The following is a 43,844-nucleotide window of genomic DNA, read 5'->3' as shown; positions in this document are numbered from 1 at the left end:
CGTATCGCTTGCTTTAAAACAATTAATAGTTGCTTGATCAAACGTCTGCAAGATGGACAATCATCCTTCCTGCAGGCGCCTTCACAAGATACCTGCGCATACTTTCAAAGATCAGGGGAAGTGGCCTCAGCGCCGTTCCCGTGTGCTGCGAAGTTTCCTTCGTAGCGAGCCGCCCATTATGCCAGACTTTTTCAGTCCGTCAACACCTTCGTTCGATCATCTCGTTCGGCGGTGGTGGGCGCCCTGTTGTCGCTGAAGCCCCTTGGTGGCGACCCCTGCGACGGGGGAGGAGAAGTATGTCCCCATTCGCATCATTTGTGAAGGGGGTGTGGCGATTTTTTTCACCGGATGTTGCATCCGTTCATGCGGCGCGCTGCGGTAGGTTCCCGCGAAGAGCAGCCAAGCGTGGGCTTGGCTCTACAAGAGCACAAGGAAGGGCCGGCTGGCGCCGGCCCTTCCTTTGTCTCAGGCAGCAACCAGGCGCACGCGGGCAAACGTACGCTTGCCGACCTGCAACAGGCCTTCGAAGCCCGGCTGCAGCACCTGCTGGCCATCTTCCACTACTTCGCCGTCCACCTTCACCGCGCGCTCCTTGAGCTTGCGGTTGGCTTCGGAGTTGCTCGGGGTCAGGCCGGCAGCGGTCAGCAGTGCAGCGATACGCAGGCCTTCGGCCGGGATCGCCACGTCCTGCAGCGGCAGCTGGGTGATGTCGCCCTGCCCGGTCACCGCCGCCTCCCAACCTGCAATGGCCTGCTCGGCCGCTGCTGCATCGTGGAAACGGGTCGCCAGTTCACGCGCCAGGCGCAGCTTGACCACGCGCGGGTTCAGGCCGCCATTGGCCACCTGCTCGCGCAGCTGCAGGGCTTCGGCCTGGCTGATGTCGAAGGACAGCAGTTCGATCCAGCGCCACATCAGGGTGTCGTCCACCTTCATGGTCTTGGTGACGATGTCGATGGCCGGCTCGCTGATACCAATGTAGTTGCCCAGCGACTTGGACATCTTGTTGACGCCGTCCAGGCCCTCCAGCAGCGGCATGGTCAGCACCACCTGCGGCTTCTGGCCGTGGTGTTCCTGCAGGCCGCGGCCCATCAGCAGGTTGAACTTCTGGTCGGTGCCACCCAGCTCGACGTCGGCCTCCAGGGCCACCGAGTCGTAGCCCTGCACCAGCGGGTACAGGAACTCATGGATGGCGATGGACTGCTGGGCGGCGTAGCGCTTGGCGAAGTCGTCGCGCTCCAGCATGCGTGCCACGGTGTGCTGGCCGGCCAGGCGGATCATGTCCGCCGCGCCCATCTTGCCGAACCATTCCGAGTTGAAGCGGACTTCGGTACGGCTGCGGTCCAGCACCTTGAACACCTGCTCCTCATAGGTGCGCGCGTTGGCCAGCACGTCCTCGCGGCTGAGCGGCTTGCGGGTAAGGCTCTTGCCGGACGGGTCGCCGATCATGCCGGTGAAGTCGCCGATCAGGAAAATGACCTGGTGGCCGAGGTCCTGGAACTGGCGCATCTTGTTCAGCAGCACCGTATGGCCCAGGTGCAGGTCGGGCGCGGTGGGGTCGAAGCCGGCCTTGATCCGCAGCGGGCGGCCTTCCTGCAGGCGCGCACGCAGATCCTCGAGCTTGAGGATCTCGTCGGCACCGCGGCCGATCAGGGCAAGGGCTTCTTCAATCGAGGACACGTGACTACTCCCGGCAACGCCGATTCTTGTGTGGGGTGTTAAAGCAAAGTTAACCCGATTGGCTTCACAAAAGCCAATGGGCACAAGGGTTTGACGCGGTTTTCTCAGGTGTCTATGGTAACCGGCGATCAGGCCCGCGCTCCCGGGCCGCCAGGAAAAAACCGCCGATGCACAATTCCGAACAAGGGCGCGCACGCAAGCAGCGCTTCCAGGAACGCCTCCACGTCCTGCACGACAACGCCCTGCATCGGAAGCTCAGGCAACATCTTCCCGCCGCCTTCAACGAGCGCTGGACCCGGCGCCATTGGATGCATGCCAGCCTGTTCGCGACCATCGGCGCCCTGGTGGCAACGATCGTCCCGGGCTTCTCGCACACCATCGACGCCCCCTTTGCCGACAGCCATACCAGTCTGGCGCTGCCGTTGCCGCCGCTGACCATGGCCCGCCAGCAGCAGGTACCCGGTGACAGCTGGCAGGTACTGCGCGTGGAACGCGGCCAGACCCTGAGCGATCTGTTCGACAAGGCCGGCATCCCGGCCACCACCCTGCACCGGGTGCTGGACCACCCGGGTGCGCGCGAGGCGCTGACCAAGCTGCGCCCGGGTGCCGAGATCGCCTTCGACATGCCGCTGTCCGGTGACCTGCGCAGCATCCGCTTCGACCGCGATGCCGACAACCGGGTGGAGCTGAGCCTGGCCGGTGATGACATCAAGGAGAAGGTGACCAAGCGCGAGACCTCCACGCGCACGGTGGTCACCAGTGGCGAGATCACCAGTTCGCTGTACGCCGCCGCGCGCCGCGCCGGGCTGTCGCCGTCGGCGATCGCGACGATGACCGACGACATCTTCAAGTACGACATCGACTTCTCCAAGGACCTGCAGCCGGGCGACCGCTTCAGCGTGGTAATGGACGAAACCTGGCGCGAAGGCGAGAAGGTGGACACCAGCAAGATCCTGGCGGCGACCTTCACCACCGGAGGCAAGACCTATTCCGGCTTCCGCTTCGACCGCAACGGCAAGTCCGAGTACTACGACATCAACGGCCGTTCGCTGAAGAAGAGCTTCATCCGCATGCCGATCCCGTTCGCGCGGCTGAGCTCGACCTTTGGTGCGCGCAAGCACCCGGTGCTGGGCAAGATGCGCATGCACAAGGGCGTGGACTACGCCGCGCGCACCGGCACCCCGATCATGGCCGCCGGCGACGCCCGCGTGCAGTTCGCCGGCGTGCAGCGTGGTTACGGCAACGTGGTGATCCTGGATCACGGCCGCGGCCACACCACCCTGTACGGGCACATGTCGCGCTTTGCGAACATCAAGACCGGCCAGCGTGTGGCCCAGGGCACGGTGATCGGCTATGTGGGCTCGACCGGCCTGGCCACCGGCCCGCACCTGCACTACGAATTCCGCGTCAACGGCGAGCACCGCAACCCGCTGACCGTGACCATGCCGCCGCCGGAGCCGTTGAAGGGCGCCGAGCTGGTCGCCTTCCGCGCGCAGACCGCGCCGGCGATGGCCCGCATCCAGGGCATGGAAAAGCTGATCTACGCCGATGCCAGCCCCGCGCCGACCAGCCGCGACGAGGCCGCCCCCGAGGTGGCCAGCGCCAAGGACAAGAGCAGCACCGGCCGCAAGCGCGGCTGAGCCCCTGCGTTGACGAAGAAGGACGCGGCAGCACAAGCTTGCCGCGTCCTTTTTTTATGCCTGCCATGAACACGACTGCCGACGCTGACGCCCCCCTGTACCTTGGCCTGATGTCGGGCACCAGCGCCGACGGCATCGATGCCGCGCTGGTGCAGTTCCCCGCCGGCGGAGGCTGCCGCTTCGTGCACGGCCTGACCGCCCGCTGGGAGCCGGTGCTGCGTGCGCGGCTGGTGGCGCTGGGCGAAGGTGGCCCGCTGGACTCGCTGGAGGAGCTGGGCGAGCTGGACGCCCGGATCGCGATCAACTTCGCCGGGGCCGCCAATCAGCTGCTGGCCGAGGCTGGCGTCGACCGCAGCCAGGTGCGCGCGATCGGCTCGCACGGGCAGACCGTGCGTCACCGCCCACTGGCCGAACCCGCCTTCACCGTGCAGCTGGGCGACGGCAACCGCATCGCCGAGTTGACCGGGATCACCACGGTGTCCGACTTCCGCCGCCGCGACGTGGCGGCCGGGGGCCATGGTGCGCCGCTGATGCCGGCCTTCCACCTGGCCATGCTGGGCACGGCCGACGAAGACCGTGCGGTGCTCAACCTGGGCGGCATCGCCAACCTGACCCTGATTCCGCGCGAAGGTGCAGTGCGTGGCTTCGATACCGGCCCGGCCAATGCGCTGATGGATGCCTGGTGCCAGCGCCACACCGGCCGAACCTTCGATGCCGACGGCGCATATGCCGCCAGTGGTGCGATGGACGAGAGCCTGCTGGCCGGCTGGCGCTCGGAGCCGTGGTTCGACCTGCCGCCGCCGAAGAGCACCGGCCGTGAGCAGTTCCACCTGGCCTGGGCCGAGGCGCACATGGCCGAAGGCCAGTACGCTGCGGCCGACGTGCAGGCGACCCTGCTGGAGCTGACCGTAGCAACGGTGGCCGATGCGCTGCTGGCACAGCAGCCGCAGACCCGCCGCCTGCTGGTCTGTGGCGGCGGCGTGCGCAACCGGCAGCTGATGAAGCGGCTGGCGGCGTGGCTGCCGGACGTGCAGGTGGAATCCAGCGCGGTGCACGGGCTGGACCCGGAGTACGTGGAAGCAATGGGCTTTGCATGGCTGGCGCAGCGGACGATGGACGGGCTGGCCGGCAACCTGCCGAGCGTGACCGGGGCCCAGGGGCCGCGGATCCTGGGTGCGATCCATCTGGCGTGAGGCAGTGCCATCCACGCATGGCGTGGATCTACCGAAGCGACGTTGTTGCGGTAGCGCCGGGCCATGCCCGGCGGAAGACGCGTCGATTGTTCCGGTAGCGCCGGGCCATGCCCGGCGAGTGGCGATCAGCTCAATCGAAGCCCTGCCCCGCGGGCAAGGCCTGCAGGGCAGCGATGGCATCGGAAAGGGCATCCACTTCCGGATCGCCGAAGCCGGAGCGGACTTCCAGCTCACTGCTGAACAGACCCTGCTCCAGCAAGGCGGCACAGGTCTGCTCATGGGTCCAGCCGCGGGCGACCGCGACGCGTTTGATACGTTCCAGCAGCAGCGGGTCCAGGTCCCGCAGCACAACGTCGGCCATGCTCACTTCCCCGTTCGCAAGGCACCGCCCCCTCGGCGCGTCCGGGCGATGATCCCGCAGACCGGGCGGGCAGGCAATCAGGCGACCGGCGGTGGCCCGCGATCGGCGATGCGCGGCCACAGCCACGCCAGCAGCAGCAGGGTCGGCACCACGGTGATCGAGCTGAGGATGAAGAACGTGCTGTAGGACGTGGCTTCCACGATGTAGCCCGACACGCCACCAACGAACTTGCCCGGCAGGTTGGCCAGCGACACCAGCAGCGCGTACTGGGTAGCGGTGAAGTTGCGGTCGGTCAGCGAGGACATGAAGGCCACCAGCACGGTGCCGGCAAAGCCCTGGAACAGGTTGTCGGCACTGAGCGCGGCATAGAAGGCCCACAGCTTGCCCGGGTTGTGCGCCATCAGCAGGAAGGCCAGGTTGGACAACGCCACGCCCAATGCGGCCACCAGCAGCATGCGGCGGAAGCCGAACGCGGCCACCGCGATGCCGCCCAGGAACGCGCCGCCGATGCCCATCCACACGCCGAACAGCTTGGAGACGGTGGCGATGTCGGCCTTGTCGAACCCCGAATCGAGGTAGAACGGACCGGCCATCACACCGATCACCTGATCGGGGAACTTGAACAGGCCGACAAAGGCCAGCAGTACCAGGGCCAGCGCCACGCCGTTACGGCTGAAGAAGCTGGAGATGGGCTGGATGAAGGCTTCGGCGATATCGATACGGCGCTGCACGGCCGTGGCCGGGCGCTCCGGTTCGGCGCACACCAGGGTGGTGACGATCGGCAGCAGCATCAGCGCGGCCATCGCCAGGTAGGCAACGATCCAGCCTTCGAACTGGGCCAGGTACAGCGCGCCGGCGCCGGCCAGGATCAGGCCGATCCGATAGCCCAGCGTATAGGTCGCCGCCAGCGCCGCCTGGGCCGCCTGTGGTGCGATCTCGATGCGGTAGGCATCGACTGCCGAATCCTGCGTGGCACCGGCGAACGAGGCCACCAGCACCCATGCCACCAGCGGCCAGACGCCCTGTTCGGGCCGCACGAAGGCCAGCGCGACCAGCCCGACCAGCACCAGCGCCTGCGATACCAGCAGCCACGAACGACGGCGGCCGAGCCCACCCAGCAGCGGGAACGCATAGCGGTCCAGCAGCGGCGCCCACAGGAACTTCAGCAGGTAGAAGAAGCTGGCTAGGCTGATCAGGCCGATGCTGCCCAGGTCCAGGCCGACATCACGCAGGCGCGTGGACAGGGTCTGCGAGGCGATCAGCAGGAACGGTAGGCCGCTGCCGAAGCCGAGCATGGCCATGGTCAGCGCCGACGGGGTACCGAAGGCGCGCTTGATGCCTGCCCAGCCCTTGTAGCTGGCCGGCGTGGCCGCCTCGGTCACAGGTCGTAGTCCACGGTGAACGGAGCGTGGTCGGAGAAGCGCTCGTCGCGGTAGATCGAGCAGCTGCGCAGGCGGTCACGCAGGCCCGGGGTGATGAACTGGTAGTCGATGCGCCAACCGACGTTGTTGGCACGGGCGGCACCGCGGTTGCTCCACCAGGTGTAGTCCTCGCCGGTGGGGTTGAGCAGGCGGTAGGCATCGGCCCAGCCGCGGCCGGCGGCGACATCGGTGGCCTGGCCGTGGTCGGCGCAGAGGGCGTTGAGCCAGTCGCGCTCTTCCGGCAGGCAGCCGGAATTCTTCTGGTTGGACTTCCAGTTCTTGATGTCCAGCGCCGAACGCACGATGTTCCAGTCGCCGCACAGCACGTAGTCGCGGCCGCTGCGCGCCCACTCTTCAAGGATCGGCCGCAGCCACTCCATCACTTCGAACTTGAAGCCCTGGCGCAGGTCGCCGGAGCTGCCGGACGGGATGTAGAAGGAGACCACGCTGAGGTTGCCGTAGCGTGCCTCGATGTAGCGGCCTTCGTCGTCGAACGGGGCCCAGCCCAGCGAGGTGATGACCTGGTCCGGCTCGCGCTTGCTGTAGATCGCCACGCCGCTGTAGCCCTTCTTGGTGATGGCGTCGCGGTAGAAGCAGTGGTGGCCGTCCGGGCGGAACATCGGGTCGGTCAGCTGGTCTTCCTGGGCCTTGGTTTCCTGGATGCACAGGACGTCGGCATCCTGGGCACGGAACCAGTCGAGGAAGCCCTTGGTCGCGGCGGAACGGATGCCATTGGCGTTGAAACTGATGATGCGCATGCGGAAGACCTACGGCGGGAAACCGGGCAAGCATACCGGTTGACCGCGGGGCTGCGCAGTCCGCCGGGTGGGCCCGCTAACGCCTTCACACGGGGCCGGACGAGCGCGAAAAGCCCAGCTGGATTAGGATTTGTGCTCCAAATGAATATGAATCGAGTTTTGATGAGCGACCACCGCCACCGTTTCCTGCAGCTGGCCCTGACCGCCGATGCCCTGCGCTTCGGCCAGTTCACCCTCAAGTCCGGCCGGCTGAGCCCCTATTTCTTCAACGCCGGGCGCTTCGACTCCGGCTCGCTGCTGTCCCAGCTTGGCGCCTGCTACGCCGATGCCATCGATGCCAGCGGAATCAAGTACGACGTGGTGTTCGGCCCGGCCTACAAGGGCATCCCGCTGGCCACCGCGATGGCCTGTGAGCTGGCCCAGCGTGGCCGCGACCTGCCGCTGTCGTTCAACCGCAAGGAGGCCAAGGACCACGGCGAAGGCGGCCAGCTGATCGGCGCCGACATGCAGGGCAAGCGCGTGCTGATCGTCGACGACGTGATCACCGCCGGTACCGCGATCCGCGAAGCGCTGGGCATCATCCGCGCCGCCGGTGGCACCCCGGCCGGCATCGTGGTGGCGCTGGACCGCCAGGAGATCGCGTCGGAGACCGACCGCCGCTCGGCGGCGCAATCGGTGGCCGAAGAGGCCGGTATCCCGGTGATCGCCGTGGCGTCGCTGGCCGACCTGCTTGATTTCGCCTCCGGCAACCCGGAACTTGTGGGTTACCGGCAGCCGCTGGAAGCCTACCGGGCCCAGTACGGCGTTCGTTCGATCCGCTGACCGACCAGGGGAAAGGTCATGTCCCGAGTTCCTGCTGTCCTCTTCGCCGGCCTGCTGCTGGCCGTGCCGTTCACCGTACCTGCGCAGTCGCGCGACAGCGGCAAGGCGGAAAAGAAGCTGTACTGCTGGAACGAGGGCAAGGAGCGGATCTGCAGTGATTCGCTGCCGGCCGACGCGGTCAACCATGCCCGCGAGGAATTCAATGCGAGCACGGGCCTGCGCAATGCGCAGGTCCAGCGCGCGTTGACCGACGAGGAGCGTGCCGCTGCCAGCACCGCTGCGCAGCAGCAACAGCTGGACCAGATGGCCGAGCAGACCCGCCAGCGCACCGAGCAGGCCATGCTGTCCACCTACGGCAGCGAGGCCGACCTGCGCCGGGTGTTTGCCGAGCGCCAGGAAGTGCTGGACAACAACCTGAAGACAGCCGAGTACAACGTCACCAGCCTGCGTGAGTCGCTGGTGGCGCTGCTGTCGGCGGCGGGAGACCGCGAGCTGGCCGGCGGCAAGGTGGTCGACAAGCAGGCCGAGGCGATCCGCAAGCGGCATGCGCAGCTGCAGGCGCAGCAGCGCCTGCAGGCCGGGCTCGTGCAGCAGCAGCAGGCGTTGAAGGCCGAGATCGACAGCACCCTGCAGCGCTATCGCGAGCTGAAGGGGCTGGTGCCTGCGAGCCAGGCGCCTTGATTCGCCTGTAGAGCCGAGCCCATGCTCGGCTTTACAGAAGCGGGTTGTCGCGCGGCCTCGGCCGATCGGTGCGCCATCCACGCATGGCGTGGATCTACCGGGGTAGCCTAGGCCCCGGGCCCGGTTACGGGTTGGCCCACGGAATTTATGCACTTTTTACGCGTCGGCCCGGTCCGGCGCGTAGTGCGTTTATGGGGGGCAGGACGACGATGGCGGCCTGAGGTGGAGGGGTTCCACCAGGACGCTATTGCAATGTCCCCCTGGCTGTCGTTGTTGTGTGGCGTGCTGGTGCTGGTCGCCGCCGCCTATCTCCTTTATGTCGTGCTGCGGCCCGAGTCGTTCTGAGCGGAGCCTGCCATGACTGAGATGCTTGTGATTATTGCCGCCAGCCTGCTGCTGGCGTGGCCACTGGGCCTGTACCTGGCGCGGGTGATGCGCGGCACGCCGATGAAGGTCGACGTGCTGTTCAACTGGATCGAAAAGCCGTTGTACAAGGTGTTCGGCGTCGATCCGTCACGCGCGATGTCCTGGCGCGGCTATGTGCTGGCCTTCGTGCTGAGCAACGTGGTGATCGCGGTGCTGACCCAGGCGGTGTTCATGACCCAGGCCTGGTTGCCGTTGAACCCGGACCAGATCCCGAACATGCGTTGGGACACCGCGCTGCACACGATGATCTCGTTCCTGACCAACACCAACCAGCAGCACTATTCGGGCCAGGCGCAGCTGTCCTACCTCTCGCAGATGACCGGCATCACCGGCCTGCAGGTGGTGACGCCGATGATGGGCCTGGCGCTGGCGGTGGCCACGCTGCGCGCGTTGTTCTCGCGTGCGCCGCAGGCTGCAGCGGCCAACGGGACCGGCGATGACCGCCAGGTCGCGGTCGGCAACTACTACGTGGACGTGGTGCGCCTGTGCGTGCGCTTCCTGCTGCCGCTGTGCCTGGTGTGGACGCTGGTGCTGACCAGCCAGGGCGTGCCCTCGACGATGGCCGGCGGGCCGCAGGCTGCGCCGATCGATGCCAGCGCCGGCATGGCCCAGCAGAAACTGCCGCTGGGCCCAGTCGCGGCGATGGTCGCGGCCAAGCAGCTGGGCGCCAACGGCGGCGGCTGGTATGGCCCGAACAGCAGCTTCCCGCTGGAAAACCCGACGCCGCTGTCGAACGCGCTGGAAATCGTCGGCATCCTGCTGGTGCCGATGGCGGTGATCTTCATGATTGGTGCGTTCACCGGCCGGCGCCGGTTTGGCGCGCTGGTGTTCAGCTGCATGCTGGGCATGTCGCTGCTGTCCACCGGCGCGATGGTGTGGAGCGAGGCCCATAGCGCCAGCGCCGCCACGCCGCTGCTGATGGAAGGCAAGGAGGTGCGCTTCGGCGCCGATGGCACCGCGCTGTGGGCGGCGGTGACCACCCAGGTCTCCAACGGCTCGGTCAACGGCATGCACGATTCGCTGGCGCCGCTCAGTGGCGGCATCGCGATGGTCAACATGCTGGTCAGCGCGATCTGGGGCGGCATCGGCTGCGGCCTGCAGCAGTTCATCGTCTACCTGCTGCTGGGCGTGTTCCTGGCCGGCCTGATGACCGGGCGTACGCCGGAGCTGTTCGGCCGCAAGCTGGAGACGCCGCAGGTACGCCTGTTGGCCCTGCTGGTGCTGCTGCAGCCGATCACCCTGCTGGTGTTCACCGCCATCACCCTGGCCGTGCCCGGTCTGGCCGGCACGTCCAATCCTGGCTTCCATGGCATCAGCCAGGTGTTCTACGAGTACGTGTCGGCCTATGCCAACAACGGTTCGGGCTTCGAAGGGCTGGGTGACGCCACGCTGTGGTGGAACCTGAGCTGCTCGCTGGTGCTGCTGCTGGGCCGCTTCCCGCTGCTGATCATCCCGCTGGTGGTGGCTGCACAGCTGGCTGCCAAGCGCCAGGCGCCGGAGTCTGCCGGCAGCCTGCAGATCGAAACGCCGACCTTCGCCCTGACCCTGGTCTCGGTGATCGTCATCCTGACCGTGCTGCAGTTCATGCCGGCGCTGGTACTCGGCCCGATCGCCGACCACCTGAGCCTGGGACTGCACTGAGGACACCGCAATGAGTACCCACGCAAGTTCAACCCGTAGTTCCCTCGCACCGCGCCCTGCCCTGCTGGATGCAGCAGGCCTGCGCCGTGCACTGGTCGAGGCGGTGCTGAAGCTGTCGCCGAAGCATCTGGTGCGCAGCCCGGTGATGGCGGTGGTGATGGCCGGCACGATCGTTGCCGCGATCGTCACCCTGACCGGCAATGCACCGCTGGGCTTCGGCCTGGCGGTGACCGCGATCCTGCTGGTGACCGTGCTGTTCGGCAATTTCGCCGAAGCCGTGGCCGAAGCACGTGGCCGTGGCCAGGCCGCATCGCTGCGCCGCGCCCGCCAGGATCTGGTGGCGCGCCGCCTAGCCGCGCCACAGCCAGGTGCCGCGGAAACCCAGCTGCCGGCCGCCGAGCTGCGCCCGGGCGACCATGTGATCGTCAGTGCCGGTGAACTGGTGCCGGCCGATGGCGAGATCGTGCAGGGCCTGGCGACCATCAACGAAGCGGCCGTGACCGGCGAATCGGCACCGGTCCTGCGCGAGGCTGGCACCGACCGTTCCGGCGTGATCGGTGGCACCAAGGTGCTGTCCGACCAGATCATCGTGCGGGTGACCGCCGAGCCGGGCCACAGCTTCCTGGACCGGATGATCGCGCTGGTGGAAGGTGCCAACCGGCAGAAGACCCCGAACGAGATCGCGCTGACCCTGCTGCTGGCGGCGATGACGCTGACCTTCCTGGTGGTGGTGGCAACGCTGCCGGCCATTGGCGCGGCGGTAGGCGTGCAGGTCGATCCGCTGCTGCTGATCGCGCTGCTGGTGTGCCTGATCCCGACCACCATCGGCGGCCTGCTGCCGGCCATCGGCATCGCCGGCATGAACCGTGCGCTGGCCGCCAACGTGCTGGCCAAGTCGGGCAAGGCGGTGGAAGTGGCGGGCGACGTGGACGTGCTGCTGCTCGACAAGACCGGCACCATCACCTACGGCGATCGCCAGGCCAGCCACTTCCACCCGTTGGCCGGTATCGACGCCAGCCAGCTGCGTGAAGCGGCGCTGTTGTCCTCGCTGGCCGACCCGACTCCGGAAGGCAAGTCGATCGTGCGCCTGGCGCGCGAACAGGGGTGCGCCACCGCCGAACCGGACCATGCCGACTACCTGGCCTTCACTGCCCAGACCCGCATGTCCGGCGTCGACCTGGAACATGGGCGGCAGATCCGCAAGGGCGCCGCCGATGCGATCCGTGCCCACGTGGAGGCGCTGGGCGGCAACGTGCCTGCGGAACTTGCAGGTCGCGTCGAGCAGGTGGCACGCAACGGCGCCACCCCGCTGGTGGTGGCCGAGGGGCGACACGTGCTGGGCGTGATCGAGCTGTCGGACGTGGTCAAGCACGGCATGCGCGAGAAGTTCGCGCAGCTGCGGGCGATGGGCATCCGCACGGTGATGATCACCGGTGACAACCCGCTGACCGCCGCCGCCATCGCTGCCGAGGCCGGCGTCGACGACTACATCGCCGAGGCGCGACCGGAAGACAAGTTGGCGCGCATCCGCCAGGAGCAGGCCGGTGGCCGCCTGGTGGCGATGGTGGGCGACGGCACCAACGACGCGCCGGCGCTGGCCCAGGCCGACATCGGCCTGGCAATGAACTCCGGCACGCAGGCGGCGAAGGAGGCCGGCAACATGGTCGACCTCGATTCGGACCCGGCCAAGCTGCTGGCGGTGGTGGAAGTGGGCAAGCAGCAGCTGATCACCCGCGGCGCACTGACCACCTTCTCGCTGGCCAACGACGTCTCCAAGTACTTCGCGATCCTGCCGGCGCTGTTTGCCGCTGCGGTTCCGACCATGGCCGCACTGAACGTGATGCAGCTGTCGAGCCCGCGCAACGCGGTGCTGGCGGCGCTGATCTTCAACGCCCTGGTGATTCCCGCACTGATCCCGCTCGCCCTGCGTGGCGTGCGCTTCCGCCCGGCCACCGCGACGGCGCTGCTGCGCCGGAACATGCTGGTCTACGGCCTCGGCGGCGTGTTGCTGCCGTTCGCGGCGATCAAGCTGATCGACCTTCTTCTTGTCCTGGTATTCGGCGCATGAACCGTTCTGCTTCCACTTCGTCTTCCCTGTCCCGTGAACCAAAGGCCGAGGCCCGCGTGGCCAGCCTGCAGGATGACGCCCGCTGGCGTCCGGCGATCGGCCTGGGCCTGGCCACCCTGCTGCTGGCCGGTGCGGTCTACGCCGGCATTGCAACCGGCTTTGCCGGCCTGGCATTCCCGGGACAGGCCGAAGGCAGCCTGCTGCGCGATGACAGTGGCCAGGTGCGCGGCTCGGTATGGCTGGCGCAGCCGTTCACCGGTGATGGCTACTTCCAGGCACGGCCGTCGGCCGCCAACTACGATCCGATGGCGGCCGCCGGTTCCAACATGGCGCGCAGCAACCCCGCGCTGGCCGAGCGCGTCGCCGCCAGCACCGCTGCGGTGGCTGCACGGGAAGGTGTCGCGCCAGCGCAGGTTCCGGCTGACCTGGTCACCCAGTCCGGCGGCGGTCTCGATCCGCAGTTGTCGCCGGCCGCCGCACAGCTGCAGGTGGCGCGCGTGGCGCGTGCGCGAGGCCTGCCAGTGGAACGCGTGCAGGCGCTGGTGCAGGCGCATACCGAAGGCCGCCAGTGGGGCCTGTTCGGGCAGCCGCGGGTAAACGTGGTGACCTTGAACTTCGCGCTGGACCATGCAGCCAAGGCACCGTGATGCCGGCCTGCACCGGCTGCGCGCACAATGGCAGCCATGACAGCGGCTCCCATGACTGATGCGCGTACCCGCCAGGCCGATGCCCTGGTCGAAGGCCTGCAACGCGAAGCTGGCGGCAAGCTGACCGTGTTCCTCGGCGCGGCGCCGGGCGTGGGCAAGACCTACGCCATGCTGACCCGCGCGCAGGAACAGCTGCGCCGCGGCGTCGACCTGGTGGTCGGGCTGGTGGAAACCCATGGCCGCGCCGATACCCAGGCGCTGCTGGAGGGGCTGCCGCAGCTACCGCTGAAGGACGTGGCCTACCACGGCCATGCCCTGCAGGAGATGGACCTGGATGCCGTGCTCGCACGGCATCCAGCGCTGGTGCTGGTGGACGAACTGGCCCATCGCAATGCACCGGGCAGCCGCCACGAGCGGCGCTGGCAGGATGTGATGGAGCTGCTGGACGCCGGCATCGACGTCTGGACCACGGTCAACATCCAGCATCTGGAAAGCCTCAATGATGTGGTGATGCGCATCACCGGCGTGCGGGTCAGCGAGACCGTGCCCGATGTCGTGCTCGACCGCCTGCACGACATCGTGCTGGTTGACCTGCCGCCGCGCGAGCTGATCGCGCGCCTGCAGCAGGGCAAGGTCTATGTGCCGGAGCAGGCCGCGCAGGCGCTGCAGGCGTTCTTCTCGCCGGCGAACCTGACCGCGCTGCGTGAACTGGCCATGCAGGAGGCCGCCGACCGCGTCGACAGCAGCCTGCGCGAAGCACGCGCTGCCCGTGGCGAGAGCAACCTGCCACTGCGCCGCGGCGTGCTGGTGGCGATCGACGGCGGCGGCCAGAGTGAATACCTGGTGCGCGTGGCGCGACGCATCGCCGAACGCCGGGACGCACCGTGGACCGTGGTGACCGTACAGGGCCGCCGCCAGGACGAGGCGACCCGGCGCGAGATCGATGCTGCGTTCGCCCTGGCACGGCGGCTGGGCGGCGACGCTGAGCTGTTGCACGGCTCGAGCATCGCCGACGCCCTGCTCGACCACGCCGCGCACAACGGCGTGTCGACCCTGGTGTTGGGGCGGACCCGCGAACGTCCGCTGGCGCGGATGTTCAACCGAACGTTGACCCAGCAGCTGATCCAGCGCGGCGCGCATTACGAGATCACCATCATCAGCACCCCGCAGGCCCGTGCGCGCTCGCGCCGCGAGGGCCTGCTGCCGCCGGTACGCGGCATCAGCTACGAACCGGCGCAGGCGCTGATCGCCACCGCGCTGGCTTGTGCGGTGGCATGGCTGGCCGAACGCTGGGTGGGCATGGCCGACCTGTCAATGGTGTTCATCGTGGCGGTGGTGCTGGTGGCCGCGCGCACGCGCGCCAGCGTGGCGGTGATGGCAGCGATCCTGTGCTTCCTCGCCTACAACTTCCTGTTCATCGCTCCGCGCTTCACCTTCGCCATCGGTGCACGCCAGGGCGTGATCACCGTGTTCCTGTTCCTGGCCGCCGCACTGGTCGCCGGGCGCCTGGCCTCGCGCCTGCGCATGCAGGTGATCGCGCTGCGTGCGGCCAACCGCCATGCGCGTGCGCGCCAGCAGTTGGGACGGCAGCTGGCCAGCGCGGCCGGCAATGGTGAAGTGGCGCAGGCCGGGCGCCTGGCGCTGGAACAGGCGATGGACGTTCCTTCGTGGCTGCGGATCGGCGCCGACACTGCATCCGGTGGCCGTTCGCAGCCGGGCGATACCGATCTGGCCGCGGCCGACTGGGCCCTGCGCCACGGCCAGCCCAGCGGCCGCTTCACCGATACCCTGGCCGGTGCGCAGTGGTGGTTCCTGCCGCTGCTGGATGGCGAAGACCGCGCCATCGGCGTGGCCGGCCTGTACCTGCCCGGCGCGCAGGCGCGCCTGCTGCCCGAGCAGCGGCAGCTGGCCGAGGCGATGGTCGACGACATCGCGCAGGCCGCGCTGCGCACCCGGCTGGTGGCCGAACTGGAGCAGGCGCACGTCAGCAACGAGACCGAGCGGCTGCGCTCGGCCCTGCTCTCTTCGGTGTCGCACGACCTGCGCTCGCCGCTGGCGGCGATGATCGGCTCCGCCGACAGCCTCGCCAGCTATGGCGCGGCGATGGACACGACGGATCGACGCGCCCTGCTGGACACCATCCTGGTCGAAGGCGAACGCCTGGACCGTTACATCCAGAACCTGCTGGACATGACCCGGCTTGGCCACGAAGGGCTGAAGATCAATCGCGACTGGATCGGCGTGGACGAACTGATCGGCTCGGCGGCGCGGCGCCTGCAGCGCTACCAGCCGAAGGTGCGGCTGGAGCTGGACATCCCAGCCACGCTGGCACCGATCTGGGTGCACCCGGCGCTGGTCGAACAGGCGGTGTTCAACGTGATGGAGAACGCGGCCAAGTTCTCGCCGCCCGACGCCGCCGTGCAGGTGCTGGCGCGCGAGCTGGACGGCCAGCTGCGCATCGACGTGATCGATGCCGGGCCCGGCATTCCCGACGACGAGCGCGCACGCATCTTCGACATGTTCTACAGCGTCGAGCGCGGCGACCGTGGCCGCCACGGTACCGGCCTGGGCCTGACCATCTGCCAGGGCATGATCGGTGCGCATGGCGGCAGCGTGCAGGCGCTGCCCGGACGCGACGGTCGCGGTACCCTGATCCGCATCACCCTGCCCCTGCTCAAGCCAGCCTCCCACGATGAGCCCGACTCCGATTGATGCCAGCGTGCCGGCCGCGCGCGTGCTGGTGATCGATGATGAAACCCAGATCCGCCGTTTCCTGGACATCAGCCTGCGCGCGCAGGGCTACCAGGTGCGGCAGGCGGCGACCGGCCAGGAAGGCCTGCAGCTGGCCGCCAGCGAGGACATGGACCTGGTGATCCTGGACATCGGCCTGCCGGACATGGAAGGCCACGAGGTGCTGGAGCAGCTGCGGCAATGGAGCCAGGTGCCGGTGATCATGCTGACCGTGCGGGCGGGCGAAGCCGAGAAGGTGCGGGCGCTGGACACCGGCGCCAATGACTACGTGACCAAGCCGTTCGGCACACAGGAACTGATGGCACGGGTGCGCGCGCTGCTGCGTACGCGCAGCGTGCCCAGCGATGGCACACCGCCGGTGTTCGACGACGGCCATCTGCACGTGGACCTGGTGCGCCGCGAAGTCGCCCTCGATGGCGAGCCGGTGGCGCTGACCCGCAAGGAATACGCGCTGCTGTCACTGCTGCTGCGCAACGCGGGGCGCGTGGTGACCCAGCCGCAGATCCTGCAGGAAATCTGGGGCCCGACCCACCAGCACGATACCCATTACCTGCGCATCCTGGTCGGCAAGCTGCGGCACAAGCTGGGCGATTCGGCGCTGGATTCGCGCTACCTGTTCACCGAACCGGGCGTGGGGTTGCGGTTCAAGGGGTAGATCCACGCCATGCGTGGATGCCGTCGATCCAGAGCGTCGGGTCAGAGCCCGTTGCGCGGCAACGGGATCCGACCCCGTGTCGACCAAGGTCGACACCCACCAGGAGCCGGGCGCAGCCCGGCCCCAGCTCAGAACCCCAGCGGGGTGTCGCCCAGCACCGGCTGCAGCTGGCTGCGGAACAGCGCCTGGATGCGCTCCAGTGCCGCCTCGTCGTTGCCCTCGAAACGCAGCACCAGCACCGGCGTGGTGTTGGACGCGCGCACCAGGCCCCAGCCATCGGGGAAGTCCACGCGCAGGCCGTCGATGGTCGACAGGCGGCCACCCACGTACGGGTTGTCCGGCGACTGTGCCGCCGCCACCAGCATCGCCACCAGCGCGTGCGGCGTACCTTCGGCCACCGGCACCTTCAGTTCCGGCGTCGCCACCATCTCCGGCAGCTCGGCCAGTACCTCGTCCGGGGTTTCCTCGCGCTGGGCCAGGATCTCCAGCAGTCGCGCGGCAGCATACAGGCCGTCGTCGAAACCGAACCAGCGTTCCTTGAAGAAGAAGTGGCCGCTCATCTCGCCGGCCAGCTCGGCATCGGTCTCGCGCATCTTCGCCTTCATCAGCGAGTGCCCGGTCTTCCACATCAGCGGACTGCCACCATTGCGCAGCACGTGGTCGGACAGCTTGCCGGTGCACTTCACGTCGTAGATCACCATTGCGCCGGGATTGCGCATCAGCACATCGGCGGCAAACAGCATCAGCAGGCGGTCGGCATAGATGATCCTGCCTTCTCCGGTGACCACGCCCAGGCGGTCGCCGTCGCCATCGAAGGCCACGCCGAGGTCGGCGCCGAAGCGCTTGACCGTCTGCACCAGGTCTTCCAGGTTGGCCGGTTCGCTGGGGTCGGGGTGATGGTTGGGGAAGGTACCGTCGACATCGCAGTACAGCGGAATGACTTCGGCGCCGATGGCTTCCAGCAGCTGAGGTGCGAGCGCACCGGCGACGCCGTTGCCGGCATCGGCCACGACCTTCAACGGGCGGTCCAGCTGCACGTCATCAGCGATGCGCTGGATGTAGTCGGCACCCACATCGCGCTGCTGGTAATCGCCCGGCTCGGCCGCCTGCACCAGGCGACCCTCGACGATGCGCTGGTAGAGATCGGTGATGGCATCGCCGGACAGCGTCTCGCCGCCGATGACCACCTTGAACCCGTTGTACTCGGGCGGGTTGTGGCTGCCGGTGACCGCCACGCAGGTGCCGGTACGCAGGTGGAAGGCGGCGTAATAGACGACCGGGGTCGGTGCCAGGCCGATGTCGATCACCGCGCAACCGGTGCGACGCAGGCCCTCGGCCAATCCCGCAGCCAGTTCCGGGCCGGACAGGCGGCCATCACGGCCGATCACCACCTCGCGCAGGCCCTGTTCCAGCGCCGCGGTACCGATGGCCTGGCCGATCAGCGCGGCGGTCTTCGGCGTCAGTTCGCTGCCGACCACGCCACGGATGTCATAGGCGCGGAAGATGCCGGCGGCCAGTTCCCCGGCCGGGACCGGCGGTGGCGGCGGCGGTGCACTTTCCTCGGCGCTGGTGGCGGCCACCGGCGGCGGCGCCATCTGCAGGCTCTCGCTCAGGGTAGGACCGTGATCGGCTTCGGCCGCAGCGGCGCGACGCGGCAGCGGCAGGGTCTTCGGCAAGCGGCCGCGACCGACCACCAGCAACACGGCGACAAAAGCCAGCAGCAGCGCGACGATGGCACTGGCCAGCGAGCCCAGGCCCAGAGGACCGGCTTCGACATTGGGTACGGCAGCCACCAGCCGCAACGGCGTGCCCGGAACCGGGCGCGCCAGCGCTTCGGCGCTCTCGGCCAGGCCGGCGTCGCCCTGGGCAACGAGGTCATGCGCGCCTTGGCGCAGGCCGAGGAACCCGGTGGACGGTGCGCTCACCTGGTCCAGCGGCGAGGTCAGCCGCAGCAATGGCTGGCGCACGTAGAGCACTGCCGGGCCCAGGCTGCCCAGCTGCACCGGTGCCGCCAGACCAAGACGATTGCCACCCGCATCGCGCACCACGCGCAGGCCCGGCTTGCCCTCGGCCAGCGCTTCTTCCAGCAGGGCCAGGCGTGCATAGCCGAAGGTGGCCGGGTCGGCATAGGCCGTGGCCAGATCGGCGCCCAGCACTTCAACCTGCTCCACCCCGGTCCAGCTCTCACGTACGGCCAGCGCTGCCGCGGCGGCGTCGCCGGCCTGCAGTGCCTGCTGCACGCGTTCGTTCTTCAACTGCTGCTGCAGCTGCTTCAGCTGGCCGGCAGCCGCCTCCTGCAGCCCCTGCACGGCCTGGTCACGCGCTTCTTCCAGCGCCTGGCCATTGGCTTCCTGCCGCCATTGCTGCACCGCGCTCCATCCGAACCAGCCGGCAAGCAGGACCAGCAGCACCCCCAGTAGTGGCGCACTGCGTCCCAACGACCGTTCCCGCTGCCCTTCCCCGATGCCGCTCATCAATGCCCCCCGTCAACGCACCCCGGTATGGCCGAATCCACCCGTTCCCCGCACGCTGTCGGTGAAAGTATCCACCACCTGCAGGCTGACGCGGGCAATCGGCACGACCACCAACTGCGCGATGCGATCGCCCGGCTCGATGGTGAAGGCCTCGCGGCCACGGTTCCAGACGCTGATCAGCAACGGGCCCTGGTAATCGGCGTCGATCAGGCCGGTGCCGTTGCCGAGCACGATGCCGTGGCGGTGACCCAGACCGGAACGCGGCAGGATCACCGCGCACAGGTGCGGATCAGCGATATGGATGGCCAGGCCGCTGGGCACCAGCGCGGTGTCGCCCGGCTGCAGGGTCAGCGCGGTATCCAGCGCGGCGCGCAGGTCCATGCCGGCGCTGGCTTCGGTGGCGTAGGCGGGCAGCGGCCAGCTGTCGCCGAAGCGCGGATCGAGCAGCTTGACCTGCAGCGGTTGGGAAGTGAAAGCCTGGGTCATGCCTGGAGTCTCCGCGCGATCAGCGCCAGCAGTTGTTCGGCCAGCTCGCGCTTGGAGGTGGCCGGGAATACCTGTTCACCGTCCTGCCAGTAGGCAGTGGCGGCATTGTTGTCGCTCTCGAAGCCGGCGCCGCTGATGCCGACCTGGTTGGCGATCACCAGGTCCAGGCGCTTGTCGACCAGCTTGCCACGCGCATATTTCTCCACGTCGTGTGTTTCGGCGGCGAAGCCGACCACCAGCTTCAACGACTGCGTCTGTGCAGCGACCTCGGCGAGGATGTCCGGCGTGCGCACCAGCTCGATCACCAGCGACTGGCTGTCGGCGGTCTTCTTCAGCTTCTGCGCGGCCACCTGGCGCGGGGTGTAGTCGGACACCGCGGCGGCACCGATATAGATGTCGGCCGGCAGCGACTTCAGCACGGCATCGCGCATCTGCGCGGCCGAGCGCACGTCCACGCGCTGCACACCGGGCGGCGTCGGCAGCTGCACCGGGCCGCTGACCAGCACGACCTGCGCACCCATCGACGCGGCCGCAGCGGCCAGCGCGAAGCCCATCTTGCCGCTGCTGCGATTGCCGACGTAACGCACCGGATCGATGTCTTCATAGGTCGGGCCGGCACTGATCAGCAGGCGCAGGCCCTGCAGCGCGCGGGTTTCCGCTGCGGCAACCACCGCTGCGGCACTGCCATTGGCGGCCAGCGCGGCGACGATGTCGCCCGGTTCGGCCAGACGGCCGGGACCGGATTCGCCCTCGGCCAGCGGACCATCGACCGGGCCGATCACCTGCGCACCGCGCTGGCGCAGCAGGGCGATGTTGGCCTGGGTGGCCGGATGCAGCCACATGCGGTGGTTCATCGCCGGGCAGATCGTCAGCGGCGCGGTACTGGCCAGGCACAGGGTGCTGACCAGGTCATCGGCGTGGCCCTGGGCCAGCCGGGCAAGCAGATCGGCGGTACCCGGGGCGACCACGATGCGGTCGGCCCAGCGGGCCAGCTCGATGTGGCCCATGGCCTGTTCGGCGGCACTGTCCCATAGCGTGGTGCGGGTGGGCTGCCCGGACAGGGCCTGGAAACTGAGCGGAGTGACGAACTGCTGTGCTCCGGCGGTCATCGCCACCTGCACCTGGGCACCGGCGTCGCGCAGGCGCCGCACCAGCTCCAGGGCCTTGTAGGCCGCGATCCCGCCTCCGACGCACAACAGCAGTTTCTGACCTTCCAGCGCGCGGGCCGGCGCGGGGGAAGCGTTGGGGGAGTCAGCCACCTGGAATTCCTGTGCAAACGAGGGCGCTAGCTTACCCGATGGTCGGTAATGTCCCGGTGCACGGTGCACATAGCGGGCGGCTATCAGCAGATGGATTCCGCCCAGGTTGCCAGGGAATCCAGCCGGCATCGATTTCGGACCTTTCTTATACCTCTGCGGGCCGGTGCTTTTGCAGAATCAGGCCTTGGCTGCCGCACAGGGTGGCCTGTTCGATCTCCGAGGAGCTACGTGCACCCACGCATCATCATCGCCGACGACCACCCCGTGGTCCTGCACGGCATCCGCATCGTGCTGCAGACCCACCTGATGGACATTGTCGGCAGCGCCCGTGACGGCGCCGAGCTGCTGCAGCTGGTCGACCATCACCCATGCGATGCCGTGCTGACCGACCTGTCGATGCCGGGCACCGGCCCGGATGGCCCGGAACTGATCGATGCGCTGCACACCCGCTACCCCGGGCTTCCGGTGGTCGTGCTGACCGGCGCGCGCCATCCCGGGCTGCTCGATGGCCTGCTGCGCGAGGGCGTCAGCGGCCTGGTCGACAAATGCGCCGATTTCTCCGAACTGCCGCAGGCACTGAACGCAGCGCTTGTCGGCCAGGTGTTCGTCTCCCAGCAGCTGCGCCACCATCTGCAGGCCCGCGATCTGCTGTTCCCGCGCGAACCGACGCCGCTGTCGGCGCGCGAGCAGGAAGTGCTGGACCTGCTGGCGGCCGGCCTCAGCGTGAACGCCGTGGCCGCACGGTGTGGGCGCAGCCCGAAGACGATCAGCCGGCAGAAAGCCGAAGCCAAGCGCAAGCTGGGCCTGCAGACCAACCAGGAGCTGTTCGACTACCTGCAGACCCGGCGCGGCTGAGGCAACCTCCGACCCCAGTCCGCGGCGTGCCCTGATGGGAGCCACCGCAAAGTCTGGCGATGATGGGGCCATGCCCATCCATGACTGGCCCGAACAGGAACGCCCCCGCGAGAAGTTGATTGCGCGCGGGCCCACGGCACTTTCCGACGCCGAACTGCTGGCGCTGTTTCTCGGCTCCGGGTTCGGTGGCCGCGATGCCGTGCAGACCGCGCGCGACCTGCTGCAGGCGCACGGCCCGCTGCGGGTGCTGCTCGACCGCCCCGCCTCCGAACTGGCCCGCCTGCCCGGGCTCGGCCCGGCGCGCAGTTGCACGCTGGCGGCCGGGCTGGAGCTGGCCCATCGCTATCTGGCGGCCGAGCTGGAACACGGCGAGGCGGTAGGCAACAACCCGGCGGCGGTCGGCCGCTACCTGCAGCACCGGCTGCGTGGCCAGGCCCGCGAGGTCTTCATGGCCCTGTTCCTGGACAACCGCCACCGCCTGATAGCCTGTGAAGAGCTGTTCCACGGCACCATCAACGCTGCCCCGGTCTACCCCCGCGAAGTGGTGCGGCGCGCCCTGCTGCACAACGCGGCGGCGGTGATCCTCAGCCACAACCACCCGTCCGGCGACCCGGAACCCTCCAGCGCCGATACCCGCATCACCGACGAACTGCAGCAGGCGCTGGCAATGGTGGACGTGCGCCTGCTGGACCACTTCGTGGTCGGCGAGGGCCGTCCCGTTTCGTTTGCTGAACGAGGCCTGCTGGCCCAACTCCAGCCCCGCCTGTTCGGTTGAGCGCGGCCCCGCAAGGGCCATCGGCCGCCCCCACTGGCATGTTCTGGTCAGCGTGGGCGCGGGTATCTGCGCTAAAATGGGCGATTCCGCCGCTCATTCTCACAGCAGGCCTCGTGAAAAATCTCCTCCGCGCCCTGATCAGCCAAGGCATCGAAGCCTTGCGCGCCAATGGCACCCTGCCCGCCGACTCCCTGCCGCCGGACTTCGTGGTCGAGCGCCCGAAGACCCGCGACCACGGCGACTTCGCCACCAACGCCGCGATGCTGCTGGCCAAGGCCGCGCGCAGCAATCCGCGCGCACTGGCACAGGCGCTGGTCGAGGCGCTGCCGCGCAGCGAGGACGTCAGCAAGGTCGAGATCGCCGGCCCCGGCTTCATCAACTTCCACCTGGCCCCGGCCGCGTACCAGCGCGAAGCCGCTTCGGTCATCAAGGAAGCCCACGACTACGGCCGCAACCTGTCCGGCAATGGCCGCACGGTGGGCGTGGAGTACGTGTCGGCCAACCCGACCGGCCCGCTGCATGTCGGCCATGGCCGCGCGGCGGCAATCGGCGACTGCGTGGCGCGCGTGCTCGATGCCAACGGCTGGAACGCCAAGCGCGAGTTCTACTACAACGACGCCGGCGTTCAGATCGAGAACCTGGCACTGTCCACCCAGGCGCGGATCAAGGGCATCGCGCCGGACCAGGACGGCTGGCCGGAAGGCGGCTACCGCGGTGAATACATCGCCGACGTCGCCCGTGCCTACATGGCCGGCGCCAGCGTCGACCTGGAAGGCAGCACCGTGGTTGGCGCCAAGGACCCGGACGACATGCAGGCGATCCGCCGCTTCGCCGTGGCCTACCTGCGCAACGAGCAGAACCTGGACCTGGCCGCGTTCGGCGTCGACTTCGACATCTACTTCCTGGAAAGCTCGCTGTACGCCGACGGCAAGGTTGCTGAAGCGGTCGCCAAGCTGCAGGCCTCGGGCCACACCTACGAGGAAGGTGGCGCGCTGTGGCTGCGCAGCACCGACTTCGGTGACGACAAGGACCGCGTGATGCGCAAGTCCGACGGCACCTTCACCTACTTCGTGCCGGACGTGGCCTACCACCTGTCCAAGTGGCAGCGTGGCTACGAGCGCGCGATCACCGAGCTGGGCGCGGACCACCACGGCTCGCTGGCCCGCGTGCGCGCCGGCCTGCAGGCGATGGAAGTGGGCATCCCCCAGGGCTGGCCGGAATACGTGCTGCACCAGATGGTCACCGTCATGCGCGGCGGCGAGGAAGTGAAGCTGTCCAAGCGTGCCGGCAGCTACTTCACCCTGCGCGACCTGATCGAGGAAGCCGGCCGTGATGCGACCCGCTGGTTCCTGATCGCGCGCAAGCCCGATTCGCAGCTGACCTTCGACATCGACCTGGCCCGCCAGCAGAGCAACGACAACCCGGTGTTCTACGTGCAGTACGCGCATGCCCGCGTCTGCAGCCTGCTGCGCCAGGCACAGGAGAAGGGCCTGGTGTACGAACAGGGCAACGGCCTGGCCAACCTCGGCCGCCTGGCCGACGACGCCTCGCTGCTGCTGATGAACGAGATCTCACGGTATCCGGAAGTGGTGGAAGCGGCCGGCGTGGCGCTGGAACCGCATCTGGTGGCGCAGTACCTGCGTGAATTGGCGCACGCGTTCCACACGTGGTATCACGGGACGCCGGTGCTGGTGGATGACGCCGCCGACCGCAACGCCAAGCTGACCCTGGCTTGCGCGGCGCGCCAGGTACTGGCCAATGGCCTCGAACTCCTGGGCGTCAGCGCCCCGGAAAAAATGTAAGCATCAGGAGACGCAGTACACATGGCAGCACGACGCGGCAAAAGCCAGGCACGACGCAACAGCGGCAGCCAGGGCACACCCGGATGGGTGTGGCTGGTGGCCGGTGTAGCGATCGCGGCCGTGGTGTTCCTGGCGGCGCCGAACCTGTTCAAGGGCGAGGGTGATGGCTTCCTGCGCGCCGGTCCGCAGCCGAACCCGAACGCGCAGCCGGCCCCGGTCGCTGATGCCGACAGCGATGTCGGCACCCAGCCGGCCGCGCAGCCGGCTACGCCGAAGCCGGCCGAACCGGAAAAGCCGGCCGCCACCCAGTACGACTTCTACACCCTGCTGCCGGGCAAGGAAGTCGAGATGTCCGACGCCGAACTGGCCGCCAGCGCACGTGCCGAAGAGCAGCGCCGGGCCAAGGCCGAAGCATCGCGCGCGCAGGCTGCGCTGGAAGGCAAGCCGGTTCCGCCGGCGACCACCACCGCACCGGCACCGGCGGCCACCGCCAGCGTGTCCAGCACCGCGCAGGTGACCGCCACCAGCCGTCCGCTGCCGGCACCGCTGAGTGAACGTCCGGCCGCGGCAACCCCGCCGGCCAGCACCGCCCCGGCCTCGACCAGCACCGCCGCCGCCACGCCGGCAGCACGCACGGAAACTGCACCGGCAACGGCGGCTACCGCTGCCGCACCGGCGGCCGCCGACAACGCACGCTACATCCTGCAGGCAGGCGCGTTCGGTGCCTCCGGCGATGCCGAAGCGACCAAGGCCAAGCTGGCGATGATGGGACTTGCCGCACGTGTGGAATCAGCACAGATCAACGGCAAGACCGTGTACCGCGTGCGCATGGGGCCGTATGGCAGCGCTGGCGAATTGTCCGAAGCCAAGCAGAAGCTGGATGGCACCGGCCTGCAGGCGATGGCGATCAAGGCACAGTGACCTGTCGGATCCAGATGGAAAAAGCCGGGCATTGCCCGGCTTTTTTGTTTCTGTAGAGCCGAGCCATGCTCGGCTGAATCCAGACGAAGCCGAGCATGGGCTCGGCTCTACAGGACGCACGGCGCAGGTCAGCCTTCGCGGGCGACCTGGAAGCCGGCAAACGACTGGCTGACCGGCATCAGTTCCAGGCGATTGATGTTCAGGTGCGGCGGCAGCGTGGCCACCCAGAAGATCTGCTCGGCGATGTCCTCGGCGGTCATCGGGTTGGCGCCGGTATAGAGCTTGTCCGACGCCGCCTGGTCGCCGTGGGTGCGGACCACGGTGAACTCGGTTTCGGCCATGCCCGGCTCGATCGTGGTCACGCGCACGCCGGTACCGTGCAGGTCCGAACGCAGGCCCAGCGAGAACTGGCTGACGAAGGCCTTGGTGCCACCGTAGGCGTTGCCGCCCGGGTACGGGTAGACGCCCGCCACCGACGAAATGTTGATGATCGCGCCCTTGCGCTCCACCAGCTGCGGCAGCAGGCGGTGGGTCAGGGTCACCAGCGCGGTGATGTTGGTGTCGATCATCGTGGTCCAGTCCGACAGCTTCGCGCTCTGCGCCGGCGCCGTACCCTGTGCGAGGCCCGCATTGTTGACCAGCAGGTCGATCTCACCAAACGCCGGCGGCAGTGCCAGCAACGCGGCTTCCATCGCGATCGGATCGCGGATGTCGAAGGCGGCGGCGTGCACCACGTCCTTGCCGTAGCGGTCGACCAGCGGCTGCAGGCGCTCGCCGCGGCGGCCGGTGGCGATCACCTTCCAGCCCGCCTGGGCGAAGCGGTGGACGGCGGCGGCGCCGAAGCCGGACGTGGCGCCGGTAATCAGGACAGTGCGGGTCATCAGGCAACTCCAGGGGAAACCAGACCCCCATTCTGGCATCGTCGGTTGGCCGCTGTGTTGCCGGATCGGCCAGATCCGGGGTCAGATCCCTCTGCTCCGCACAGGGATGTGACTCCAGCTGCAGGGCCACCGGTACAATGGGCCATGATCAACAACGATGTCCTGCGCAGCGTGCGCTACTCCCTGGACCTGGGCGACCACCACGTGGTGACCCTGTGCCAGATGGCCGACCCGGCCTTCGCCGTGGATGCCGAACAGGTGAAGGCCTGGCTGCGCCGCGAAGATGAAGCCGGTTTCGAGGCGATGAGCGACAGTGCGCTGGCGCACTTCCTGGACGGACTGATCGTGCACCTGCGCGGCCGTGACGAGAGCCAGCCGCAGCGCGCGGTGGAAACCCGCATCGACAACAACCTGGTGCTGAAGAAGCTGCGCGTGGCCTTCCAGCTGCGCGACGTGGACCTGATGGAGATCTTCGCCAGCGCTGGCTTCAATGTCTCCAAGTCGGAGGTCGGCGCCCTGTTCCGCCAGCCCGGCCATGCCAACTACCGGCGCTGCCTGGACCAGATGCTGCGCAACTTCCTCAAGGGCCTGAGCCTGCGCCTGCGCGGCTGAGCACAGCCTCCACGAACGCCCGTGCCGCGGGCGTCGGCAGCCGTTGCCAGGCCAGATGCACGCGGCGGGTCGGGGTCGGCTGCAGCGGGATCCGCACCACACCTTCAAAGCCTTCGGCGATCAACGCCGGCACGATGCCGACCGCCAGCCCATGGCGGACGAAGCGCTCGACCAGTTCCATCAGATTGACCTCGAAGCGAACCGTGTGCGGCAGGCCGGCGGCAGCGAACGCATCGTCGGTCTGCCGGCGTGCACCGGTACCGCGCGGGAAGTCGACCAGCGCTTCATCCTGCAGCGCGGTCAAAGGCAGCCGTTTGCGCCGGGCCAGCCGATGCGAGGGGGCCAGCACCGCCACCAGGTCTTCTTCCTGCAGCATCCTGTGGCAGACACCGTCCAGCGCCGCAGAGGGCGCCAACCCCACCAGCGCCACGTCCAGTGCGCGCGACTGCACCTGTGCGATCAGGTCCTCGCTCTTGTCCACCCGCAGCTGGAACTCCACCTGCGGGTGCACCTGCTGGAAGGCGGCCAGCATTGCCACCACGTCAATGCCGGTCAGCGAGGAAATCTGCCCGATCGCCAGCAGCCCGCGCACCTCGCCGCTCACCGCCGCCACGTCGGCACGGAGGTGGCGCAGGCTGGCCAGGACCTGCCGCGCATGCACCAGCATGGCCTCACCGGCGGCGGTCGCCCGCACCTGGCGCGGCAGGCGTTCAAACAGCGGAGTGCCCAGTTCCTGCTCCAGTCCGGCGATCTGATGGCTGAGTGCGGACTGCACCACGTGGCAACGTTCTGCGGCACGGGTGAAATTGCCCTCTTCGGCAAGGGCAACGGCAAACTCGAGCTGCTTGAGATTCACCCGACTATCTCGTTTCCAGATGACAGGGATGATGATGATTCATTTCCATCATCACTGCAGCAGGCGGACACTGTGCAACCCGCATCCTGGACTGCCACGTGAGCCCCACCCTTCCCCCTCTGCACCGCTGGCAGGTGCTGTTGATGTCGATCGCTACCGGCGTGGCGGTGGCCAGCAACTACTATGCGCAGCCACTGCTGCACACCATCGCCGATGCCTTCGGGGTGCCGTTCGGCCAGGTCGGCATGGTCGTCACCGCCGCGCAGCTGAGCTACGCCGCCGGGCTGATCCTGCTGGTGCCACTGGGTGACCTGTTCGAGCGCCGCCGCCTGATCGTGGTGATGAGCCTGCTGTCGGCCGGCGGGTTGGTGATCAGTGCCTGCGCACCGTCGCTCACCTGGCTGCTGGTGGGCACCGCGATCACCGGCCTGTTCTCGGTGGTGGCGCAGGTGCTGGTGCCCTTCGCGGCCACATTGGCTGCGCCCGAGCATCGTGGCCGCGTGGTCGGCACGCTGATGAGTGGCCTGCTGCTGGGCATCCTGCTGGCGCGCACCGTCGCTGGCCTGCTTTCAAGCCTGGGCGACTGGCGCCTGGTGTACGCGATCGCGGCCGGCACCCTGGTGCTGACCGCGCTGGCACTGCAGCGCGGCCTGCCGCGTTTCCACCACAGCGCCGGCCTCGGCTACTTCGCACTGCTGCGCTCGATCGGCGTGCTGTTCGTGCAGGAACCGGTGCTGCGCCAGCGCACCCTGCTGGGCGCCTGCAGCTTCGCCATGTTCGCGATCTTCTGGACACCGCTCGCCTTCCTGCTGGCACAGCCGCCCTACGCCTACAGCGACGCCACCATCGGCCTGTTCGGCCTGGTGGGTGCGGCCGGCACGCTGGCCGCCGGCCTGGCCGGGCGCATGTCCGACCGTGGCCAGACCGGTCGCGCCACCGCCATCGCACTGCTGCTGTTGCTGCTGTCGTGGCTGCCGCTGGGGCTGTCCGCACACTCCCTGCTGGCACTGCTGGTGGGCGTGGTGGTGCTCGACCTGGCCGCGCAGCTGCTGCACGTCAGCAACCAGAACCTGATCTATGCGCTGCAACCGGCGGCACGCAATCGCCTCAATGCCGGCTACATGACCGGCTACTTCATCGGCGGTTCGTTGGGTTCGCTGCTGTCGGCGCAGGTCTACCAGCGCTTCGGCTGGACCGGCGTCTGCGTGGCCGGTGCTGCCGTGGCCGTGCTGGCGCTGCTGCTGTGGCTGCCCGGCGCGCTGCGTGCACGCCAGGCTTCGATGGCCGACTAGAAGCTGCCCTGCAGCGCCAGCTCCCATCGGCCACCGGCGTTGCCGGGGAACAGGCGCTTGGCTGCGTTGTCCGTGTCATGCACGGTGGCACGCAGCTCCCACGCCGGCGTCAGCGTGGCAATGGCACTGAGCTGGCCATGCAGGTAGTCCGGTCCCTGTTCGGTGGCCAACCAGTACTGGCCCACCGCCGCATCCAGACGGAAGCGCTCGTGCAGCGGCACACGCACACCGAGCTGGGCATAGGTACCACGATGGCCACCGGCCAGTGCATCGTTGGAGTGCGCGACCTGCAGCCAGGCGCGCTGCTTCCAGGTCAACGTGGTGTTGAGTTCGGTCCAGTCCAGCGCGCGGCCGGTGCCCGGATACAGGTAGCGCGTCAGGTTGGCGTCCAGCGTCCAGTCCGTGGCCAGCGCGCCCGACCAGCCTGCGACCAGATCGAATTCGCTGCGCGCGCCGTTGTCCGGCTTGAACGAGACATTGGAACCCCACACGCTGGCGTACCACCCCGATGCCACCGCGACCTTCGCGCCCGCCTGTACGGCCGGGTCACCATCGCTCTGCGAGCTGCCACGCCACACGTAATCGCTGGTCAGCGCCATGCTGCCGCTCACCTGCACCTGTGCCTGCGCACTGCCGATGCCGAGCAGCCCTGCCAGCGCGGCCACTACCGCCACCATTGTCCCCTTGCTGTTCACTGCACTGTTTTCCTCGTCGAAGGCGGTCTGGCCGCCGGGACGGCAGTGTCGGGGGGCTGGCCGTAACGGATCGAGGGTGCTGCCGGGCCCGCAGCGCAAATTCGGCGTAAATCCCGCAGACCGGGGCCGGTTACCACCGGCGCGGTATCATGGCGCCCTGTTCAAAGGGACCAACTGCGTGGACGCCATCCTGACTCCGGTATCGATCGGCGAGCTGATCGACAAGATCACCATTCTCGAGATCAAGGCCGAGCGCATCGACGATGCCGCCAAGCTGGCCAATGTGCGCACCGAGCTGGAGGGCCTGCTGCCATTGCTGCAGCAGCAGCTGCAGGCACAGCCGGCACTGGCCGCGCTGAAGCAGCAGCTGAAGGCGATCAACGAGCGCATGTGGGACATCCAGGACCAGCTGCGCGACAAGGAAGCGGCCCAGGTGTTCGACGATGCGTTCATCCAGCTGGCGCGCGGCGTGTACGGCACCAATGGCGAGCGCGTGCAGGTGAAGAACGAGATCAACCGCGTGGCCGGTTCGGCCTTGGTGGAAGAGAAGCAGTACCAGGGCGAGTAAGCCCGCTCATCCGCATTCGAGCAGGTGCCGGATGCGGTGCGGCAGGATGATCCGGCTCGCTAGAACGCAACAGGCCCGGCATGGGCCGGGCCTGTCGAGGCAACTTCAGCGCGCAGGCGCGCCGAGGAAGCAATTACCAGCTGAAGCGCGGGCCGACGGTGTATTCCTTGTCGCCGTGGCGGTTCATCTTCAGCTCGCCGTTCAGGCCCCAGTTCTGGTTCAGCTTGACCTGACCACCCAGGCGACCGTACCACTGGCCGTCGATGTCGACGCCGTGCTTCTTGGCGTAGTCTTCGTAGCCGACCATGCCGTAGACCTCGGCGTGGGCACCGAAGGCGGTGCGGATACCGGCTTCAGCGCTGTAGCCGTTGAAGTCCAGGCCGTGCTTGCGATCGAACTTCTGGTAGGCAACGCGGGCAACGAAGTCGGTCGACGGAGCGATTTCGACGTTGTAGCCGGCACCGACCTTCCACTGGTCAACCTTGATGTTGGTGTGGTCGACTTCCTGACGGCTGTATTCACCGAACGCGTGGAAGTTCGGCAGGAAGCCGTAGGAACCCTTCACGCCCCAGCCATCAGCCTTGATGCCATCGACGTCGGTCTTGGCGTAATCGGCTTCAGCGTAGTTGTACGACAGGTTCTCGGCAGCCGAAGCGGTGAACGGCAGGGCAGCGGCCAGAGCCAGAGCAATCAGCGAATTCTTCATGGGGGTACACCTTTACTTTCTTATGGTCTGCAGCAGCGCCAGGGCGCCATCGCATCGGAAATGTAAATTCTCCGTTATCCGCCACAACGCTCCCTGAAAACAGCCGTCTTCGCATTGCTGAATTTTTGGGCTTGATTCAGGCTTCGTCTGGCATACGCGCGCGGCGCGCGTGCATCTGTAATCCTTCGACGATTGCAACAGGAGGTTGCCTTGCTCGTTCCCGATCCGCTGCGGACGTGTGTCCGCGCCGCTGTCTTTGCCTGCGTTGCCCTCTTGTCGCCACACACTGCACATGCGCTGCAGGCGACCGACTACCAGCGCGCCGAACGCGTGCATGACAGTCATCTGCGCGGTGCGCTGCGCAACGCTTCGGTCCTGCCCCACTGGTTGGCCGATGGACGATTCTGGTATGAGCGCGAAGACACTCAGGGCCGGCGCCAGGCGGTGCTGGTCGATCCCGTCCAGGCGACACGCCGGACCCTGTTCGAACCCACTGCGCTGGACGCCGCGGTTGCGCCGCTCGGTGCCAGCGGGCCACGCCTGCGCCTGGCCGGTGTGCAGCAGGCGGACGATGGCCTGCGCCTGCGGTTCAGCGGCGAAGTGCCCGTCGATTGCCAATGGCCGCGCTGGCAATGCGCACGTTCGCCGGATGCGCAGCCGCCGGCCGATGCACTGCCTTCGCCCATAGGCGATGCGTGGCTGCAGGTGCGCGACAACAACCTGTGGCTGCAGTCGCCTGGCACGGCGCCACGGGGACTGACCCACGGCGGTGAAGCCGGCAATGGCTATGGCGCACTGCCGGACTTCGCCCTGCGCGGTATTCCACGACGTCAGGGCCGAATGCCGGTGCGGCCATTTGCGGTCGGCTGGTCACCGGACGGACGCTACGTGGCCGGCATCCGCTACGACGAACGCGCGCTGCAGGACTACCCCTATCTGGAAAGCAGCCCGACCCACAGCGCGCGGCCGCGCGTGCACACCGTGAAGCTGGGGGTGCTGGGCGATGCACAGCAGGTACGCGACACCCTGTTTGTGGTGGATACCCGCAGCGGCAGGCAGCATGACATCGCATTGCCCGAGGGCTGGAACACGCTGACCGAAGCGGGCATCGTGGGCTGGGACGGTAGCCGGTTGTACGCCGTGATCGCACACTTCGGCGCACCACGGCGCCTGCGCCTGATGGAAGTCGAGGCCGACAGCGGGGCGATGCGAACCGTACTGGAGGAAGCCAGCGATACCCGCCTGCAGCTCAACGTGTATTCCTACAACCGGCCTGCGGTGGCCATCCTGCCCGGGCAGGACACGGCGGTATGGTTCTCGCAGCGCGATGGTTGGGGTCACCTTTACCGGGTACGCCTGTCAGACGGCAAGGTGCAGCGCCAGCTGACCCGCGGCCGCTGGGTGGTGCGTGACCTGCTGGGTGTAGAGGCTGCAGGTGGCTGGGCCTACTTCAGTGCCGGTGGCGTCGGCGCGGGCGATCCTTACGTGCGCGGCCTGTACCGGGTATCGCTGCAGGGCGGGCCGATCCAGCGTCTGGCCGCCGATGGCTACGACCATCTGGCCGATGCCGGTACCGGCGCGCTGTTCGGCGGGCGCGCACCCCAGGCGCTGTCGCCCGGCGGTGGCTATCTGGTGGATACCGTTTCCCGTCTCGACCAGCCACCACGCACCGTGCTGCGGGCCAGCGATGACGGTCGCGAGCTGCTGGTGCTGGAAGAGGCGGACAACCGAGCAGTGCTTGCTGCGGGGTGGCGCCCACCGCAGCGCGAACAGCTGCTGGCCGCCGACGGGCGCACGCCGATCTTCGCCACCGTCTACCTGCCCCGCGACTATCGCGATGACGGCAGCTTCCCAGTGATCGATGCGATGTACGGCGGCGCCTTCATCAGCAATGCCCCGGTGACCTACGCCGAGGCGGTGTCCGCGCTGAATCCGGTGTCACGCGCCAGCTTGGCCGAGCTTGGCTTCGTGGTGGTCAGCATCGATGCGCGCGGCACCGGCGGCCGCGACAAGGCCTTCCATGACAGCAGCTTCCTGCACGGCGCCGATGTGCAGCTGGATGACCATGTGGCCGCGCTGCGCCAGCTAGGCGAACGCTACCCGGGCATCGACCTGCAGCGGGTCGGCATCTACGGGCATTCGTTCGGCGGTTACAGCGCGGCGCGGGCATTGCTGCGCTACCCGGCGCTCTACAAGGTGGGCGTGGCCTCGGCCGGCAGTCACAATTTCCAAGGCATGTACGGCGGCGCCCTGCACGGCATGGACCGGCTGTTCGGTGGCGTGCTGCCAGCTACGGAAATGGCCGATGGCGTGCCGGCGCCCTTTGCCGGGCTCGACAATGCAGCGCTGGCCGACAACCTGCGCGGGCATCTGATGCTGGTCTATGGCGAGCTGGACGAAAACGCACCGCCGGCGCTGACCCTGCAGCTGGCCGCCGCCCTGAACAAGGCCCAGCGCAGCTACGACCTGCTGTACCTGGCCCGGCAGGACCACGAGCTGTTCCGCAACGACGCCACCTACACGCACCGCATGTGGGACTACTTCGTGCGTCACCTGGCCGGCCGGGAACCGCCGGATACGGCGCTGGCGCCGCTCCCGGGTGGCCCGGGCTGAACAGGCACACGCGGGATGTCGATCCCCGACGCGCTGGTTCGTCGGGTACTTGAAGGCCGTGCATGTGGCACGGTCCATCCGGAGGCAGGCAATGAGCTACATCGATGGTTTCGTCCTGGCGGTGCCCACCGCCAACAAGGAGAAATTCCTCGCCCATGCACGCACAGGTGATCCCGTTTTCATCGAGTACGGCGCGCTGCGCGTGGTCGAGTGCTGGGGCGATGACGTACCCCACGGCAAGACCACTGACTTCTTCGGCTCGGTGAAAGCCACGCCGGATGAGACGGTGGTGTTTTCCTGGATCGAATGGCCGGACAAACCGACCCGCGACGCTGGCATGGCGAAGATGATGGAGGACCCGCGGATGGATCCTTCGAAGAATCCGATGCCCTTCGACGGCGCGCGGATGATCTACGGCGGCTTCGCGCCGATCTACGAGCTGACGCGCTGAACCCGGTGGACGCGCTCAGCGCGCGTCCGTTTCATCGCTGGCAGCAGCATGGCCGGCGCCCAGTGCGGCGCCGGCACCGAGGCCCATGCCGCCCATCCCGGCGCCCATTCCACCGCCACCACCGCCTCCGCCACCACGGCCCGCCTTGGCGTCACCGTCGTTGCGGCCCTTGCTGCCACCGCTGGCACCAGGCCGGGTCGGCCCTTGCGGAGGGATCTGCAGATCCGTCGGGATCGGGGCAAGATCCAGCGCCTCGCGCACGAAGTCGCGCAGCGAGACCACCAGTTCGTGGGTATGTACCGGACGCCCCTGCGCCAGTTCGTTGGCAGCGCGCGCGGCCAGGCGCACCTGTTCGTCGGTGCCCAGCAGCAGGATGTCCGACAGCGCGGCCTCAACGGCATCGCGGATGCGGCGCGTGCGATCCGAGCGCGGTTCGGCGATGCCTTCGATTTCTTCGCGCTGGCGCAGGTCGCGACGATGGCTGGGATCCACGCCCAGTTCGCCGGTGAACGAACCGCCCAGGGTCTTGTAGGCCGCCATCAGCGTGCGCAGCCGTTCGTTGATCTGACGGTTCTCGCGCTCGCGGCGCTGCTGCAGGGTCTGCATCACCAGCAGGCGGATGCCCACGCCCAGCAGGGTGATCAGGACCAGGCCGGCCAAGGTGGACAGCACGCCCTGCCAGGAACTGAAGTCGATACCACGCATGCCTGGAGGCTCCGGTGGGAAGAACCTGCATCTTGCCCCAGACCGTGTCCCAGAAACGCGAAAGGCCCCACCACCCGGTGGGTGGCAGGGCCTTCGGTCACGGCGCGATTACTTGCGCTTGGCGACCTTGCGCACAGCCTTGGCCGGTGCCTTCTTCGCGGCAGCCTTCTTGGCCGGCGCCTTCTTGGCGGCAACCTTCTTCAGCGGTGCAGCCTTCTTGGCGACGACCTTCTTGGTCGCGGCGACCTTCTTGCCGACAACCTTCTTGGCAGCAGTGGTCTTCCTGGCAACGGCCTTCTTGGCGACGGCAGCCTTCTTGCCGACAACCTTCTTGGCAGCAGTGGTCTTCTTGGTGGCGACCTTCTTGGTGGCGGCAGCCTTCTTGCCGACAACCTTCTTCGCAGCCACGGCCTTCTTGCCGGCGACCTTCTTGGCGGCGACGGTCTTCTTGGCCACAGCCTTCTTGGTGGTGGCAACCTTCTTGCCGACGACCTTCTTGGCGGCCGCGGTCTTCTTGGCAACGGTCTTCTTCGCGACGGCGGCCTTCTTGGTGGCGGCCTTCTTCACGGTGGCGACCTTCTTGCCGGCAGCCTTGGTGGCAGCCTTGGTGGTCTTCTTGGCAGCGGCGGCCTTCTTGGTCACGGCCTTGCCTGCAGCGGCCTTCTTCTTGGCCACTTCCTTCTTCAGGGCAGCGGCTTCGGCCTTGGCGTTCTTCTTGGCGGCTTCCAGCTTCTTCTTGGCCTTGGCAACGGTCTTGCCGACCGACTTGGCAGCCTTTTCGGCCTTCTTGGCAACGGTCTTCTCGACCTTGGCCACGGCCTTCTTGGCCTTGGCAACGCGGGTACCGGCAGCCTTGGTGGCGCGCTTGACGGTCTTCTTGACCGACTTCACTGCGTCTTCGGCAGCGTGGGCGATGGTCTCGCCAACGTTGGTGGCGGTTTCTTTGACGTTCTCGACGGCGTCGGTCACGACCGACACACCATTACCGTTGCTCATGTTGCCCTCCTGCGGGCCTTAAGTATCAAAACGGGGCGATGCTATACCGACATTGACGATCGTGGAACGGGGCATGCGCCAGCAATCGCATCTGCTGCGACGGCGATGGTGTAGTCGACCACCCCCTTCGGTGTGGCAGGTTTTCAGGAAACCCCTTTTTTTAAGGACTGTGCCACGCCAACCACCGGGTTGATCGACGCCGCCGCGCGTACCTGCGCACGTGCAGCGACAGGCATGCGTTGTGGCGCAGTGCGGCACCTCCCTGCGCGGAACTGCGCAAGTATCCGACTGTGTCCGCGCGGCGAAGGGTGGCTTTCAGAGGTGTCCTGATCACCTCGATGGGTGTCACCGCGGATCCGTTGCCCGGCTCTGGACCCACTGTTCGCGGACGTGTTTTTCATGGCGCATTTATCCAGATCGCGACACACTCATTCAGCTTGTTTTACCGTAGAGCCGAACCGACCCCATTCCCGCCTGCGAACCGACCCCCATGCGACCGCTACCTACCCTGCTTACGCTCGCAATCGCCGCCGCCTTCGGTGGCTTCGTTGCCACCGGCATCAACGCCCACCTGGACAACCGTGCCGATGCCGCGCCGCTTCCAGCGGTGGTGCCGACCATGGCGGCACTGCCGGCCGCAGTGGCCGGGCAGCAGGTACCGTCACTGGCGCCCATGCTGGAGAAGGCGATGCCGGCCGTGGTCAGCGTCAATACCAAGCAGGTGGTGCGCGTGCGCAACCCCTTCTTCAACGACCCGTTCTTCCGGCGCCTGTTCCCGGACATCCCGCAGGAACGCATCAACGAATCGCTGGGCTCGGGCGTGATCATCGACGCCAAGGAGGGCCTGGTGCTGACCAACCACCATGTCATCGACAACGCCGATGACGTGCAGGTGACGCTGGCCGATGGGCGTACGGTCAAGGCGGAGTTCCTCGGCTCCGACCGCGACACCGACATCGCGCTGATCCGCATTCCGGCGCAGAACCTGACCGACATCAAGCTCGGCAACAGCGACCAGCTGCGGGTGGGCGACTTCGTGGTGGCCATCGGCAATCCGTTCGGCTTCAGCCAGACGGTCACCTCGGGCATCGTCTCGGCGGTGGGCCGCAGCGGCATCCGCGGGCTGGGCTACCAGAACTTCATCCAGACCGATGCGTCGATCAACCCGGGCAACTCCGGTGGCGCGCTGGTCGACCTGCAGGGCCAGCTGGTGGGCATCAACACCGCCAGCTTCAATCCGCAGGGCAGCATGGCCGGCAACATCGGCCTGGGCCTGGCGATTCCCTCGAACCTGGCGCGCAGCGTGGTCGACCAGCTGGTCAAGCACGGCGTGGTGGTACGCGGCACGCTGGGCGTGGAAAGCCAGAACCTGACCGCGCAGATCGCGCAGGGCCTGGGCCTGGGCGAAACCCGCGGTGCGCTGATCACCCGCGTGCTGGCCGGTTCGGCCGCCGCCGCAGCCGGCCTGAAGCCGGGCGACGTGGTGGTGTCGGCCAACGGCCAGCGCGTGGACAGCGCCGAAGCCCTGCACAACGTGGAAGGCCTGGCGGCGGTCGGCAGCCCGCTGACGCTGGACGTACGCCGCGAAGGCAAGCCGCTGCAGATCAAGGCGACGCTGAAGGAACAGGCACGCGCGGTCACCGGCGACAGCCTGGACCCGCGCCTGGGCGGGGCCACCTTCGTCGACCTGCCCGAGTCGCTGCGCCAGTCAGGCGCCAGCGGCGTGCTGGTCAGCGAGGTCAAGCGCGGCAGCCGCGCCGCCAGCAACGGCCTGCAGCAGGGCGACATCATCACCGATGCCACCGTGGGTGAATTCGCCGACCTGGCCAGCTGGCGTGCCAACTTCCAGCAGCGCCCGCCGACGCTGGTGCTGCGCGTGCTGCGCAACAATGGCCAGCAGCAGGGCCAGCTCGTGATGCGCTGATCGCCCTGCCGTAACACCCCCTATACCCCGGCAATGCTATTGCTGTCAGTCCAGGTCGGCACCGCCGACTCCCGTTCCCCCATCGCAACAGGAGTGATTCGATGAGCCCCACCAATACCGAGAACCTGAAGGAACACCTGGGTGAAGCCGGTTCCCACCTGAAGCAGGCCGCTACGGCCGCCGGCGGTGCGATCAAGGGTGCAACCGGTGCAGCGACCGACGAGCTTCGCATCGGCAAGGCCAACGTCAAGGCTGAATTGTCCGACAGCGCACTGTCCGGCCTGGCCGCCGCCGAGTTCGGCGGTGCCGCCGCCAAGGAACAGGTCGATGCGCTGATGGACAAGGGCAAGGACCTGATCGACAGCGCCGCCGAACTGATCCGCGAACGTCCGCTGGCCTCGTTCGGCGTTGCCTTCGCTGCCGGCTGGATCATCGCCAAGCTGGCTCGCGGCAGCAGCGACAAGTAAGCCGCAGCGTGAGCGAAGACAACACGCAAGCGCCTGATCCGGCGGCCACCCCGCCGCTGGATGAGAGCATCCGCCAGGTCGGCGCGGCCGGTCGTGCCGCTGCCGATTCGGCCAAGCACACGGTGCGTTCGCTGCGCCGGCTGGCCTCGGCCGATTTCGCGCTGGCACGCAGTGCGTTCGGTCGTGCGCTGGCCTGGGCCGGCGTGGCGATCGTGTTCGGTGCCTCGGCCTGGCTGCTGATGGCCGCCACCCTCATCGCGCTGCTGCAGAGCTGGGGCCTGAGTTGGCTGCAGGCCCTGCTGATCACCTCCCTGCTGAGCCTGGCCGTCACCGGCTATGCGATCTGGCGGGTGTCCTACTTCTTCCACCACACCGGCATGCATGCCACCCGGCGCCAGCTGTCACGCCTGGGCCTGTTCGACGAGCCCAGCGAAGACGACCCCGATGCCGGCGTGCAGCTGCCCGAGGGCAAGCCATGAAGTTCGGCGCGCTGCAGCGGCGGGTGAAACGCTGCGAACAGGTGGTGACCGTGCGCCTGGGCGAGACCCAGGACCACTGGTCCACGCTCAGCCAGGTCTGGCGACAGGGTTGGTCGCCGCTGCGCATCGTGGTGGTCGGCCTGGCCGGTGGCTTCATCGCCGGCAAGCTGGAAGTGCCGGGCAAGGTCAACGGTGCCCGCTGGCTGCAGATGGTCGGTTCGGTCTCGAACCTGTTCGCCAGCGCGCAGGCGGCATTTGCCACGGCGATGGCGGCGCAGGCCGCGGCCACTGCCGACGACGCAGCCGAGGAAGCCGACGAGGCCAGCGAACAGGCACAGGCGGCAACGTCGGCGACCGCCGAGCGACCTGCGCCGGCAGCCCGGCCCGTGCCCGAACCGGAACTGCGCGAACCGCGGCCGGCCGAAGCGGCCACCGAGCTGTCCGAACGTTGATGCATGTAATCCGCCGCGCCGATCGCGGCCGGCGGATAATGCGCTCCCCTTTCCGGTTGATGCGTCGATGAGCGAGTCCCTCCTGTCCCCGTCACCGGCCGGTCCCGAACCACCTGACGCACCGCTGCCCCCGCCGTCGCGCCCGCGCGGGCCGATGTCGCTGGTGGTGCTGGCGACCCTGGCAGTGGGCTACACGCTATGGGCGGCGCAGGACATCATCCTGCCGGTGCTGCTGGCGATGTTCTTCGCGCTGGTCGGCAATCCGATCCTGCGCCTGCTGCAGAAACTGTGGATTCCGCGTGCACTGGGTGCACTGCTGATCCTCGGTGCCGGCCTGGGTGTGACCGGTTCGCTGGCCGTGCAGCTGATTGGCCCGGCGATGGAATGGGCTCAGGAAGCCCCGCAGCAGCTGCGCAAGGTGGCGCGCCAGGTGCAGGACCTGACCAAGCCGGTGCAGCAGGCCAACCAGGCGGCGGAGAACTTCGCCCGCGTGGCCGGGGGTGACAGCAACCACAAGGTGCAGGTGATCCGCACCCAGATGGACGACCCCTACCGCATGCTGACCCGCGCGCCACGGCTGGCCGCCTCGGTGCTGGCGGTGGTGCTGCTCACGCTGTTCTTCATGATCTATGGGCAGAGCCTGCAGCGCGCGGCCATCGCCCTGTTCCCCAACCGCCAGCAGCAGCGCTTCACCAGTGACATCCTGCGTTCGATCGAGCGCGAGGTCTCGCGCTATGTGCTGACCATCAGCGTGATCAATACGCTGGTCGGGTTGGTGTTCGCTGGCGTGCTGATGCTGTTCGGCATCGGCCTGCAGGAGGCCCTGCTGTGGGGCACGGTGGCTGCATTGCTGAATTTCGCCCCTTACGTCGGCCCGCTGATCGGCGTGGCACTGATGCTGCTGATGGGCTTCGTCGAGTTCCGCGACCCGCTGCAGGCCCTGCTACCGGCCGCCGCCTACCTGGCCCTGCACACGCTCGAAGGACAGCTGGTGACCCCGATCGTGCTGGGCCGGCGCATGAAGCTGTCGCCGCTGGTGCTGATCCTGGCACTGATGGTGTTCGGCTGGGCCTGGGGCATGATCGGGCTGCTGCTGGCGGTGCCCCTGCTGGTATGCATCAAGCTGGTGCTGGCACGCCTGGACGGTATGCAGGGCTGGGCGCGGCTGCTGGAATAGCGGCATCAGTAAATGATGGACGCAGATGGCGGAACCCGAATCAGGGACGAAGTGGCAGACTATGCCCCCCTTTTTTCGGATGGATCCGTTCGGATGATCTCTTTCGCCACGCGTTGCCTCGCCCTGGCCTGCCTTGCTGCTCCCGCGTTCGCCGCTGCACCCCCGACTGCCGAGCAGGCACGCACCCAGCTTGCCGAAGCGGTTACCTGCAAGCGGCACCTCACGCCCAAGCAGTTCGACGCCATGGCCCGGCTGCTTGCACCGGCCCCGGCGCGGGCGCAGAACGGCGAATCCAGCGGCGAGTTCCGGCTGACCACGCCCCTGATGGTGCTGGGCCAGCCGGTGAACCAACTGCAATCCTATGACGGCGACAGCGGCGAGGACGGCATCGACAGTTTCACTGCGTACTTCAGCTCGGCCAGCGTCGAACAGATCGCGGCACTGGCGAAGATGTCCGACCCGGTGGCCGGCACCTATACGAAGGAAGTGGGCCGGCATAATCTGGACGTGCAGCAGTTCGACGGCCAGACCACCATCGCCTGTTCCTACAACCTGCGCTGACCCGGCCCGGCCCAGCGCCCCTCCCGCCCGCCGCGCCGCATGAAAGCCCGCGCGGGCAGGGGTAGAATGGCGGGGTGAATTTCCCCGTCCAAGCCATCACCCTCGACCTTGACGACACGCTGTGGCCGTTCGCTCCGATCGGCGCCCGCATCGAACAGGTCCTGCACGCGTGGATGCGTGAACACAGCCCCGCTACCGCCGCGATGTATCCGGTGGAGGCAATGCGCGAACTGCGCGAACGGCTGTACCACGCCCATCCGCACCTCCATCACGACCTGAGCGCGCTGCGCCGGCTGACCCTGCACGAAGCCCTGCACAACAGTGGTGCCAGCCTCGATCTGCTGGAACCGGCATATGAAGTGTTCTACGCCGCGCGCAACCAGGTGGAGTGCTATCCCGATGCGATCGACGCGCTGGCACGCATTGCCGCACGGGTACCGGTGGCGGCGCTGAGCAACGGCAACGCCGACCTGGAGCGGATCGGCCTGGCCCATCATTTCGCCTTCCAGCTGGGTTCGCGCGAACACGGCGCGGCCAAGCCCGAAGCCAGCATCTTCCATGCCGCGTGCACCCGCCTGGGTGTGGCACCGGCACAGGTACTGCACGTCGGCGACCATGCCGACATGGATGTGGCCGGGGCGATCGCCGCCGGCCTGCGCGGCTGCTGGATCAACCGCGACGCAGCCACCTGGACCCATCCGCAGCTGCAGCCGGACCTGCAGTTCGACACCCTTACCGGCCTGGCCGACTGGTTGGACGCCAACCTCGACGCCGCCGCACCCCGGAGTATCTGACGCATGAGCGAGATCACTGGTTTCACCGCCGACACCGCCGCGGCGCTGCCGCTGTACGTGCTGGACCGCGAGCAGTTCGCCGCGTGGAAGGACAGCCAGCCGGCTGCCACGCAGGCATGGCTGGCATCGCAGGGCTTCAACGCCGGCGCCCACAGCGTGGCGCTGCTGCCGGGCACCGATGGCCTGGCCGGCGCCGTGATGGGCGTGGGTGATCGTGGCGATGCCTACAGCTATGCGCATGCGCCGCATGCATTGCCGGAAGGCAGCGTCTGGCAGCTGGCCAATGAACTGCCGGCCGCCGAACTGGCGCTGCTGCAGCTGGGCTGGGGCCTGGGCAGCTACCGCTTCGACCGCTACCGCAAGCGCAACCGCGCACCGGCGCAGCTGGTGGCTGCACCGTCCGGCGAAGTGGCCGACCTGATCGCCGCCAGCCTGCGCGTGCGCGACTGGGTCAACACCCCGACCGAAGACATGGGCCCGCAGCAGCTGGAAGACGCCGCACGCGCGCTGGCCGATGCACATGGTGCGCAGGTCGATGCGATCACCGGCGATGAACTGCTGAAGCAGAACTTCCCGGCCATCCACGCCGTGGGCCGCGCTTCGCACCGTGCGCCGCGCCTGGTCGTGCTGCGCTGGGGCAAGGAAACGGACCCGGCGCTGGTGCTGGTCGGCAAGGGCGTGTGCTTCGATACCGGCGGCCTGGACATCAAGCCCGCCGACGGCATGCGCAACATGAAGAAGGACATGGGCGGCGCCGCACACGCGCTGGCCCTGGCCGGCCTGGTGATGGCGCGCGGGTTGCCGGTGCGGCTGACCCTGCTGGTGCCGGCGGTGGAAAACGCGATCGGCCCGGACGCATTCCGCCCGGGCGAAGTCATCGCCACCCGCAAGGGCCTGAGCGTGGAAATCGACAACACCGATGCCGAGGGCCGCGTGATCCTGTGCGACGCGCTCACCTTCGCCGGCGAGCAGAAGCCGGACCTGGTGCTGGACTTCGCCACCCTCACCGGTGCCGCGCGCATCGCACTGGGCCCGGACCTGCCGGCACTGTTCAGCAATGACGATACGGTGGCCCAGCAATGGCTGCAGGCCGGCGACGCCACCCGCGATCCGGTCTGGCGCATGCCGCTGTGGCGCCCCTACCTGCGCTACCTGAGCAGCGGCATCGCCGACCTGGCCAACGCCGGTTCGCGCATGGCCGGCTCGGTGACCGCCGCGCTGTACCTGGAACGCTTCCTGGAAGACGGCCAGCGCTGGGCGCACCTGGACGTGTATGCCTGGAACGACGGCGAACGCCCGGGCCGCCCGGCCGGTGGCGAAGCCCTGGCGCTGCGCTCGGCATGGGCGATGCTGAAGGCGCGTTACAGCTGATCGGGTGGGTGCCGACCTTGGTTGGCACGCCGTACCCGGCCCGACCGCCGGGGCAGGCATGGGCACGGTAGAGTCGACTGTTAGTCGACTGCTCTTGGATCCGACTGCTCTTCAATTGGAGCCGGCCGTGAAAACCCCGCGCTGCGCGCGCGAGTCGACTGACAGTCGACTCTACCGGGGCGTTGGCAGGGCTGGAAGTTTGACGAAAAATTGAATTTCGGCCGCGGCCGGGTTCTGCGAGGATGTGTGGGTCGACCACCCACACGCTCCGTGAAGGCAGGACTCCGACCATGTCGCTCTTCCGCTACACCCGCGCTGGCCAGACGCCGGGCGCACCGCGCAAGCATTCACCCCTGCTCTGGATCGCAATGATCGCACTCATTCTGGGTGCGTTCGTGCTGGCCTTCGCCTGGCTGGCCGGCTGGATTGGCGACCGCCTGACTGCGCAGCGCTTCACCGACACCATCGAAGCCACCGGCCCGGCGCACCCCGGGTTCCGCCGTGCGCACAGCAAGGGCATCTGCGTAAGCGGTTGGTTCGAACCCAGTGCGCAGGCGCCCACCCTGTCCAGTGCACGCGTGTTCTCGCAGCGCCGCGTGCCGGTGATGGGCCGGTTGTCGATCGGCGGTGGCGATCCCTATGGCGCCGACAACACCGCACGCGTCCGCAGCCTCGCGGTGCAGATGGTCAGCGATGATGGCCAGGAATGGCGCATGGCGATGAACAGCTTCCCGTTCTTCGCGGTGCCCACGGCCGAGGCGTTCTACGAGCAGACGCGCGCCTCCATTCCCGACCCGGCCACCGGCAAGCCGGATCCGCAGAAGATGGCGGCAGTGCTGGCGAAATACCCCAGCGCACAGGCGTTCCAGCAGTGGGCCAAGACGGCGCCATGGACCAGCAGTTGGGCCGACACCACCTTCAACAGCGTCAA

General features: G+C 67.9%; 41 protein-coding genes (1 of these 41 only partly in view). 28 read left to right on the top strand and 13 right to left on the bottom strand.

Annotation, left to right across the window (positions count from 1 at the left end):
- Positions 1-465: 465 nt before the first annotated feature.
- Positions 466-1,677: a tyrosine--tRNA ligase gene (tyrS, locus tag AC5P88_RS11410; protein WP_100437695.1), complete on the bottom strand. Its 1,212-nt coding sequence runs from the start codon at positions 1,675-1,677 to the stop codon at positions 466-468.
- 167 nt (positions 1,678-1,844) lie between these two features.
- Between tyrS and AC5P88_RS11405 the strand changes: the two genes are divergently transcribed.
- On the top strand, positions 1,845-3,317 hold the full coding sequence (locus AC5P88_RS11405; RefSeq protein ID WP_049431060.1) for a M23 family metallopeptidase: 1,473 nt from the start codon (positions 1,845-1,847) through the stop codon (positions 3,315-3,317).
- 65 nt (positions 3,318-3,382) lie between these two features.
- Complete coding sequence (locus AC5P88_RS11400) at positions 3,383-4,510, top strand: anhydro-N-acetylmuramic acid kinase (RefSeq protein ID WP_495225066.1); 1,128 nt, start codon at positions 3,383-3,385, stop codon at positions 4,508-4,510.
- A 130-nt stretch (positions 4,511-4,640) separates the two neighbouring features.
- On the opposite strand, the gene AC5P88_RS11395 is transcribed toward AC5P88_RS11400, so the two are convergent.
- The 3 genes from AC5P88_RS11395 to AC5P88_RS11385 all read right to left on the bottom strand — a co-directional run bounded on the left by AC5P88_RS11395 (position 4,641) and on the right by AC5P88_RS11385 (position 7,050).
- Positions 4,641-4,871 carry a hypothetical protein gene (locus AC5P88_RS11395; protein ID WP_005407775.1) on the bottom strand — a complete coding sequence of 77 codons (231 nt, stop codon included), beginning with the start codon at positions 4,869-4,871 and terminating at the stop codon, positions 4,641-4,643.
- Positions 4,872-4,948: 77 nt separating this feature from the next.
- Positions 4,949-6,253 carry an AmpG family muropeptide MFS transporter gene (locus AC5P88_RS11390; protein ID WP_495225065.1) on the bottom strand — a complete coding sequence of 435 codons (1,305 nt, stop codon included), beginning with the start codon at positions 6,251-6,253 and terminating at the stop codon, positions 4,949-4,951.
- On the bottom strand, positions 6,250-7,050 hold the full coding sequence (locus AC5P88_RS11385) for an exodeoxyribonuclease III (protein WP_005412008.1): 801 nt from the start codon (positions 7,048-7,050) through the stop codon (positions 6,250-6,252). Before AC5P88_RS11385 ends, AC5P88_RS11390 begins: the two co-directional genes overlap by 4 nt.
- 162 nt (positions 7,051-7,212) lie before the next feature.
- Here AC5P88_RS11385 and pyrE point away from each other — a divergent pair, with 162 nt between their 5' ends.
- The 8 genes from pyrE to AC5P88_RS11345 all read left to right on the top strand — a co-directional run bounded on the left by pyrE (position 7,213) and on the right by AC5P88_RS11345 (position 16,741).
- A complete protein-coding gene (pyrE, locus tag AC5P88_RS11380; protein WP_005407772.1) occupies positions 7,213-7,872 on the top strand; it encodes an orotate phosphoribosyltransferase in 660 nt (219 codons plus the stop codon).
- 18 nt (positions 7,873-7,890) lie between these two features.
- On the top strand, positions 7,891-8,553 hold the full coding sequence (locus tag AC5P88_RS11375) for a hypothetical protein (protein WP_111203777.1): 663 nt from the start codon (positions 7,891-7,893) through the stop codon (positions 8,551-8,553).
- A 252-nt stretch (positions 8,554-8,805) separates the two neighbouring features.
- Positions 8,806-8,898 (top strand): potassium-transporting ATPase subunit F, encoded by a 93-nt coding sequence (locus AC5P88_RS11370; protein WP_005407770.1) that lies wholly within the window; start codon positions 8,806-8,808, stop codon positions 8,896-8,898.
- 12 nt (positions 8,899-8,910) lie between these two features.
- A complete protein-coding gene (gene kdpA, locus AC5P88_RS11365) occupies positions 8,911-10,620 on the top strand; it encodes a potassium-transporting ATPase subunit KdpA (protein ID WP_111203778.1) in 1,710 nt (569 codons plus the stop codon).
- A gap of 10 nt (positions 10,621-10,630) precedes the next feature.
- On the top strand, positions 10,631-12,688 hold the full coding sequence (kdpB, locus tag AC5P88_RS11360) for a potassium-transporting ATPase subunit KdpB (RefSeq protein ID WP_049432995.1): 2,058 nt from the start codon (positions 10,631-10,633) through the stop codon (positions 12,686-12,688).
- Positions 12,685-13,335 (top strand): potassium-transporting ATPase subunit KdpC, encoded by a 651-nt coding sequence (gene kdpC / locus AC5P88_RS11355; protein WP_049431077.1) that lies wholly within the window; start codon positions 12,685-12,687, stop codon positions 13,333-13,335. Before kdpB ends, kdpC begins: the two co-directional genes overlap by 4 nt.
- 51 nt (positions 13,336-13,386) lie before the next feature.
- Positions 13,387-16,047 (top strand): ATP-binding protein, encoded by a 2,661-nt coding sequence (locus AC5P88_RS11350; protein WP_495225064.1) that lies wholly within the window; start codon positions 13,387-13,389, stop codon positions 16,045-16,047.
- The gene (locus tag AC5P88_RS11345; protein ID WP_004153862.1) at positions 16,028-16,741 is read left to right on the top strand and encodes a response regulator transcription factor; all 714 of its coding nucleotides are present in this window, start codon (positions 16,028-16,030) and stop codon (positions 16,739-16,741) included. Before AC5P88_RS11350 ends, AC5P88_RS11345 begins: the two co-directional genes overlap by 20 nt.
- Positions 16,742-16,869: 128 nt before the next feature.
- On the opposite strand, the gene AC5P88_RS11340 is transcribed toward AC5P88_RS11345, so the two are convergent.
- The 3 genes from AC5P88_RS11340 to coaBC are packed head-to-tail and all read right to left on the bottom strand — an operon-like array spanning position 16,870 to position 20,960.
- Positions 16,870-19,215: a phosphomannomutase/phosphoglucomutase gene (locus tag AC5P88_RS11340; protein WP_106550844.1), complete on the bottom strand. Its 2,346-nt coding sequence runs from the start codon at positions 19,213-19,215 to the stop codon at positions 16,870-16,872.
- 12 nt (positions 19,216-19,227) lie between these two features.
- A complete protein-coding gene (gene dut / locus AC5P88_RS11335; protein ID WP_005411999.1) occupies positions 19,228-19,701 on the bottom strand; it encodes a dUTP diphosphatase in 474 nt (157 codons plus the stop codon).
- On the bottom strand, positions 19,698-20,960 hold the full coding sequence (gene coaBC, locus AC5P88_RS11330; RefSeq protein ID WP_495225063.1) for a bifunctional phosphopantothenoylcysteine decarboxylase/phosphopantothenate--cysteine ligase CoaBC: 1,263 nt from the start codon (positions 20,958-20,960) through the stop codon (positions 19,698-19,700). Before coaBC ends, dut begins: the two co-directional genes overlap by 4 nt.
- A 228-nt stretch (positions 20,961-21,188) precedes the next feature.
- Between coaBC and AC5P88_RS11325 the strand changes: the two genes are divergently transcribed.
- The 4 genes from AC5P88_RS11325 (at position 21,189) to AC5P88_RS11310 (ending at position 25,313) form a co-directional block, all read left to right on the top strand.
- Positions 21,189-21,815 (top strand): response regulator, encoded by a 627-nt coding sequence (locus tag AC5P88_RS11325; RefSeq protein WP_106550842.1) that lies wholly within the window; start codon positions 21,189-21,191, stop codon positions 21,813-21,815.
- 70 nt (positions 21,816-21,885) lie between these two features.
- Positions 21,886-22,590 (top strand): RadC family protein, encoded by a 705-nt coding sequence (gene radC, locus AC5P88_RS11320; protein WP_111205135.1) that lies wholly within the window; start codon positions 21,886-21,888, stop codon positions 22,588-22,590.
- Positions 22,591-22,703: 113 nt separating this feature from the next.
- Positions 22,704-24,392: an arginine--tRNA ligase gene (gene argS, locus AC5P88_RS11315; RefSeq protein WP_010486900.1), complete on the top strand. Its 1,689-nt coding sequence runs from the start codon at positions 22,704-22,706 to the stop codon at positions 24,390-24,392.
- 21 nt (positions 24,393-24,413) lie between these two features.
- Positions 24,414-25,313, top strand: coding sequence for an SPOR domain-containing protein (locus tag AC5P88_RS11310; protein ID WP_495225062.1), 900 nt, complete (start codon positions 24,414-24,416; stop codon positions 25,311-25,313).
- 128 nt (positions 25,314-25,441) lie between these two features.
- On the opposite strand, the gene AC5P88_RS11305 is transcribed toward AC5P88_RS11310, so the two are convergent.
- Positions 25,442-26,194, bottom strand: coding sequence for an SDR family NAD(P)-dependent oxidoreductase (locus AC5P88_RS11305; protein ID WP_495225061.1), 753 nt, complete (start codon positions 26,192-26,194; stop codon positions 25,442-25,444).
- A 144-nt stretch (positions 26,195-26,338) separates the two neighbouring features.
- On the opposite strand from AC5P88_RS11305, the gene AC5P88_RS11300 reads away from it, so the two are divergent.
- A complete protein-coding gene (locus AC5P88_RS11300) occupies positions 26,339-26,806 on the top strand; it encodes a YehS family protein (RefSeq protein WP_111205138.1) in 468 nt (155 codons plus the stop codon).
- Here the strand turns inward: AC5P88_RS11300 and AC5P88_RS11295 are convergent.
- Positions 26,775-27,662, bottom strand: a complete 888-nt coding sequence (locus AC5P88_RS11295; RefSeq protein ID WP_106550838.1) for a LysR family transcriptional regulator — start codon at positions 27,660-27,662, stop codon at positions 26,775-26,777. The two genes, AC5P88_RS11300 and AC5P88_RS11295, sit on opposite strands and share 32 nt — an antisense overlap.
- Positions 27,663-27,805: 143 nt before the next feature.
- Here AC5P88_RS11295 and AC5P88_RS11290 point away from each other — a divergent pair, with 143 nt between their 5' ends.
- Positions 27,806-28,954, top strand: a complete 1,149-nt coding sequence (locus AC5P88_RS11290; RefSeq protein ID WP_343125585.1) for an MFS transporter — start codon at positions 27,806-27,808, stop codon at positions 28,952-28,954.
- Here AC5P88_RS11290 and AC5P88_RS11285 read toward each other — a convergent pair.
- The gene (locus AC5P88_RS11285; RefSeq protein WP_495225060.1) at positions 28,951-29,649 is read right to left on the bottom strand and encodes a TorF family putative porin; all 699 of its coding nucleotides are present in this window, start codon (positions 29,647-29,649) and stop codon (positions 28,951-28,953) included. The genes AC5P88_RS11290 and AC5P88_RS11285 overlap by 4 nt on opposite strands.
- A 178-nt stretch (positions 29,650-29,827) precedes the next feature.
- Here AC5P88_RS11285 and AC5P88_RS11280 point away from each other — a divergent pair, with 178 nt between their 5' ends.
- Positions 29,828-30,217, top strand: a complete 390-nt coding sequence (locus AC5P88_RS11280) for a DUF6165 family protein (RefSeq protein ID WP_106550850.1) — start codon at positions 29,828-29,830, stop codon at positions 30,215-30,217.
- Positions 30,218-30,350: 133 nt separating this feature from the next.
- Here AC5P88_RS11280 and AC5P88_RS11275 read toward each other — a convergent pair whose 3' ends face one another.
- Positions 30,351-30,923, bottom strand: a complete 573-nt coding sequence (locus tag AC5P88_RS11275) for an OmpO family porin (RefSeq protein WP_005407747.1) — start codon at positions 30,921-30,923, stop codon at positions 30,351-30,353.
- A gap of 210 nt (positions 30,924-31,133) precedes the next feature.
- On the opposite strand from AC5P88_RS11275, the gene AC5P88_RS11270 reads away from it, so the two are divergent.
- Both AC5P88_RS11270 and AC5P88_RS11265 read left to right on the top strand, forming a co-directional pair.
- Positions 31,134-33,536, top strand: coding sequence for a S9 family peptidase (locus AC5P88_RS11270; protein ID WP_495225059.1), 2,403 nt, complete (start codon positions 31,134-31,136; stop codon positions 33,534-33,536).
- Between the two features lie 91 nt (positions 33,537-33,627).
- Positions 33,628-33,987, top strand: a complete 360-nt coding sequence (locus AC5P88_RS11265; RefSeq protein WP_495225058.1) for a DUF1428 domain-containing protein — start codon at positions 33,628-33,630, stop codon at positions 33,985-33,987.
- Positions 33,988-34,002: 15 nt separating this feature from the next.
- On the opposite strand, the gene AC5P88_RS11260 is transcribed toward AC5P88_RS11265, so the two are convergent.
- The gene (locus AC5P88_RS11260) at positions 34,003-34,692 is read right to left on the bottom strand and encodes a hypothetical protein (RefSeq protein WP_106549871.1); all 690 of its coding nucleotides are present in this window, start codon (positions 34,690-34,692) and stop codon (positions 34,003-34,005) included.
- A 108-nt stretch (positions 34,693-34,800) separates the two neighbouring features.
- On the bottom strand, positions 34,801-35,688 hold the full coding sequence (locus tag AC5P88_RS11255; protein WP_495225057.1) for a histone: 888 nt from the start codon (positions 35,686-35,688) through the stop codon (positions 34,801-34,803).
- 490 nt (positions 35,689-36,178) lie between these two features.
- On the opposite strand from AC5P88_RS11255, the gene AC5P88_RS11250 reads away from it, so the two are divergent.
- From AC5P88_RS11250 to AC5P88_RS11210, 9 genes are all read left to right on the top strand, one after another.
- Entirely contained in the window at positions 36,179-37,612 is a 1,434-nt protein-coding gene (locus AC5P88_RS11250) for a Do family serine endopeptidase (RefSeq protein ID WP_049429642.1), read from the top strand.
- A 101-nt stretch (positions 37,613-37,713) separates the two neighbouring features.
- Entirely contained in the window at positions 37,714-38,079 is a 366-nt protein-coding gene (locus AC5P88_RS11245; protein WP_004153835.1) for a hypothetical protein, read from the top strand.
- An 8-nt stretch (positions 38,080-38,087) separates the two neighbouring features.
- Positions 38,088-38,558: a phage holin family protein gene (locus AC5P88_RS11240; protein WP_099498329.1), complete on the top strand. Its 471-nt coding sequence runs from the start codon at positions 38,088-38,090 to the stop codon at positions 38,556-38,558.
- Positions 38,555-39,010 (top strand): hypothetical protein, encoded by a 456-nt coding sequence (locus tag AC5P88_RS11235; RefSeq protein WP_049429640.1) that lies wholly within the window; start codon positions 38,555-38,557, stop codon positions 39,008-39,010. The genes AC5P88_RS11240 and AC5P88_RS11235 overlap by 4 nt, the downstream gene beginning before the upstream one ends.
- A gap of 67 nt (positions 39,011-39,077) precedes the next feature.
- Positions 39,078-40,187 (top strand): AI-2E family transporter, encoded by a 1,110-nt coding sequence (locus AC5P88_RS11230; RefSeq protein ID WP_495225056.1) that lies wholly within the window; start codon positions 39,078-39,080, stop codon positions 40,185-40,187.
- Between the two features lie 93 nt (positions 40,188-40,280).
- Complete coding sequence (locus AC5P88_RS11225; protein WP_495225055.1) at positions 40,281-40,748, top strand: hypothetical protein; 468 nt, start codon at positions 40,281-40,283, stop codon at positions 40,746-40,748.
- 74 nt (positions 40,749-40,822) lie between these two features.
- Positions 40,823-41,542 (top strand): HAD family hydrolase, encoded by a 720-nt coding sequence (locus AC5P88_RS11220; RefSeq protein WP_111205070.1) that lies wholly within the window; start codon positions 40,823-40,825, stop codon positions 41,540-41,542.
- Positions 41,543-41,545: 3 nt separating this feature from the next.
- A complete protein-coding gene (locus tag AC5P88_RS11215) occupies positions 41,546-42,913 on the top strand; it encodes a leucyl aminopeptidase family protein (protein ID WP_106549877.1) in 1,368 nt (455 codons plus the stop codon).
- A 290-nt stretch (positions 42,914-43,203) separates the two neighbouring features.
- Positions 43,204-43,844 carry the 5' portion of a catalase family peroxidase gene (locus tag AC5P88_RS11210; RefSeq protein WP_495225054.1) on the top strand. The gene runs 463 nt beyond the window's last position, so 641 of the gene's 1,104 nt are visible here — the first part of the coding sequence; the start codon lies at positions 43,204-43,206; its stop codon lies beyond the right edge, outside the window.

The sequence above is a fragment of the Stenotrophomonas sp. YJH_SMC_8 genome (genome assembly GCF_059371315.1).
The sequence above is the reverse complement of the archived record's forward strand: the minus strand, read 5'-3'. Positions and strand labels throughout refer to the sequence as shown.

Excerpts from the sequence above, each read along its gene's own strand:
- AC5P88_RS11405 (WP_049431060.1), top strand. The coding sequence starts at position 1,845 with ATGCACAATTCCGAACAAGGGCGCGCACGCAAGCAGCGCTTCCAGGAA.
- AC5P88_RS11400 (WP_495225066.1), top strand. The coding sequence starts at position 3,383 with ATGAACACGACTGCCGACGCTGACGCCCCCCTGTACCTTGGCCTGATG.
- AC5P88_RS11395 (WP_005407775.1), bottom strand. The coding sequence starts at position 4,871 with ATGGCCGACGTTGTGCTGCGGGACCTGGACCCGCTGCTGCTGGAACGT.
- AC5P88_RS11385 (WP_005412008.1), bottom strand. The coding sequence starts at position 7,050 with ATGCGCATCATCAGTTTCAACGCCAATGGCATCCGTTCCGCCGCGACC.
- pyrE (WP_005407772.1), top strand. The coding sequence starts at position 7,213 with ATGAGCGACCACCGCCACCGTTTCCTGCAGCTGGCCCTGACCGCCGAT.
- AC5P88_RS11375 (WP_111203777.1), top strand. The coding sequence starts at position 7,891 with ATGTCCCGAGTTCCTGCTGTCCTCTTCGCCGGCCTGCTGCTGGCCGTG.
- AC5P88_RS11370 (WP_005407770.1), top strand. The coding sequence starts at position 8,806 with ATGTCCCCCTGGCTGTCGTTGTTGTGTGGCGTGCTGGTGCTGGTCGCC.
- kdpA (WP_111203778.1), top strand. The coding sequence starts at position 8,911 with ATGACTGAGATGCTTGTGATTATTGCCGCCAGCCTGCTGCTGGCGTGG.
- kdpB (WP_049432995.1), top strand. The coding sequence starts at position 10,631 with ATGAGTACCCACGCAAGTTCAACCCGTAGTTCCCTCGCACCGCGCCCT.
- kdpC (WP_049431077.1), top strand. The coding sequence starts at position 12,685 with ATGAACCGTTCTGCTTCCACTTCGTCTTCCCTGTCCCGTGAACCAAAG.
- AC5P88_RS11350 (WP_495225064.1), top strand. The coding sequence starts at position 13,387 with ATGACTGATGCGCGTACCCGCCAGGCCGATGCCCTGGTCGAAGGCCTG.
- AC5P88_RS11345 (WP_004153862.1), top strand. The coding sequence starts at position 16,028 with ATGAGCCCGACTCCGATTGATGCCAGCGTGCCGGCCGCGCGCGTGCTG.
- AC5P88_RS11340 (WP_106550844.1), bottom strand. The coding sequence starts at position 19,215 with ATGAGCGGCATCGGGGAAGGGCAGCGGGAACGGTCGTTGGGACGCAGT.
- dut (WP_005411999.1), bottom strand. The coding sequence starts at position 19,701 with ATGACCCAGGCTTTCACTTCCCAACCGCTGCAGGTCAAGCTGCTCGAT.
- radC (WP_111205135.1), top strand. The coding sequence starts at position 21,886 with ATGCCCATCCATGACTGGCCCGAACAGGAACGCCCCCGCGAGAAGTTG.
- AC5P88_RS11310 (WP_495225062.1), top strand. The coding sequence starts at position 24,414 with ATGGCAGCACGACGCGGCAAAAGCCAGGCACGACGCAACAGCGGCAGC.
- AC5P88_RS11305 (WP_495225061.1), bottom strand. The coding sequence starts at position 26,194 with ATGACCCGCACTGTCCTGATTACCGGCGCCACGTCCGGCTTCGGCGCC.
- AC5P88_RS11300 (WP_111205138.1), top strand. The coding sequence starts at position 26,339 with ATGATCAACAACGATGTCCTGCGCAGCGTGCGCTACTCCCTGGACCTG.
- AC5P88_RS11290 (WP_343125585.1), top strand. The coding sequence starts at position 27,806 with ATGTCGATCGCTACCGGCGTGGCGGTGGCCAGCAACTACTATGCGCAG.
- AC5P88_RS11275 (WP_005407747.1), bottom strand. The coding sequence starts at position 30,923 with ATGAAGAATTCGCTGATTGCTCTGGCTCTGGCCGCTGCCCTGCCGTTC.
- AC5P88_RS11265 (WP_495225058.1), top strand. The coding sequence starts at position 33,628 with ATGAGCTACATCGATGGTTTCGTCCTGGCGGTGCCCACCGCCAACAAG.
- AC5P88_RS11260 (WP_106549871.1), bottom strand. The coding sequence starts at position 34,692 with ATGCGTGGTATCGACTTCAGTTCCTGGCAGGGCGTGCTGTCCACCTTG.
- AC5P88_RS11255 (WP_495225057.1), bottom strand. The coding sequence starts at position 35,688 with ATGAGCAACGGTAATGGTGTGTCGGTCGTGACCGACGCCGTCGAGAAC.
- AC5P88_RS11250 (WP_049429642.1), top strand. The coding sequence starts at position 36,179 with ATGCGACCGCTACCTACCCTGCTTACGCTCGCAATCGCCGCCGCCTTC.
- AC5P88_RS11245 (WP_004153835.1), top strand. The coding sequence starts at position 37,714 with ATGAGCCCCACCAATACCGAGAACCTGAAGGAACACCTGGGTGAAGCC.
- AC5P88_RS11235 (WP_049429640.1), top strand. The coding sequence starts at position 38,555 with ATGAAGTTCGGCGCGCTGCAGCGGCGGGTGAAACGCTGCGAACAGGTG.
- AC5P88_RS11230 (WP_495225056.1), top strand. The coding sequence starts at position 39,078 with ATGAGCGAGTCCCTCCTGTCCCCGTCACCGGCCGGTCCCGAACCACCT.
- AC5P88_RS11225 (WP_495225055.1), top strand. The coding sequence starts at position 40,281 with ATGATCTCTTTCGCCACGCGTTGCCTCGCCCTGGCCTGCCTTGCTGCT.
- AC5P88_RS11215 (WP_106549877.1), top strand. The coding sequence starts at position 41,546 with ATGAGCGAGATCACTGGTTTCACCGCCGACACCGCCGCGGCGCTGCCG.